At 71.8% G+C, this 57,671-nt stretch carries 49 protein-coding genes and 1 tRNA gene (1 of these 50 running past the window's edge); 32 read left to right on the plus strand and 18 right to left on the minus strand.

The window, feature by feature from the left end:
• Positions 1-18: 18 nt before the first annotated feature.
• From DEJ01_RS15620 to DEJ01_RS15645, 6 genes are read right to left on the minus strand one after another with little or no spacing between them, the layout of a single operon-like run.
• Positions 19-804 (minus strand): ABC transporter ATP-binding protein, encoded by a 786-nt coding sequence (locus DEJ01_RS15620; RefSeq protein ID WP_111093522.1) that lies wholly within the window; start codon positions 802-804, stop codon positions 19-21.
• Positions 801-1,613, minus strand: a complete 813-nt coding sequence (locus DEJ01_RS15625; protein WP_111093523.1) for an ABC transporter ATP-binding protein — start codon at positions 1,611-1,613, stop codon at positions 801-803. Before DEJ01_RS15625 ends, DEJ01_RS15620 begins: the two co-directional genes overlap by 4 nt.
• A complete protein-coding gene (locus DEJ01_RS15630) occupies positions 1,610-2,479 on the minus strand; it encodes an ABC transporter permease (RefSeq protein ID WP_111029215.1) in 870 nt (289 codons plus the stop codon). The genes DEJ01_RS15625 and DEJ01_RS15630 overlap by 4 nt, the downstream gene beginning before the upstream one ends.
• A complete protein-coding gene (locus DEJ01_RS15635) occupies positions 2,476-3,429 on the minus strand; it encodes an ABC transporter permease (RefSeq protein ID WP_071404591.1) in 954 nt (317 codons plus the stop codon). Before DEJ01_RS15635 ends, DEJ01_RS15630 begins: the two co-directional genes overlap by 4 nt.
• 46 nt (positions 3,430-3,475) lie before the next feature.
• Positions 3,476-5,020, minus strand: coding sequence for an ABC transporter substrate-binding protein (locus DEJ01_RS15640; RefSeq protein ID WP_111093524.1), 1,545 nt, complete (start codon positions 5,018-5,020; stop codon positions 3,476-3,478).
• Entirely contained in the window at positions 5,017-6,027 is a 1,011-nt protein-coding gene (locus DEJ01_RS15645) for an alpha/beta fold hydrolase (RefSeq protein ID WP_163343553.1), read from the minus strand. The genes DEJ01_RS15640 and DEJ01_RS15645 overlap by 4 nt, the downstream gene beginning before the upstream one ends.
• A gap of 66 nt (positions 6,028-6,093) precedes the next feature.
• Between DEJ01_RS15645 and DEJ01_RS15650 the strand changes: the two genes are divergently transcribed.
• Both DEJ01_RS15650 and DEJ01_RS15655 read left to right on the plus strand, forming a co-directional pair.
• Entirely contained in the window at positions 6,094-6,993 is a 900-nt protein-coding gene (locus DEJ01_RS15650; protein ID WP_258375734.1) for a siderophore-interacting protein, read from the plus strand.
• A complete protein-coding gene (locus DEJ01_RS15655; RefSeq protein WP_111093525.1) occupies positions 6,993-7,811 on the plus strand; it encodes an ABC transporter ATP-binding protein in 819 nt (272 codons plus the stop codon). Before DEJ01_RS15650 ends, DEJ01_RS15655 begins: the two co-directional genes overlap by 1 nt.
• A 407-nt stretch (positions 7,812-8,218) precedes the next feature.
• Here DEJ01_RS15655 and DEJ01_RS15660 read toward each other — a convergent pair whose 3' ends face one another.
• From DEJ01_RS15660 to DEJ01_RS15680, 5 genes are all read right to left on the minus strand, one after another.
• Positions 8,219-8,575: a Fe-S oxidoreductase gene (locus DEJ01_RS15660; RefSeq protein ID WP_175330772.1), complete on the minus strand. Its 357-nt coding sequence runs from the start codon at positions 8,573-8,575 to the stop codon at positions 8,219-8,221.
• 2 nt (positions 8,576-8,577) lie between these two features.
• Positions 8,578-9,981: an NAD(P)/FAD-dependent oxidoreductase gene (locus tag DEJ01_RS15665; RefSeq protein WP_111093526.1), complete on the minus strand. Its 1,404-nt coding sequence runs from the start codon at positions 9,979-9,981 to the stop codon at positions 8,578-8,580.
• A 55-nt stretch (positions 9,982-10,036) separates the two neighbouring features.
• Positions 10,037-10,858: an arginase family protein gene (locus tag DEJ01_RS15670; protein ID WP_111093527.1), complete on the minus strand. Its 822-nt coding sequence runs from the start codon at positions 10,856-10,858 to the stop codon at positions 10,037-10,039.
• 44 nt (positions 10,859-10,902) lie between these two features.
• On the minus strand, positions 10,903-11,628 hold the full coding sequence (locus tag DEJ01_RS15675; protein ID WP_017885772.1) for a PspA/IM30 family protein: 726 nt from the start codon (positions 11,626-11,628) through the stop codon (positions 10,903-10,905).
• An 80-nt stretch (positions 11,629-11,708) separates the two neighbouring features.
• On the minus strand, positions 11,709-13,547 hold the full coding sequence (locus tag DEJ01_RS15680; RefSeq protein WP_181438476.1) for a TPM domain-containing protein: 1,839 nt from the start codon (positions 13,545-13,547) through the stop codon (positions 11,709-11,711).
• A 284-nt stretch (positions 13,548-13,831) separates the two neighbouring features.
• On the opposite strand from DEJ01_RS15680, the gene DEJ01_RS15685 reads away from it, so the two are divergent.
• Together DEJ01_RS15685 and DEJ01_RS15690 are read left to right on the plus strand one after the other, a co-directional pair.
• Entirely contained in the window at positions 13,832-14,035 is a 204-nt protein-coding gene (locus DEJ01_RS15685; RefSeq protein WP_017885770.1) for a hypothetical protein, read from the plus strand.
• A 72-nt stretch (positions 14,036-14,107) separates the two neighbouring features.
• On the plus strand, positions 14,108-14,662 hold the full coding sequence (locus DEJ01_RS15690) for a 4'-phosphopantetheinyl transferase superfamily protein (protein ID WP_181438477.1): 555 nt from the start codon (positions 14,108-14,110) through the stop codon (positions 14,660-14,662).
• On the opposite strand, the gene map is transcribed toward DEJ01_RS15690, so the two are convergent.
• Entirely contained in the window at positions 14,646-15,413 is a 768-nt protein-coding gene (gene map, locus DEJ01_RS15695; RefSeq protein ID WP_111093541.1) for a type I methionyl aminopeptidase, read from the minus strand. The genes DEJ01_RS15690 and map overlap by 17 nt on opposite strands.
• 32 nt (positions 15,414-15,445) lie before the next feature.
• On the opposite strand from map, the gene DEJ01_RS15700 reads away from it, so the two are divergent.
• Positions 15,446-15,715, plus strand: a complete 270-nt coding sequence (locus DEJ01_RS15700) for a helix-turn-helix domain-containing protein (protein WP_027465796.1) — start codon at positions 15,446-15,448, stop codon at positions 15,713-15,715.
• Positions 15,716-15,786: 71 nt separating this feature from the next.
• Here the strand turns inward: DEJ01_RS15700 and DEJ01_RS15705 are convergent, their stop codons facing one another.
• The 3 genes from DEJ01_RS15705 to DEJ01_RS15715 are packed head-to-tail and all read right to left on the minus strand — an operon-like array spanning position 15,787 to position 22,144.
• A complete protein-coding gene (locus tag DEJ01_RS15705; protein ID WP_258375735.1) occupies positions 15,787-17,106 on the minus strand; it encodes a M1 family metallopeptidase in 1,320 nt (439 codons plus the stop codon).
• A gap of 14 nt (positions 17,107-17,120) precedes the next feature.
• Positions 17,121-21,017 (minus strand): Pls/PosA family non-ribosomal peptide synthetase, encoded by a 3,897-nt coding sequence (locus DEJ01_RS15710; protein WP_111093531.1) that lies wholly within the window; start codon positions 21,015-21,017, stop codon positions 17,121-17,123.
• Between the two features lie 44 nt (positions 21,018-21,061).
• A complete protein-coding gene (locus DEJ01_RS15715) occupies positions 21,062-22,144 on the minus strand; it encodes a Gfo/Idh/MocA family protein (RefSeq protein WP_258375736.1) in 1,083 nt (360 codons plus the stop codon).
• 168 nt (positions 22,145-22,312) lie between these two features.
• On the opposite strand from DEJ01_RS15715, the gene DEJ01_RS15720 reads away from it, so the two are divergent.
• Complete coding sequence (locus DEJ01_RS15720; protein WP_181438478.1) at positions 22,313-23,137, plus strand: alpha/beta hydrolase; 825 nt, start codon at positions 22,313-22,315, stop codon at positions 23,135-23,137.
• Positions 23,138-23,533: 396 nt separating this feature from the next.
• Here the strand turns inward: DEJ01_RS15720 and DEJ01_RS15725 are convergent.
• Both DEJ01_RS15725 and DEJ01_RS15730 read right to left on the minus strand, forming a co-directional pair.
• Positions 23,534-23,605, minus strand: a tRNA-Arg gene (locus DEJ01_RS15725).
• Between the two features lie 830 nt (positions 23,606-24,435).
• Positions 24,436-25,011 carry a hypothetical protein gene (locus DEJ01_RS15730; RefSeq protein ID WP_111093533.1) on the minus strand — a complete coding sequence of 192 codons (576 nt, stop codon included), beginning with the start codon at positions 25,009-25,011 and terminating at the stop codon, positions 24,436-24,438.
• Positions 25,012-25,070: 59 nt separating this feature from the next.
• Between DEJ01_RS15730 and argS the strand changes: the two genes are divergently transcribed.
• The 9 genes from argS (at position 25,071) to prmC (ending at position 37,271) form a co-directional block, all read left to right on the plus strand.
• Positions 25,071-26,741 (plus strand): arginine--tRNA ligase, encoded by a 1,671-nt coding sequence (argS, locus tag DEJ01_RS15735; RefSeq protein WP_056068838.1) that lies wholly within the window; start codon positions 25,071-25,073, stop codon positions 26,739-26,741.
• A 225-nt stretch (positions 26,742-26,966) separates the two neighbouring features.
• Positions 26,967-27,722 (plus strand): LmeA family phospholipid-binding protein, encoded by a 756-nt coding sequence (locus tag DEJ01_RS15740; protein WP_111033762.1) that lies wholly within the window; start codon positions 26,967-26,969, stop codon positions 27,720-27,722.
• 58 nt (positions 27,723-27,780) lie between these two features.
• Positions 27,781-29,202: a diaminopimelate decarboxylase gene (gene lysA, locus DEJ01_RS15745; RefSeq protein WP_111093534.1), complete on the plus strand. Its 1,422-nt coding sequence runs from the start codon at positions 27,781-27,783 to the stop codon at positions 29,200-29,202.
• A 65-nt stretch (positions 29,203-29,267) separates the two neighbouring features.
• The gene (locus DEJ01_RS15750; protein ID WP_027465790.1) at positions 29,268-30,575 is read left to right on the plus strand and encodes a homoserine dehydrogenase; all 1,308 of its coding nucleotides are present in this window, start codon (positions 29,268-29,270) and stop codon (positions 30,573-30,575) included.
• Between the two features lie 87 nt (positions 30,576-30,662).
• A complete protein-coding gene (gene thrC / locus DEJ01_RS15755; RefSeq protein ID WP_071404606.1) occupies positions 30,663-31,742 on the plus strand; it encodes a threonine synthase in 1,080 nt (359 codons plus the stop codon).
• A gap of 32 nt (positions 31,743-31,774) precedes the next feature.
• On the plus strand, positions 31,775-32,758 hold the full coding sequence (thrB, locus tag DEJ01_RS15760; RefSeq protein WP_181422633.1) for a homoserine kinase: 984 nt from the start codon (positions 31,775-31,777) through the stop codon (positions 32,756-32,758).
• Between the two features lie 180 nt (positions 32,759-32,938).
• Positions 32,939-35,284, plus strand: a complete 2,346-nt coding sequence (gene rho / locus DEJ01_RS15765) for a transcription termination factor Rho (protein ID WP_111093535.1) — start codon at positions 32,939-32,941, stop codon at positions 35,282-35,284.
• A 3-nt stretch (positions 35,285-35,287) separates the two neighbouring features.
• On the plus strand, positions 35,288-36,370 hold the full coding sequence (gene prfA, locus DEJ01_RS15770) for a peptide chain release factor 1 (RefSeq protein WP_017885756.1): 1,083 nt from the start codon (positions 35,288-35,290) through the stop codon (positions 36,368-36,370).
• Positions 36,371-36,473: 103 nt separating this feature from the next.
• Entirely contained in the window at positions 36,474-37,271 is a 798-nt protein-coding gene (gene prmC, locus DEJ01_RS15775) for a peptide chain release factor N(5)-glutamine methyltransferase (protein ID WP_375334823.1), read from the plus strand.
• A gap of 323 nt (positions 37,272-37,594) precedes the next feature.
• On the opposite strand, the gene DEJ01_RS15780 is transcribed toward prmC, so the two are convergent.
• A complete protein-coding gene (locus tag DEJ01_RS15780; protein ID WP_139196861.1) occupies positions 37,595-38,248 on the minus strand; it encodes an HAD family phosphatase in 654 nt (217 codons plus the stop codon).
• Positions 38,249-38,285: 37 nt separating this feature from the next.
• On the opposite strand from DEJ01_RS15780, the gene DEJ01_RS15785 reads away from it, so the two are divergent.
• The 17 genes from DEJ01_RS15785 to DEJ01_RS15865 all read left to right on the plus strand — a co-directional run.
• Positions 38,286-38,960 (plus strand): L-threonylcarbamoyladenylate synthase, encoded by a 675-nt coding sequence (locus tag DEJ01_RS15785; protein WP_027465784.1) that lies wholly within the window; start codon positions 38,286-38,288, stop codon positions 38,958-38,960.
• Entirely contained in the window at positions 38,957-40,183 is a 1,227-nt protein-coding gene (locus tag DEJ01_RS15790; RefSeq protein WP_027465783.1) for an MraY family glycosyltransferase, read from the plus strand. Before DEJ01_RS15785 ends, DEJ01_RS15790 begins: the two co-directional genes overlap by 4 nt.
• Positions 40,180-40,671: a hypothetical protein gene (locus tag DEJ01_RS15795; protein WP_258375320.1), complete on the plus strand. Its 492-nt coding sequence runs from the start codon at positions 40,180-40,182 to the stop codon at positions 40,669-40,671. Before DEJ01_RS15790 ends, DEJ01_RS15795 begins: the two co-directional genes overlap by 4 nt.
• A gap of 107 nt (positions 40,672-40,778) precedes the next feature.
• Complete coding sequence (gene atpB, locus DEJ01_RS15800; protein WP_241660362.1) at positions 40,779-41,639, plus strand: F0F1 ATP synthase subunit A; 861 nt, start codon at positions 40,779-40,781, stop codon at positions 41,637-41,639.
• 61 nt (positions 41,640-41,700) lie between these two features.
• The gene (gene atpE / locus DEJ01_RS15805) at positions 41,701-41,943 is read left to right on the plus strand and encodes an ATP synthase F0 subunit C (protein WP_017885749.1); all 243 of its coding nucleotides are present in this window, start codon (positions 41,701-41,703) and stop codon (positions 41,941-41,943) included.
• A 9-nt stretch (positions 41,944-41,952) separates the two neighbouring features.
• Positions 41,953-42,507, plus strand: coding sequence for a F0F1 ATP synthase subunit B (locus DEJ01_RS15810; RefSeq protein WP_071404610.1), 555 nt, complete (start codon positions 41,953-41,955; stop codon positions 42,505-42,507).
• Between the two features lie 2 nt (positions 42,508-42,509).
• Positions 42,510-43,304, plus strand: coding sequence for a F0F1 ATP synthase subunit delta (locus DEJ01_RS15815; protein ID WP_111093536.1), 795 nt, complete (start codon positions 42,510-42,512; stop codon positions 43,302-43,304).
• 108 nt (positions 43,305-43,412) lie between these two features.
• Entirely contained in the window at positions 43,413-45,041 is a 1,629-nt protein-coding gene (atpA, locus tag DEJ01_RS15820; RefSeq protein WP_027465778.1) for a F0F1 ATP synthase subunit alpha, read from the plus strand.
• Positions 45,042-45,944 carry a F0F1 ATP synthase subunit gamma gene (locus DEJ01_RS15825; protein ID WP_110864050.1) on the plus strand — a complete coding sequence of 301 codons (903 nt, stop codon included), beginning with the start codon at positions 45,042-45,044 and terminating at the stop codon, positions 45,942-45,944. It abuts the gene before it with no gap.
• 47 nt (positions 45,945-45,991) lie between these two features.
• Positions 45,992-47,446 (plus strand): F0F1 ATP synthase subunit beta, encoded by a 1,455-nt coding sequence (atpD, locus tag DEJ01_RS15830; protein WP_017885744.1) that lies wholly within the window; start codon positions 45,992-45,994, stop codon positions 47,444-47,446.
• A 1-nt stretch (position 47,447) separates the two neighbouring features.
• On the plus strand, positions 47,448-47,711 hold the full coding sequence (locus DEJ01_RS15835) for a F0F1 ATP synthase subunit epsilon (RefSeq protein WP_027465776.1): 264 nt from the start codon (positions 47,448-47,450) through the stop codon (positions 47,709-47,711).
• A gap of 14 nt (positions 47,712-47,725) precedes the next feature.
• Entirely contained in the window at positions 47,726-48,478 is a 753-nt protein-coding gene (locus tag DEJ01_RS15840) for a YaaA family protein (protein WP_258375737.1), read from the plus strand.
• Between the two features lie 109 nt (positions 48,479-48,587).
• Complete coding sequence (locus tag DEJ01_RS15845; RefSeq protein WP_027465775.1) at positions 48,588-49,145, plus strand: hypothetical protein; 558 nt, start codon at positions 48,588-48,590, stop codon at positions 49,143-49,145.
• A 25-nt stretch (positions 49,146-49,170) separates the two neighbouring features.
• On the plus strand, positions 49,171-49,983 hold the full coding sequence (locus DEJ01_RS15850; RefSeq protein ID WP_146247646.1) for an FHA domain-containing protein: 813 nt from the start codon (positions 49,171-49,173) through the stop codon (positions 49,981-49,983).
• A gap of 3 nt (positions 49,984-49,986) precedes the next feature.
• Positions 49,987-50,808, plus strand: a complete 822-nt coding sequence (locus DEJ01_RS15855) for a PP2C family serine/threonine-protein phosphatase (RefSeq protein WP_017885739.1) — start codon at positions 49,987-49,989, stop codon at positions 50,806-50,808.
• Between the two features lie 130 nt (positions 50,809-50,938).
• Positions 50,939-52,351, plus strand: coding sequence for a serine/threonine-protein kinase (locus tag DEJ01_RS15860; protein WP_111029234.1), 1,413 nt, complete (start codon positions 50,939-50,941; stop codon positions 52,349-52,351).
• Positions 52,348-57,671 carry the 5' portion of an Ig-like domain-containing protein gene (locus tag DEJ01_RS15865; RefSeq protein ID WP_111093539.1) on the plus strand. Its footprint extends 547 nt past the window's final position, so 5,324 of the gene's 5,871 nt are visible here — the first part of the coding sequence; its start codon is at positions 52,348-52,350; its stop codon lies off the right edge, out of view. Before DEJ01_RS15860 ends, DEJ01_RS15865 begins: the two co-directional genes overlap by 4 nt.

Raw genomic sequence — 57,671 nt, forward strand, 5'->3', positions numbered from 1 at the left:
CCGCCCGGCCCCCCCCGCCTACGGCAGCGTCGGCGCCGCCGCCACCAACGCCCGCGTCACCGGGTGCTGCGGCGCATCGAGGAGCGACACCGGCCCGTGCTCGACGATGCGTCCGTCGGACATCACCGCGACCGTGTCGCACAGCCGCTGCACGACGCCGATGTCGTGCGACACCAGCACGAGCGTCAGCCCGAGGTCGTCGGCGAGCGACCGGAACAGCTCGATCACCCGGGCACGGACGACCACGTCGAGGGCACTCATCGGCTCGTCGCCGAACAGGATCCGCGGCGAGTGCACCACGGCCCGGGCGATCGCGATCCGCTGCCGCTGCCCGCCGGAGAACTCGTGCGGGTACCGGTCGACCGTGTCGGCGGGCAGGTCGACGCGCTTCAGCACGGCACGGGCCAGGTCGTCGTGCGACCCCGGGACCTGCAGGGCCCGCAGCGGCTCGGCGACGATCGCGCCGACGCGCATCCGCGGGTCGAGGGACGCGTACGGGTCCTGGAACACCACCCCGGTCTCGCGACGGAACCAGCGCAACGCACGCGCGGACCGGGACGCGACCACCGGACGGCCGGAGGCGGCGACGGCGCCGGCGGAAGGGGCCTCCAGGCCGGCGAGCAGCCGGACCAGCGTGGACTTGCCGGATCCCGATTCGCCGACGATGCCGAGCCGTGCGCCGGGGGCGACCGTCAGGTCGACACCGTCGACGGCGGTGCGGACCGGCCCGGGCTCGAACGGGCCGCGGCGGGGGAGTCGGTAGGTGCGGTGGAGACCGGTGGCCTCGAGGACGGGGAGGGTCACGGGGCGGTCCTCCTGGCGGTGGCGCGAGCGGCGTCGACGAGCGCAGCGGTGGCGGGGTGCTGCGGTGCGGCGAGCAGGTCCGCGACGCGGCCCTGCTCGACCACTCGGCCGGCGTCCAGCACCACTGCGGTGTCGGCGATGCGCGCGAGCACGGCGAGGTCGTGGGTGACGAACACCATGCCCGCCGGCAGGTGCTCGAACAGGTCGAGGATGCGGGCCTCGGTGGTGACGTCGAGCGCCGTGGTCGGCTCGTCGGCCACCAGGTACGACGGCTCGCCCGCCATCGCCATCGCGATGCAGATCCGCTGCCGCTGCCCGCCGGAGAGCTGGTGCGGGTACTGCCGCAGCAGCGACTCCGGGTCGGGCAGGCCCACGGACGCCGCCAGGTCGACGGCTGCCGCGCGGGCCGCACGCCGGTCGAGCCCGCGGTGCAGCCGGAGCGGCTCCGCGATCTGCGCGCCCACGCGGCGCAGCGGGTCGAGCGCGGTGCCCGGCTCCTGGAACACCATCGCGATGCCCGACCCACGGTGGCGCGCGCGCTCGCGGTCGGGCAGGCCGACGAGTTCGGTGCCGTCCAGGCGGACGCTGCCGGTCACGACGGCACCGGTGGGCTCCAGGCCCATCAGGGCGAGCGAGGTCATCGACTTGCCGGATCCGCTCGCGCCGATCACGCCGACGCGATGGCCGGGAGGCACGGTGAAGGTGACGTCGTCGAGGATCGTCCGCCCCGTGATGCGGACCGACAACCCGCGCACCTCGAGCCCGGAGGCTGCGGTGGCGTGGGCGGGGCCGGCTGCGTGGTCGGTCATGCGGTCACCCCCGGCGTGGTCGTCGCCGGGTCGGCGCTCCGGTCGCTCGTCGTCAGCCGCGGGTCCGAGGCGTCACGCACGGCGTCGCCGAGCAACGACAGTGCCGCGACGACGAGGGCGATGGCGGCTCCCGGCCAGGTCGCACTCCAGGGGTGGACCCCGATGTAGGTCTGCAGGTCGGACAGCAGGCTGCCCCAGGACGCGGTGTCCGATCCGGCGCCGTAGCCCAGGTAGGACAGCCCGGCCTCGGCGAGCACGGCCGTGGCCATCGCGAGCGACAGCTGCACGGTGAACAGCGGCGCCGCGTTCGGCACCAGGTGACGGAAGAGCACCCCGGCACCGCCGACGCCGGACGCCCGGGCCGCGGTCACGTAGTCGCTCCGGGCGATCCGCCGGATCTCGCCGCGGGCCACGCGGGCGATCGTCACGCCGAAGGAGAGCCCGACGCTGACGATCACCACGCCGAGCGATCCGCCGAACACCGCGGTCAGGAGCATCGCGGTGAGCAGGGTCGGGAACGCCACCAGGATGTCGAGCAGGACCGCGGTGCCCTCGCGCACCCAGCGGGCGGTGAGCGAACCGATCGCGGTGAGGACGATGCCGACGACGCTCGCGATCACCCCGGAGCCGACGGCGACGAGCACGGTGGTGCGGGTGCCGGCGAGCAGGTAGCTCGCGATGTCGCGGCCGGCGGCGTCGGTGCCGAACCAGTGCGCGGCGCTCGGGCCCTCCCACTGGTGGAACGGATCGGCGCGGAACGGGTTCTGCGGCGTCCAGACGAGCGACACGGCGGCGAGCACGAGCAGCAGGCCGAGCACGACGACGGCGAAGACCCCGGTCGGTCGGGACACCAGACGGCGGATCATCCCTGCACCTCGCGCTGTCGGGGGTCGAGGGTGCGGTGCACGACGTCGACGGCGAACCCGACGAGCAGCACGAGTCCGGTGAGCACGAGCAGTTCCGACTGCACCTTCGTGATGTCGCGGCGGCCGACGTCGGTCACGAGCATCCGACCGACCCCGGGCAGGGAGAACAGCTGCTCGACGACGACGGCACCGACGAGCAGCCCGGCGATCTGGACGCCGAGCACGGCGAGCACCGTGAGGGCGACGCTCGGCAGACCGTGGCGGAGCAGCGCCTGCGTGCGGGTGAGCCCGACGGCGGCGGCGGTGCGCAGGTGGTCGGCATCGAGGACGGAGAGCGTGGCGGACCGGGTGAACCGGAGGATCACGGCGCCCTCGACGGCACCGATCGTCAGCGCGGGCAGCACGAGCGACGCGAACGCTCGCCCGGGTTCCGACCAGCCGTCGAGCGGGAAGCCCTGCGTCGGCAGCCAGTGCAGCGTCACCGCGAACAGGGCGACCAGGAGCATGCCGGCCCACACGACGGGCACGGCGGCGACCGCCTGCGCCGCGAACCCGATCACCGCACCGCCCGGGCGGCGACGGAGCACCGCGGCGACAACGCCGAGCGGGACGCCGATCACCAGCGCGGTCGCCAGGGACATCGCGGCGAGCGGCAGGGTGATCGCGAGCTTCTGCGCGATCTCCGGTGCGACGGCACCGTTCGTCACCAGCGAGCGGCCGAGGTCACCGCGGAACACCCCACCGATCCAGTCGAGGTACTGCACCACGACGGGCCGGTCGAGTCCGAGCTGCTGCCGGAGCTGCTCCACCTGCGCGGGGGTCGACTGCGTGCCGGCGACGACCTGGGCGACGTCACCGGGCAGCACGCGGAGCGTGGCGAAGATGATGACGCTCGCCACGAGCAGGCCGACGACGAGCAGGAGCACCCGCCCGATGAGGAACCGGGTCACGACACCGATGCTACGGGGACGGACACCCCGCCGCGGTCGCTCCGGGTCACTTGACCGCGAGCTTCGCCAGGTCGAGGCGCGAGTTGCCGCCGTCGACCGGGAAGCCCGTCACGCCGGAGCGCACCGCGGTGATCTCGGTCGCCGTGTAGAGCCACTCGCCGGCCGCGTCCTCGCTGACGATGCGTGCCGCCTTCCGGAGCGCCTCGGTCTTCGTGGCCTCGTCGGTCGCCGCGATCGACTGGGCGTAGAGGGCCTGCACCTTCGGGTTGTCGTAGCCGAAGTAGTAGTCCGGGTTCGCCCAGTTGCCGAAGTCACGGGCCTCGACGTGGTCGACCATCGACAGGTCGAAGTCCCGCTCGCCGGACTTCGGTGCCTGGAACACCGAGGACAGCCAGGTGGCGAAGTCGACGCGCTTGACCGTCAGGGTGATCCCGACGTCGGCGAGCTGCGACTTCAGCACGTCGCCGATCGTGGTCGGGTAGATGTTCGCGTAGGTGAGCGTCAGCTTCAGGTCCTGCTGGCCGGCGGCGGCAAGGAGCTTCTTCGCGTTCGCGGGGTCGTACGCGTCGATGTCGGTCAGGTCCTCGTAGCCGGGGTCGAGCTCCGGGATCGGGCCGCCCTGCTCCACGCCCGTGCCGCCGATCGCTTTGATGAGCGCCTTCGCGTCGATCGCCTGCCGGATGGCACGGCGCACGCGCTCGTCGGTGAACGGTTCCTTGCGGTCGTTGAACGCCAGCGTGTACTTGTCGGTCGTCTTGCCGCTGTGCAGCGCGATGTCGGCGTTGCCCTGCAGCTGGCTCTGCAGCGTGCCGTCAACGGGGTTCAGGACGTCGAGGTCACCGTTCGCCATCGCGTTGACGGCGGTCGACGGGTCCGTGATGTACCGGAAGACGATCTTCGCGACCTTCGCCTTCGTGCCCCAGTAGTCCTCGTTGCGGTCGAAGGTGAGCGAGTCGCCCTGCTTCCAGCTCGCGACCTCGAACGGACCGGTGCCGTTCGCGCTGTCGGACAGGTCGTTGTCCGCGGCCTTCTCGAGCACCAGGCCCGAGCGGCCGGTCAGGTTCCAGAGCAGGTCGGAGTCCGGCTTCGCCAGTTGCAGCACGACGGAGTCGTCCGACGGCGAGGTGATCGACGTGACGCCCGCGAGCTTGGCCGAGTCGACGTACGAGTCGTTCGACTTGACCTGCTCGAGCGACCACACGACGTCGGCCGCGGTGACCGGCTTGCCGTCCTGGAACGTCGTGCCGTCCCGCAGCGTGAACGTGTAGGTCAGGCCGTCCTTCGACACCTCGTGCGATGAGGCCAGCACGTCACGGATCTCGCCGTCGGCGGTCCGGCCGACGAGCCCCTGGTACACGTTGTCGATGAGCACCTGGTCGAGCGCCGCCCCGGACTGGGTGCGGATGTCGAGACTCGTCGGCTCGAGCACCAGCCCGACGCGCACCGTGGCGTCCTTGCCGCCGGTGGTGTCGGACGAGCCGGAGCAGCCGGTCAGCGCCAGGGCGGAGACGACGGCGACGGCGGTGGCGGCGAGGGCAGCGCGCCCGATGCGCGAGGTGCGCGCGGTGCGACGGGGCAGGAGCGGACTCATGGGGTGGTGGGTTCCTTCCGGGCACGAGGGCTGGGATCGGGCCTCGCGCTCGCACGAGGGTACCGGCGGCTGGTGCCGTCCGGCGACGGTTCTTCGATCGGGTGCAACAATCCGTGCCGCTCCGCCCATGCCCGGATCGCCGAAGCCAGTTCGAGGGGTGCCTGGTTCTGCACCGCGTGCCGCGAGGTCACCGTCACGATCTCGGCGTCCGGCAGGCGTTCGGCGAACCCGGCGTGCAGCTTCGGGGAGACGTACCCGCGGTCACCCCGGACGAGCAGGATCGGCACGCGCAGGGCCTCGAGGTCCGGCCACGCATCGGCGAAGCGCCCCACCGACGACGTCCGCCCGGCGGGCAGGTGCGGGAAGTGGTGACGGCGCACGAGTCGCCCGTCCGCACCGAGGGCCGTCGTGTGCCGGGCCTCGCGCAGCAGCACCTGCCGGTCGTCGCCGACCCGCGCCTCGATCGCCCGGTCGACGACCTGCTCGAGCGACTCGAACGGCTCCTCGGCCTCGAGCGCGCGGGCGATCCGGTCGACCGCACGCTGCGCGAAGTCCGGCGACATGTCGACGAGCACGAGCCCGGTGACCCGCTCCGGCGCGGTGGCCGCGAGCCGAGCGGACAGGATGGCACCGAGCGAGTGCCCGACGACGATCCCCGGCGGCACCGCGAGCGCGTCGAGCGCGGCGAGCACGCTCGGCGCCGTCGCGGCCGCCGCGTAGTCGGCGTCCTCCCGCCACGACGACCGGCCGTGGCCGGGCAGGTCGAGGGCGACCGCCGGCTCGCCCACGGCGAGTGCCGTGGTGTCGAAGCTGTGGGCGTCGATGCCGAGCCCGTGCAGGTAGGTGATCCGGGCCTCCTGGCCGTCGTCGCCCCACCGGATCGCGGAGGTCTCCTGCCCGTCCGCGGTGCGGACCACCTGCCTGGAGGCACGGAGCGGCGTGGTCACGCCGCTCGCGCTGGCGAGGGCGGGCAGGTCGGCGAATTCGTCGTCGGGGGCTTCGGACACGGGGACGATCCTCGCACCGTTCCGGGGGCCTGGAGACGTGAGGTAAGGCATGCCATACTCGATTCCGTGGCAACCCGGTATCGCGTCTTCTCCGTCCGTGTGGCCGCCGTCACGTCGCTCACCCCGAACTTCGTCCGGGTCACGCTGACGGGCGACGCGCTCGCCGACTTCTCCTCGGTCGGTCTCGACCAGCGGATCAAGATCGTGCTGCCCCTGCCCGGCGTCGGCTTCTCCGAACTGCCGGAGGACGAGGATTGGTACGCCGCCTGGCGCGCGCTGCCGGACGACGCCCGCAACCCGCTCCGCACGTACACGGTCCGCTCGTTCCGGCCGGACGCCCGCGAGCTCGACATCGACTTCGTCGCGCACGGCGACACCGGTCCGGCGTCGCGCTGGGTGTCGGCCTGCCGCGTCGGTGACGAGCTGCGCATCGTCGGGCCGCGGGTCCCCGAGTCGCCGGAGGACCTGCCGACCGGGGCCGCCGAGTTCGCTCCCGGGCACGCGAACCGGATCCTGCTCGCCGGGGACGAGACCGCCGCACCCGCCATCTGCGCCATCCTCGAAGCCCTCGACGTCTCGACCGTCGGCCACGTCTTCATCGAGGTGCCCACCGACGCCGACCGGCTGCCGGTCACCGCGCCCGCCGGGGTCGAGGTCCGCTGGATCGCCCGCAACGGCGCCACCCACGGGGTCCGGATGACCGACCAGGTGCACGCCTGGGCCTCCACCGTCGCGCCGTCCGCCGCCGCGTGCGAGCCGGCCGCCGAGCTCACCGACGTCGACGTCGACGAGCAGGTGCTGTGGGACGTCCCCGCCCCGGTCGACGAGCGCCCCGTCTACGCGTGGATCGCGGGCGAGGCCGGCTGCGTCAAGGAACTCCGCCGCCACCTGGTGCGCGGCGTCGGCATCGACCGCAAGCAGGTCGCGTTCATGGGCTACTGGCGGCACGGCAAGGCCGAGCACTGATGCCGACCTCGGGCACCGCGCTCGGTCCGGTCCCGACCACCGCGCTGGGGGCCCGTGGGCTGACCCTGGCCTACGACGACCGGGTCGTGGTGGACACGCTCGACGTCGACATCCCCGACGGCGAACTCACGGTCATCGTCGGGCCGAACGCCTGCGGCAAGTCGACGCTGCTGAAGTCCTTCGCCCGCACCCTGAAGCCACGAGCCGGCACGGTCTTCCTCGACGGGGCGCCGATCGACTCGTACCGCCCGAAGGCCGTCGCCCGGCGCGTCGGGATGCTCCCGCAGACCCCGATCGCCCCCGACGGCATCACCGTGCGTGACCTGGTGTCCCGGGGCCGGTTCCCGCACCAGGACCTGCTGCACCCGTCGTCCGGGTCGGACCGGCAGGCGGTGCAGGCCGCACTCGAGCAGACGTCGACGGTGGAACTGGCCGACCGGAGCGTCGACGAGCTCTCCGGCGGGCAGCGGCAGCGGGTGTGGATCGCGATGGTGCTCGCGCAGCAGACCGACATCATGCTGCTCGACGAGCCGACGACGTTCCTCGACATCGCGCACCAGTACGACGTGCTCGAACTGGCCTCCACGCTGCACGCCGCCGGTCGCACGGTCGTCGCGGTGCTGCACGACCTGAACCAGGCCGCGCGCTACGCCACCCACGTCATCGCGATGCGCGACGGGGCGATCGTCTCGGCGGGGGAGCCGTCGTCGGTGCTCACCGCGGACCTCGTTGAGGACGTCTTCGGCCTGCCGTGCGTCGTCGTCCCCGACCCCGAGACCGGCACTCCGCTCGTGGTGCCGCGGCGGCGCGCGGCCTGACCCACGGGCCGGCTGGGGCCGGGCCGGGCCGAGGTCGCACGATCTGCCGCCTGCCCGGCGTCCGGACGACGGTTCGCGCGACCACGACGATGCGCACGCGGCGTGTCCCGCGACTTCGGTCACGTGCCGCCGCCGAGCGGTCACGACTCGTCGTCGGTGGGGCGCCGAGTGGTCACGAACCGTCGGCTGGCGGCGCCGCAGGCGACGGTCTGCGACCGCTCGCCGCGGGGTAGGCGGGGTGTTGCGACCGGCGGGCGCCGCGCCGAGGTCGTACGAACCGCCGCCGGACCGGCGTCGGGGCGACCGTTCGCGCGACCACGACGTCGCGCACGCGGCGTGTCGTGCGACCGCAGCACGCCCGCGCCGCCCGCGCCGCCCGCGCCGCACCCGCCCCGCACGCGCACCCGTCAGCGGTAGCCGCCGTCCTCCAGGCCGGCCTCGACCTCGAACCGGTTCCGCAGGGGATCCCGCCCGGCCACGGCGTAGAGCAGCGGCATGAGCATCCCGTACCGGCGCCACTGCTCGACGTGCACCCGCTCGTGCCGGAGCACCCGCGGGCCGTCGTTGTCGCGGGTCAGGTACACCGAACCGACGCAGGTGCCGCCGCGCCGGAAGACCCAGCGCGGCAGCCCCGTGCAGACCACGAGGCCGTCCTCCACCCGGATCCGCCCGGTCGACAGGGGGACGCCCACGGCGAGCCCGACGGCGGTCGCGAAGACCCACCCCGCGCGGGACACGGGGGAGTCGAGCAGCGGGTTGCGCACGCTCAGGCCGGGCGGCCGTACGTCTCGAGCAGGCGGAGCCAGATCTCGTTCATCGTCGGGTAGGCCGGCACCGCGTGCCACAGGCGGTCGATCGGGACCTCGCCCACGACGGCGACGGTGGCACCGTGCAGCATCTCGGCGACGTCCTGGCCGACGAACGTGACGCCCACGACGACCCTGCGGTCCTCGTCGACGACCATCTTCGCGCGGCCCGTGTAACCGTCGGCCTGCAGCGAGGACCCGGCGATCGCACCGAGGTCGTACTCGACCGCGCGGACGTTCAGCCCCTGCTCACGGGCCTTCGCCTCGGTCAGTCCGACGCTCGCGACCTCGGGGTCGGTGAAGGTGACCTGCGGCGAGGCGGCGTGGTCGGCGGTGGCGACGTGGGCACCCCACGGCTCGGTGTGCAGCGGCGTGCCCTGGTACCGGGCCGCGATCGCCTCGCCGGCGGCACGCGCCTGGTACTTGCCCTGGTGCGTGAGCAGGACGCGGTGGTTGACGTCACCCACGGCGTACAGCCAGTCGGTGCCGTGCACGAGCATGGTGTCGTCGACGTCGAGCCAGTCGCCCGCGGTCAGGCCGACGGTCTCGAGCCCGAGGTCACGCGTGTGTGCGGCGCGGCCGGTGGCGGCGAGCACCTCGCTCGTGATGACCGTGGTGCCGTCGTCGAGCTCCGCGGTGACGAGACCGTGCTCGTCGCGGTCGACCCGGACCGGGTTGACGCCGGTGCGGACGTCGACACCGAGTTCGCGCAGGGAGTCGGCGACGAGTTCCCCGGCGAAGGGCTCCATGCCGCCGAGCAGACCGTGCCGGGCGACGAGGGTGACCTTCGCGCCGAGGGAGGCCCACGCGGTCGCGAGCTCCGAGCCGGAGACGCCGCCGCCGATGACGAGCAGGCTCTCGGGGACCTGCTGGGCGCTGGTGCCCTCGCGAGTGCCCCACGGCTTCGCCTCGGCGAGACCGGGCACCGGGGGCAGCGTGTGCAGGGAGCCGGTGACGACCGCGACGGCGGCGCGCGCGGTGTGCGTCTCGCCGTCCACGTCGATGGTCTTCGGGCCGGTGATGCGGGCGTGCCCGCGGATCAGGTCGATGCCGGCGGACTCGAGCCACGAGACCTGGCTGTCGTCCTTCCAGTCGGAGGTGAACGAGTTGCGGCGGGCGAGCACGTGGGCGGCGTCGAGCGTGCCGGTCACGGCCTGCTTCGCACCGTCGAGCCGCTTGGCGGCGGCGAGGGCGTGTCCGCTGCGCAGGAGGGCCTTCGAGGGCATGCACGCCCAGTAGGAGCACTCGCCGCCGACGAGCTCGGCCTCCACGATCGCGACCGACAGGTCGCGCTTCCTGGCGTAGTCCGCCACGTTCTCGCCGACAGCGCCGGCTCCGATCACGATGAGGTCGTAGTCCGTCATACTGCCGAGCGTACGCGGACCGGCAGGGGGTCCGCCGGTCGCGTCGTGCCCGTGGTCAGCCCACCCGGGAGGCGCTGGTCACCGCTCCGACGACTCGCAGGATCACGCCGAGGTCGTCCACCGCCCGGTCCGGGTCGACGGGGGCGAATCCGGTGAGCGCGGCGCCGACGAGGCGCCGGCCGCGGGTCGCGGCCTGGATGCGCTCGACGAGCGCTGCGCCGTCGAGGCCGAACGGGACGGGTTCGAGGAGTCCGTCGACCTCGGACGGGTCGAGGACGTCGAGGTCGACGTGCACGAAGACCGATGCGGCACCGGTCCGCTCGACCGCTGCGGTGAGGGCGTCCGGGGTGGCGGCGTCGACGTCGAGGTGCACGATCCCGGCCTTGTCGAGGGCGGCCCGTTCGGCGTCCTCGACCCCGCGGACCCCGGCGACGACGACCGACGAAGCGGGGACGACCGGCAGGCCGGGGAACAGGTCGTCAGGGCGGTCGACCAGCAGGCGCAGGGCGGCGGTCTCGGCGGCGACGGGCTGTGCCCGGTTGAGCGCGCGGTACCCGCTGGACCCGGAGATGCGGACGAACGCGGTGTCCGGTGCGAGGGCGGCGGTCGCGCCGAGGACACTGGCGCCGTCACCGCCGACGACGAGCACCGGTTCGGTGGCGACGGCTGTTTCCTCGGCGACGCGTTCGGCGACGGCGAGCACCGAGGTGTAGCGGGCGACGGCGGTCTCGAGGCGGTCACCCGCTCCGGCCGGGACGTCGATCACGGTGGTGGACGCCCGGGGGAGGTCGGCCGCGATCGCCGACGCACCGTCCCCGAGGCGCATCGCGCGCGACGACGCCGAACCCTGCCACTGACCGACCACGAGGAAGTGCATCGTCTCAGTCTGTCAGCTGGGGTCCGGCGTCGTCAGGGCGTTCGTCAGATGCTCGAGGATCCGCCGGACTTCAGCGCGGCGAGCCGTGCCTCGACCTCGGCGTCCTTGCCGACGTCCTCGAGGCTCTCGAACTGTGCGTCGAGGCTCGACGACTGCAGCTCCTGCTGGCCGAGCACCTTCGCCTCTTCGCGGCGGACCTTCTCCTCGAAGCGGCCGAGGTCGCTCGTCGGGTCGAGCACGTCGATGTTGCCGAGGGCGTCGTTGACGCGGGACTGCGCCTCGGCGGTCTTCGAGCGGGCGACGAGGTTGTCCCGCTTCGCGCGGAGCTGCTCGAGCTTCTGCTCCATGCCGGCGAGACCGGTCTTGAGCTTCTCGACGGCCTCGTTCTGCGACGCCAGGTTCGGCTCCGCGTCCTTGACCTCCTGCTCGGCGGCGATCTGCTTGCCGATGGCGATCTTGGCGAGGTTGTCGAACTTGTCCGCCTCGGCCGACTTGCCCTCGGAGCGGTACTTGTCGGCTGCGGTGGAGGCGTTGGCAGCCTTCTGGCCCCACTCGACCGCGGCCTTCTTGTCCTCTTCGTGGTCCTGCTCGAGCAGGCGCACGTTGCCGATGGTCTGCGCGATCGCGGTCTTCGCGTCGGCGATGTTGTTCGTGTAGTCGCGGACGAGCTGGTCCAGCATCTTCTGCGGGTCCTCGGCGTCGTCGATGATCTGGTTGATGTTCGCGCGCACGAGGGTGGAGATGCGTCCGAAGATGGTCTGCTTGGCCATTGCTGTTCCCTTTCGTGGAAGTCCTGTGGACGGTGTTGTCGGGTCGTGTCTGGTTCTGGGTGACGGGGGAGTGCGTCGGGTCAGAAGCGGCCGCCGCCGGAGAAGCCGCCGCCGTAGCTGCCGCCGCGTCCGCCGAGCAGGCCGCCGAGGACGAGTCCGGTGACGAGGCCGCCGAGCTGGGCGCCGCCGCCGCCACCGCCCTGGCCGCCGCCCCAGCCGCCGAGGTCGTCGTTGGCGGCGTCCATCGCGGCGGCCGCGTACTGCTCGGCCGCGCGGGCGGCGTTGAGTGCCTGGCCGGGGTTGTTCGGGGCGAGTTCGACGGCGTCGTCGTAGGCGCGCTGGGCCTCGGACAGCCGGGTCCGGGCGGTCGGGCCGATGCCGCCGCGGTGCAGGGAGACGTAATCGCGGGCCTGGCTGATCCGGTTCCGGGCGTCGCGCAGGGCGGCGTCGAGCGCCTGGGTGGCCCGCTGGCGCCGTTCTTCGGCACCCCGTGCCGTGGCGATGGCCTGGTCGATCTCGGTGTTCGCCCGTGTCAGCGCGTCGACGGCCGCCACAGGGTCCTTCGGGTCGAGCCCCTGGCGGAGCACGGCCTCGGCGCGGGTGACCGCTGCGGCGAGGTCCGGCCCGCCCGAGCGCAGGCTGCGGGCGGCGGCGACGTCGCCCTGGATGTCGATGCGCATCGCCTCGGCGCGGGCGGTGGCCTCGTCGAAGGACTGCTCGGCGGCGAGTGCTCCGTCGGTGAGCTGCTGCACCTGGGCGAGCGCGTGCTGGGCGTCGCGCACGGCCACGACCGCCTCGCCCTTGTCGCCGGCGGCGATGGAGGCGGTGGCGGCGTTCGAGCGTTCGGTGGCGAAGGCGAGCACCTGGTGGGCCTGGTCGACGTTGTTCGCCACGGTGGCGAGGGTGCGGCCGGTGTAGCGCGCGCGGACGCGGTCGAGCGCAGCGGCGGCGGCCCCGACCGATGCCGGCGCGGCGGCCACGGCCTGGGCGAGCGATGCCGCGGCGTCCTCGATGCCGTCCTCGAGCGAGCGGAGCTGGTCGAACGCCTCGGTCTGCTCCTCGATCGCGGCGTGCGCACGTTCGCAGATCACGATGATCTGGTTCGCCCACTCGGCGCGCTGCTGCGGGGTGTCGGGGATCTCGTCGTCGAGCTGCTGCCGGATCGTGAAGGCCTTGCGGACCTCGCGCTGGGCGGCCTGCACGGCGTCGGCGAAGGGCTTGGCGGCGTCGGGGCCGAACTGCGCGCTCGCGAACCCGACCTCTTGCTCGGCGGTGCGGAGTTCGTCGTCGATGGTGACCAGGGCGCCGCCGGCGGTGCGTTCGAGGTCGGCGAGCGAGGCTTCCTGCGCCTCGGTGGCTGCGGCGGTGCGGCGCTTGTTGCGGGTCCGGATGACCAGGACGACGACGATGAGTCCGACGACCACGACGAGCAGCAGGATCCAGAGCCAAGTGAGGTCGACCGGGGCCTGCGACTGGGTCAGCCCGTCGGCGAAGGCCACGGCGGCGCCGGACCAGTCATCCTGCTTGAGCCGGGGCAGCAGCGAATCGTCGACGGCGTTCTGCACGTCGGACTCCGAGATGGCGGTCTCGTTCGTCTGGTGGACGTCGTAGTTGCGCTCCGTGACCGCGACCGAGAGCAGGATGCCGTCGCTGTCGATCTGGTTCTGATCGAGTACGGCGCGGCCCCACTCGGTGTGGTCGGTGGGGTCGGTGAAGGACGGCACGAACACGACGTACAGCTGCGTCTGCGTCTCGGCGTACAGGTCCTGCACGGCCTGCTCGACCTTCGACTGCTGGGATGCGGTCAGCGCGTCGGCCTCGTCGAGGACGTACGCGCCGCCCAGATCGACGGGCGCCGTGGCGTGGGCGGTCGCTGCCGGAGCCAGGACGATCAGCATCGCGACGAGGGCGGCCGTCACACGGCTCCACAGCCGCGTTGTCCCCCTGTGCCCGCTCGATCCGTCCGTGCCCGATCCGTGCTGGACCGCTCGCATCCGTCCTCCGTCCGTCGCCGGCCGGTACCCCGTGGCACCGCACCGGACCGCGCCACGAGTGCGCTGTCGCCCGGAGTCTATCCAGGCCACGCAGGGGCACCGCCAGACTCTGGGGGAACGCTCCGGACCGTGCTTCCTGTGGACGTCTTGTCCCCCGTACCGGGGTATGCTGGCGCCACTGTTCGAGGATGAACGGAAGGGGAAGAACGATGGAACGCACCACGAGCACCGAGGTCGTCCCGCTCGAGGACGGCTACCACCGGGTGTCGACTCCGGCGACGGGTGTGATCGGTTTCGTGCGCGAGCACGATGGCCGTTACGAGGTCCTGCGCGGACGAGTTCGCCAGGCGACCCGCTCCGAGGGGCAGTACAGCACCATGAACGTCGCGCTCATCGCGCTGACGCACGCCTGATCCGCTCTGGGCGCGACCACACGACCGACGGGCGCTGCCCCGGTCGGTGGGTCGCGCCTCCAGACCGTCACGGTGACGCTCCGGACGCCGGCTGCTGACCGCGCGGACGATCGGGAGGCCCTGGTCGCCGCCGTCGCGTCGGCGACCGGCGCCGAGCCGGTCGCGGTGCGCGCGGGGCGCGTCTGCCCGCACTGCGCGGGGACCGACCACGGTCGTCCGTGGGCGACCGTCGCGGGAGTCACGGTCGGCGTGAGCCTGTCGCGCGCACCGGGCGTCGTCGCCCTCGCGGTCGGGCCGTCGGCACTCGGTGTCGACGTCGAACGGGTGTCGCGGGTCGCTGCCGCGCCGCTCGATGCGTTCACCTCGGACGAACTCCGTCGAGCCGACGGGGATCCGGCGCTCCTCGCCACGGCGTGGGCGGCGAAGGAGGCCGTGCTGAAACGCGACGGACGCGGGCTGCGCGTCGACCCGCTCGCGGTGGAGGTCGACGTGGCCGCCGGTACCGCCCGGTTGGAGGGTGCCGAACAACCGCTCACCGTGCTGTACCCCGCGCCAGATGTGGTGCTCGTGGTGGCGGCGGGTGGCCTGCACGTCGAGGTCGTAGGGGCGGTCAGCGGGGGAGCGTGAGCACCTCGGCGCCGTCCTGGGTGATCGCGATGGTGTGCTCGGTGTGGGCGGTCCGCGCTCCCGTGGCACTCCGGAGGGTCCACCCGTCGGGGTCGGTGACCAGGACGTCGGTGTCCGCCATCACCCACGGTTCGAGCGCGAGCAGGAGCCCGGGCCGGAGCGTGTAGCCGCGACCGGGGCGCCCGGTGTTCGACACGTGCGGGTCCTGGTGCATGGTCGAGCCGATGCCGTGCCCGCCGAACTCGACGTTCACCGGGTAGCCCGCGGCTTCGAGCACGGTGCCGATCGCGTGGGACAGGTCACCGATGCGGGCGCCCGGTCCGGCGGCGGCGATGCCCGCGGCCAGCGCGCGTTCGGTGGCGTCGATGAGTGCGAGGTCCTCGGGGCGTGCGGTACCGACGACGAAGCTGATCGCGGCGTCGGCGGCGATGCCGTCCAGGGACACCGCGAGGTCGAGGGTCAGCAGGTCGCCGTCCTGCAGCACCTGGTCGTGCGGCAGCCCGTGCAGGACGGCGTCGTTCACGGCCGTGCAGATGTGGTGGCCGAACGGGCCGCGGCCGAACGAGGGTGCGTAGTCGACGTAGCAGGAGTCGGCACCGGCGGCCTCGATCATCTGCTTCGCCCACCGGTCGATCTCGAGCAGGTTCGTGCCCACGCGGGTGCGTTCGCGCAGGGTCTGCAGGATCGTGCCGACGAGGGCTCCGGTAGCGCGGCCCTTGTCGACCTCGGCGGGGGTCAGGATCTCGATCACGCCAATGATCATACCGGTATTACTATGTGGTCATGGTCCGTCTCCCACTCCGTCCCGACGAGGTCGCACGCGGTCGTCGCCTCGGTGCGCTGCTGCGTCGTGCCCGTGGTCCGCGGTCGATCGTGGACACCGCCCTGGCCGCGGGGATCTCGCCGGAGACGCTCCGGAAGATCGAGACCGGTCGGATCGCGACGCCGGCGTTCTCGACGATCGCGTCGGTCGCGGGCGTGGTCGGGCTGTCGCTCGACGCGGTGTGGTCCGAGGTCAGCTGCGACCCGGCGGACGGCGAGCTGGCTGGCTAGCCGACGCGGCGGCGGAGCCTGCTGGCCGGCGCGGCGGCGGAGCCTGCTGATCGACGCGGCGTCGGAGCCTGCTAGCCAGCGGGCAGCGTCGGCACCGACGCCTCGTCGATCCAGGGCCCGGTCACCGCACCGACGTCCGCGACCGAGCGGCCGGCGGCGTCCGCGAACGCACGGAGCACGTCGGGCACGATGACGGATCCGTGCCGGTGCCGCTCGGTGATGCTCCGCAGCCCGGTGAAGAAGGCGTCGTCGCCGATCGTGCGGCGGACGGCGTGCAGGGCAAGGGCGCCGCGCTTGTAGACGCGGTCGTCGAACATGTCCTTCGCGCCCGGGTCACCGACGACCAGGTCCTCCGGCTGTTCGAGCAGTCCCTGCCGGTACCGCTCTGCCAGCTGGTCGGCGGTGTCGTCGCCGCGGTCCTCGGACCAGAGCCACTCGGCGTAGCAGGCGAACCCCTCGTGCAGCCAGATGTCCTGCCACCGGGTGACCGTGACGGAGTTGCCGAACCACTGGTGGGCGAGCTCGTGGGCGATGAGGCGGTCGGTGCCGTGCTCGCCGTCGACGTGGTTCCGGCCGAACACCGCCAGGCCGTGGGCCTCGAGCGGGATCTCCAGGTCGTCGTCGGTGACCACGACGCCGTACGCCGCGAACGGGTACGGACCGAATCGGTCACCGAACAGCGCGAGCATCTCCGGCACCTGGCCGAAGTCGGTCTTCGCGGCGGCGGCGAGGTCGGCGGGGTGGTGCAGCGTGACGGGGACCCCGCTCGTGCGCAGCTTCGTGGTGCGGTAGCGGCCGATCTGCACGGTCGCCAGGTAGGTCGCCATCGGCTCGGTGGTGGCGTAGGTCCAGCGGGTGCCGACGCGGTCGCGCTCCTTGGCGAGCAGCTCCCCGTTCGCCAGGACGTCGTACGCCGCCTCGGCCGCGATCTCGATCCGGTAGGTCGCCTTGTCGTCGGGGCGGTCGTTGCACGGGAACCACGACGGCGCTCCCGTGGGCTGGGCGGCGACGATGACGCCGTCGGACAGTTCCTCCCAGCCCAGCTGCCCCCACGCACTCCGGACGGGGTGCGGGGTGCCGCGGTACCGCAGGTGCACGCTGAACACGGTGTCGGCGGCGATGGGGTCGGCCGGGGTGACCATCACCTTGTGCGTCGCGGTCGAGACCTTCTTCGCCCGGCGTCCGTCGACGTCGACCCGGTCGACCGTGAGCCCGTGCAGGTCGATCACGACCTTCTCGAGCGGCTCGAGGGCGCGCGCGGTGATCGTGGCGGTGCCGTCCAGGCGGTTCGTGGCGACGCGGTAGTCGAGACGGAGCTCGTAGTGCTCGGCACTCCACCGTCGGTCGCCGCTGTGCGGGGTGTACGGGTCTGCGGCGGGATCGGAGGGCACGGGGACAGTCAACCTCATGGCGCCGGTGGGGCGGTCACCGAAGGGGCTGCCGATGTCCACGGAGCGATCGGGTTGCCGGACCAGCGGGAGCCGGTCGGCACCTGCTCACCGCGCATCACGAGCGAGGACGGCCCGACGGTCGCCCCGGCACCGATGCCGGCCGCCGGCAGGACCACGCTGTGCGGCCCGAGCGTCGCACCCGCGTCGATCCGGACGGTGTCGAGCTGCATCACGCGGTCGTGGAACAGGTGCGTCTGCACGACCGTGCCCCGCGCCACCGACGCCCCGGAGCCGATGGTGACCAGGTCGGCCTCGGGTAGCCAGTACGTCTCGAGCCAGGTGCCGCGGCCGATCGTCGCACCGAGGCTCCGTAGCCAGACGGCCAGCGCGGGGGTGCCGGTGGCCTGCTCGGCGAACCAGGGGCGCGCGACGGTCTCGACGAAGGTGTCCTGCACCTCGTTGCGCCACACGAACGACGACCACAGCGGGTGCTCCCGGGCGGTGATCCGGCCGACGAACGCCCACTTCGCGATCGTCGAAACGACGGCGGCGACGGCACCGGCGGCGATGAGCACCGGTCCGGCGAGCAGCACCGTCCACCCGATCCCGACGGCCGACCAGAGCGCCAGCAGTGCTCCGGCCACGCCGAGCGCGATGGCGGCGGAGACCATCGGGGCCACCAGGCGCAGCAGCTCCCAGCAGCCGCGGGCGACCTTGAGCCGCCTGGACGGGCGGAACGTGCGCGCCTCGTCGAACTCCGTCGCAGCGCGCCGCAGCCGCACCGGGGGCGACCCGAGCCACGACGACCCGCGCTTGGCCTTCTTCGGCACCGCGGACAGCACCGCCACCAGGGCCTCGCGCGGCACCGAGCGCCCGGCACCCGTCATGCCGCTGTTGCCGAGGAACGCGCGACGGCCGACCTTCGAGCGACCGATCCGCACCCGACCGCCGCCGAGCTCGTACGTCGCCACCATCGTGTCGTCGGCCAGGAACGCCCCCGACGCGATCTGCGTCAACGCCGGGATGAGCAGCACCGTCGAGATCTCGGTGTCCCGACCGACGCGGGCACCGAGCAGCCGCAGCCACACCGGCGTCACGAGCGAGGCGTACAGCGGGAACAGCAGGGTGCGCGCCGCGTCGAGCACCCGCTCGGTCGACCACACCTGCCAGCCGATCCGGGAGCGCACCGGGTGCCGCCCCTCGTGCAGGCCGATGCCGAGCAGCCGCACCGCGACCACCACCAGCAGCGCGTACACCGCACCGGCGACGACCGTCGCCAGGGGGACCGTCACCAGCGCACGGAGCACCGCGTCGCCCAGGGTCGACGCCCGCCCGACCAGGGCGAGGGCGACCAGCAGGCCGACCGCGACACCGACCACCGGCAACCCGGCCACGGCCAGGGACCCGACCCCGTACGCGAGCAGCCAGCGTCGTCGGGTCGCGGGGCGGGCCTCCCGGTCGTCACGAGCCGACCCGGTGCGCTCCGCCGGCGCCCCTGCCCAGCGTTCGCCCGCGGGCACCGGGCCGCCGACGGCGGAACCCGCCGTGATCTCGGCACCCGCACCGACGTGCGCCCCGGGCAGCAGCGTCGTCCGGCTGCGCACCACGGCGTCCTCGTCGACGCGGACGTGCCCCAGGTGGAACACGTCGCCGTCGAGCCAGTGCCCGGCCAGGTCGACCTCGGGCTCGATCGAGGCACGCTTGCCGATCGTGAGCATCCCGGTCACCGGCGGCAGCGTGTGCAGGTCGACGTCCCTGCCGATCCGCGCGCCGAGGGCCCGGGCGTAGTAGCTGATCCACGGGGCACCCGCCGTCGAGGGGCCGTCGACCGCCTCGGCGATGCGCTCGGCCAGCCACACCCGCAGGTGCACCGAACCGCCACGGGGGTACGACCCCGGCCGGACCCCGGCGAGCAGCAGCCGCGCGAGCACCACCGTCAGCGCCATCTTGCCGATCGGCGTCACGAACACCAGGAGCGCCAGCACCAGCACCGGCCAGGGCAGCACCGGCAGGAACGGCAGCGTCGTCGCGTGCAGCACCGCGGCCACCAGGGCCGTCCACGTCAGCACCCGCAACCCCCGGAGCACCTGCACCGGCAGCCCGAGCAGCGTCATCAGCAACCCCGTCGTCGGGGGCACCGGCGTGACGTCACGCGACGACGCCTCGACCGGGCCGGACTCGTCCAGCGCCGCCGCCAACGCCCCGATCCGCGGGTGGTCGTACACGTCGGCCACCGTCGTCGTCGGGAACCGCTCCCGGATGGCGGACACCAGCTGCGCCGCCGTCAGCGACCCACCGCCGTGCGCGAAGAAGTCGTCGTCGACGCTCGCCACCGGCACCCCGAGGATCGCCGACCACCGCTCGGCGATCCACGCCACCGTGTCCGGCAGCATCGCCGCGTCCGAGGCACCCGGCAACGGCCACGGCAGCGCCGCACGGTCGACCTTGCCCGACGTCCGCGTCGGCAGCGACTCCACCACGGCCACCAACGGCACCAGCGCCGCCGGCAGCTCCTGCCGCAACCGGGCGTTCGCCGCAGCCACGTCCACCGTCGCCCCGGCCACCGGAGCCACGTACCCGACCAGCACCTGGTTGCCCGCCGGGGTCCGCTGCACCACCGCGGCACCACCCGCCACGTCGTCCAGGGCCTGCAGCGCCGCGTCGATCTCCCCGAGCTCGATCCGCCGGCCACCGAGCTTCACCTGGTCGTCCGCACGCCCCTGGAACACCAGCCCCTCGGGCTCGTACCGAACCAGGTCCCCGCTCCGGTACGCCCGCTCCCACCCGAGCTCCGGGAACGGCGCGTACTTCTCCGCGTCCTTCGCCGGGTCCAGGTACCGCCCCAGCCCGACGCCACCGATCACGAGCTCACCGACGCCGCCCGGTTCCACCCGCTGTCCGGCACCGTCCACCACGGCCAGGTCCCACCCGTCCAGCGGCAGCCCGATCCGGATGGGCTGGCTCCCGTCGAGCAGGGACCCGCACGCCACCACCGTCGCCTCGGTCGGCCCGTAGGTGTTCCACACCTCACGGTCACGACTCGCGATGCGCGCCGCCAGCTCCGGGGGGCACGCCTCACCACCGAAGATCACCAGCCGCACCTGCTCGAGCGCATCGTCGGGCCACAACGCCGCCAGCGTCGGCACCGTCGACACCACCGTGATCGTGTGCGCGATGAGCCACGGCCCCAGGTCCACCCCCGTCCGCACCAACGACCGGGGTGCCGGCACCAGCGCGGCGCCGTGCCCCCACGCCAACCACATCTCCTCGCACGACGCGTCGAACGCCACGCTCAGCCCCGCCAGCACCCGGTCACCCGGACCGATCGGCGCCGCCTGCAGGAACATCCGCGCCTCGGCGTCCACGAACGCCGCAGCGCTGCGGTGGGTGACCGCCACACCCTTCGGGACCCCGGTCGACCCGGACGTGAAGATGATCCACGCGTCGTCGGTCTCATGGGGGAGTTCGGCGCTCGCCGTAGGGTCCGTCACCGGCAGCTCCGTGCCGTCGCGGTCGCGCAGGACACCGCCCGCGCCGATCACCCCGACGACACCGGCCTCGCCGAACACCAGGGTGGCGCGCTCCTCGGGGTCGTCCGCGTCGACCGGCACGTACGCGGCTCCGGCGGCGAGCACGGCGAGGATCGACAGGTACAGGTCACGCCCGCCGGAGGGGATCCGCACCCCGACCCGGTCGCCCCGTCGGACACCGCGGCGGGCCAGGTCGTCGGCCTGCGCGCGCACGAGGTCGAGCAGGGCGGCGTAGTCGACGCTGCCGGCGGGGTCCTCGAGCGCGGTCGCGTCCGGGTGGGTCGCCGCGGTCGCCGCCAGGACGTCGAACAGGGTCCGTGGGGCGGGTGCGTCGCCGCCGCGGGCGAGTTCGAGCTGCGCGTTCCCGGTGCCGATGGTCATCGAGGCCTCTTCCCGGTCGTGTGCGGGACGACCGGCCCGTGATCCTAGAGGGTCGAGGTGTCCTGCTCGGGAACGGACGGTGCCGCACCGGTCGGGCCGAGCGCCGCACCGGTCGGGCCGAGTGCCGCACGGGCCGCGTCGAGCGCCGTCGCGATCCCGATCGAGTCGTCCAGCGAGTGCACCGGGGACTCCGTGCGACCGTCCGCCACGTACTGCGCCAGCGCCGCCGCCTGCCACACGAGTCCCTGACGACCCCGCAGCCCCGTCGGCTCCGCCCAGTGGTCCTCCCCACCCGGGTGGTGCACCGCGAACGACGCCGGGAACACGAAGTGGTCGGTGTACCGGACCGTGGCCCGGCTCCCGGCGATCACCGCCAGCCCCGGCGTCCACGCCGTCATCGACGTGGCCACCACCGCCTGCGCGCCACGCTCCGCCGTCGACACCGTGACGGACTGGAGGTCCACCCCGCGATCCGAGACTGCCCCCGTCGTGCTGCTGGTCACCGGGGCGCCGGTGGCGAACCGTGCGAACCAGTGCCCGTAGACGCCGGCGTCGAGGAGGGCACCCCCGCCTGCGGCGGGGTCGAACATCCGGTCCGCCGGGTCCGGGTCGTGCGGCCACCCGACGTCGACCGTCGCGAGGCGGACGTCGCCGAGGACCCCGTCCGCGAGCAGACGGGCGATGACCGTGGTGCCCGGCAGGTACCGGGTCCACATCGCCTCCATCGCGAGGACGCCCGCGGCCCGTGCGGCGTCGGCGAGGGTGCGGGTGTCCGCTGCCGAGGTCGTCATCGGCTTCTCGACGAGCACGTGCTTGCCGGCGGCGATCGCGAGCAGCGCGTGCCCGAGGTGCTGCGGGTGCGGCGAGGCGACGTAGACCACGTCGACGGACGGGTCCGCCACGAGGGCCTCGTACGACCCGTGCACACCGGGCACGCCGTGGCGGGCGGCGAAGGCCGCGGCACGCTCGGGGGAGCGGGACCCCACGGCGACCACGCGCTGGTCGGAGTTCGCGTGCAGCGTCGCGGTGAAGTCGTTCGCGATCTCCCCGGGGCCGATCACACCCCACCGGAGCACGGGGCCGCCCCGCAGTGCGTGGACTCCGGGCACCGGGAACGTCATCGTCATGCCGGAACGCTACCGGGCTGACCCGGACCCGGTTGTGCCGCTCCTCGCCCCGGAACCGAACCGCATCGAGTCATCCGACCCAATCGCCCCGTGACACGGTCGATGAGAATCGGATTCCACGAACCGCCGCCGGTCGCGGCGTCGGCAACCCGAGGAAGGTCGTCACCGATGCCCGCCCAGCCACCTCCCCACATCGACCGCGACGTGCGGTACTCGGACCAGCACGACGCCCTGGTCCTCGACGTCCACCGTCCGGCCCCCGGATCGCCCCCGAGCACCGGCGCCGTCGTGCTCGTGCACGGTGGCGGCTGGTTCCGCGGGGACAAGTCCAAGGAGGACGGCCTGTCCGCCCGACTCGTCGACGCCGGGTACACGGTCTTCGTCCCGAACTACCGGCTGGCACCGACGGACGTGTTCCCCGCGAGCAGGGACGACGTGCTCACCGCCTACGAGTGGGCGCTGCAGTCCGACGTCCCCTTCGACCGGAGCAAGGTCGCCTTCTTCGGCGGGTCCGCCGGCGGGAACCTCGCCGTCGAGGGCGGCATCGCGACCGGCCGTCCCTCCGTGAGCTGGTCCGGGATCTTCGGCCTCGCCGAGATCATCCGGGCGACCGACGGCACGGTCTCCGCGGCGCCGACGACCCAGGACCTCGACGCGATGCGGAGCGCCGACATCGACCAGACCGGGCGGGACGACCCGTTCCTCCGCTGGGTGATCCTGCAGGAGGTCGGCGGCGACCGGTCGGCGCTCGCCGCGGCGTCCACGATCGAGCACGTGACGGCGTCGACGGGCCCCGTCTACCTCGCCAACTCGCTGGACGAGTGGGTCCCGCGGTCGGACCCGATCGCCCTGCAGGCGGCGCTCGCCGCGGTCGGCGTCCCGAACACGCTGCAGCTGATCCCCGGTCTCCGGCACGCCGAGGGCTACACCGACCACGCGCTGCCGGGATCGCTCGCGTTCCTCGCGCAGACGCTCGGGGTCGAGCACCGCTGAGCGGCGCACGACGAAGGAGGACCCCCGTGCACGACGACTCCGCAGCACCGCTCCCGATCGGCCCGGTCGGCAACGTCTTCCTGTTCGTCGACGACCTCGAGGCCGCGGTCGCCTGGTACGCGCCAGGCTCCGCCGCGAACCGGTCGTGCGTGGTGGCGCGCTCGTCGCGTTCGACGTCGAGGGCGTCCACCTCACGCTGCACCGCACCGACGAACTCAACACGCCGGGGCCGTCCGGCGCGGTGCCGTACTGGACCGTGCCCGACGTCGATGCCGTCGTCGAGGACTGGGTCGCCAACGGTGCCGTCGCGCACCGGGGGCCGAAGACGGTGTTCACGGGAGAGCGGCTCTGCCAGCTGCTCGATCCCTTCGGGAACCTCTTCGGCGTACTTTCCAGTGCCCCCAGGAGGATTCGAACCTCCGCCCCTGCCTCCGGAGGGCAGTGCTCTATCCCCTGAGCTATGGGGGCCAAGGGGTGTCAACAACCGTAGCAGGTCCGGCGGGTGGTCCTGGACAGCGCGTGTCGCGCTGTGGACGTGCCGTCGGACGGCCGGGAGGCGCGGTGCGGGCCCGCCACGGCCCTCCCGTCCGCACGGTGGGAGGGCCGCGTTCCGGTGCGAGGTTCCGTGTTCCGTGCGGCGTTGCAGGCGCGCACCACGCACGGAAGCTCGCACCAGATGGCGGACCCGGCACCGTGCGAGCGTCGCGAGCCGGCGCGAGGTTCCGCGTCCCGTCCGGCGCTGCAAGCGCGCACCACGTGCGCAACCTCGCACCGGACGGCGGACCCGGCACGGCGCGTGGCCGCCGCCGGCCGGGAGGCGCGGTGCGGGCCCGCCACGGGCCTCCCGTCCGCACCGTGCGTCCGTCGCGATCCGGTGCGAGGTTCCGCGTTCCGTGCAGCGCTGCGAGCAGCGCACCACGTGCGCAACCTCGCACCCGATGGCGGACGCGGCACCGTGCGTGGCCGCCGTCGACCTGGAGGCGCGGTGCGGGCCCGCCCCAGGCCTCCCGTCCGCACCGTGCGTCCGTCGCGAGCCGGTGCGAGGTTCCGCGTTCCGTGCAGCGCTGCAAGCGCGCACCGCACACGCAATCTCGCACCGGACGGCGGAGCCGGCACCGTGCGTGGCTGCCATCGGCCGGGAGGCGCGGTGCGGGCCTGCCACGGGCCTCCCGTCCGCACCGTGCGAGCGTCACGAGCCGGTGCGAGGTTCCGCGTTCCGTGCGGCGCTGCAAGCGCGCACCACGTGCGCAACCTCGCACCCGACGGCGGCCCCGCACCGTGCGCGGGGGCAGCGCGCGTCAGCCCACGGGCGTCGCCGTCGCCGACGCGGACGGCTGCAGCGCGGCGCGCACCGCGTCGACGACGGGCTGCGCCCCACCCGGCTCGGTGAACAGCGTCGACTGCGCGGTGATCCAGTACGGGTCGGCGAAGGCGTCCGCGCGGCCGACGTCGCCGCTCAGGGCGAAGTAGCCCTCCACGCGGTAGGTGGGGACGGACCCGCCCCGCTCGTACAGGGCGTCCTTCAGGTTGGTGAGCGACTTCTCAGGCAGGTCGGCGACCGCGAGCGTGATCGCCGTGGCGTCCGCGTCGGTGCTGACGAACCGGCACACGCGACCCTGCTGCTTCGCGATGGTCGCGGCGGGGGAGCCCTTCGCCGGGGTGAAGGAGTCGTCGAGCTCGAAGGTCTGCCCGTACACCGACAGTGCGCTCGTCGGCAGGAGCTCCGCGCAGGTCTGCGACACCGGCTTGCCCGCCGGGGTCGCGGTGGCCGACGGGGTGCTGTCCCCGCCGCCCGAGCACCCGGCGAGCACGACGGCTGCTGCGGTGGTGAGGGTGGCGACGGTGAGCGCCCGGGCACGGCTGCGGGGGGTCATCCCGACATGATGCTGCATCGACCGGTGCGGACCTGGGCGTCCCGGTAGGATCGGTCCTCGTGACTCCTGCCGAACTCTCCGCCGCGTACCTGTCGATCCTGACCGGGATCGTCGAGCGCCGAGGCGCGTCCGAGACCGTGACGATCGAGGAGTCCCACGTGGTGCTCGAGCGTCCGAAGAACCGCGCCCACGGCGACTGGGCCTCGAACGCGGCCATGCAGCTCGCGAAGCGGCTCGGCACGAACCCGCGCGAGCTCGCGACCGAGATCGCCGGCGAGCTGACCGAGCTCGACGGCGTGGACTCCGTCGACGTCGCCGGCCCCGGCTTCATCAACATCACGCTCGAGGCTGCCGCCGCTGGCGAGATCGCGCGCACCATCGTGGACGGCGGCGAGTCCTTCGGCACCGGCGACCTGTACGACGGCGTCCGGATCAACCTGGAGTTCGTCTCCGCCAACCCCACCGGCCCGATCCACATGGGCGGCGTCCGCTGGGCCGCGGTCGGCGACAGCCTGGCCCGCGTGTTCCAGGCGCAGGGCGGCCTCGTCACCCGCGAGTACTACTTCAACGACCACGGCGCGCAGATCGACCGGTTCGCCCGCTCCCTCGTCGCCAGCGCACTCGGTGAGCCCACGCCCGAGGACGGCTACGGCGGCGCCTACATCGCCGAGATCGCCGCACGGGTCATCGCGACCCTCGAGCCGGGCATCGACGTCCGCGACCTGCCGCGCGACGAGGCGCAGGAGCTCTTCCGTCGCGAGGGCGTCGACTTCATGTTCGCGGACATCAAGTCGTCGCTGCACGACTTCGGCGTCGACTTCGACGTCTACTTCCACGAGAACGCCCTGCACGAGTCGAAGGCCGTCGAGCGTGCGATCGCCCGGCTGCGGTCGGCCGGCGTGATGTACGAGGCCGAGGGTGCCGAGTGGCTCCGCACGACCGACTTCGGCGACGACCGCGACCGCGTCGTCATCAAGTCGGACGGCGAGCCCGCGTACATCGCCGGCGACCTGGCGTACTACCTCGACAAGCGCGAGCGCGGGTTCGAGCGGAACCTGATCATGCTCGGTGCCGACCACCACGGCTACGTCGGCCGGATGATGGCGATGTGCGCCGCGTTCGGGGACGAGCCGGGCAAGAACCTCGAGATCCTGATCGGGCAGATGGTCAACCTGCTCAAGGACGGCGAACCGATGCGCATGTCGAAGCGCAACGGCACCATCGTCACGATGGAGGACCTCGTCGACGCCGTCGGTGTCGACGCCGGCCGGTACGCCCTGGTCCGCTTCGCCAGCGACACCGCGATCGACATCGACCTCGACCTGCTCACGAAGCGCACGAACGACAACCCCGTCTTCTACGTGCAGTACGCCCACGCCCGCACGCAGTCGGTGGCCCGGAACGCCGCGGCGGCCGGGGTCGACCGGTCGGTGTTCGACGCCTCGCTGCTGACCCACGAGTCGGAGAGCGCGCTCCTCGGAGCCCTCGCCGAGTACCCGCGGGTGGTCCGGCACGCCGCCGAGCTGCGCGAGCCGCACCGCATCGCGCGGTACATCGAGCAGCTGGCCGGCCTGTACCACCGCTGGTACGACTCCTGCCGTGTCACGCCCCTCGGCGACGAGCCGGTGACCGACCTGCACCGCACGCGCCTGTGGCTGAACGACGCCACCGGCCAGGTCGTCCGCAACGGCCTCGGCCTGCTCGGCGTGTCGGCTCCGTCCCGCATGTAGCGGAGCGGCGGCGCGAGCAGACGGCCGAGCCGTTGCCGAAACGCGCCCCTTGACGATCATCGCGCCCCGGTGTGCGGGGGCGCGATGACCGTGGCGGGGCGCGATCGCGATCGCGTGCGCCCAACGCCCAGCGCCCAGCGCCCGCTCGCACCCGCCGCACCCGCCCGCCGGACGCGCACCGGGCCTCCAGGCAGGCTGCCGGGACGGACTGGCAGGGTGGGACGCATGCCCGCAGCCACCGAACGCCCCACCACGCGCCGCCGCTGGCCCGTCGTCCTGCTCGTGGTCGTCGTCGTGCTCGCCGCCCTCGTCGTCGTCGCCGAGTTCGTGCTGCGCGGCGTCGTCGACCGGATCATCGCTCAGCAGGTCGAGCAGTCGCTACCGGACGGCACGACCGGCGAGGTCGACGCCCACGCCGAGGGCATCGTCATCCCGCAGCTCATCAGCGGCACGCTCGACCGCGTCGAGATCTCCTCGGAGAAGCTCACGGTGGACGGCATCCCGCTCGCCGCCGACGTCACCGCGCAGGACGTCCCGGTGGACGGCAAGGGCGACGTCCGCGACGTCGACGGCACGGTCACCCTGGCGTCGTCGAGCGTCAAGGACCTGGCGAAGTACAGCCCGCTGTTCGACCGGCTGAACCTGGTCGACGGCGGCGTCGAACTGACGGGGTCGTCGTCGGTGCTCGGCTACGACATCACCTACGCGGCCAAGGGTGCCGTCGTCGCGCAGGACGACGGCCGCGGCATCTCGATCACCCCGGAGAGCGTCCGGATCACGAACTCCGACCTCGGCCTCAAGGTCGACTCGATCCCGGGCGTCACCGGCGTCCCGGTGCAGGTCTGCACCGCGCAGTTCCTGCCCGAGGCGCTGCGGGTGCGCTCGCTCGACGTGTCGAAGTCGGACGCAACGGTCCGCATCACCGCGGACGCGCTGCCGCTCAACGAGGACGGCCTGCGGACGGTCGGCAGCTGCGGCTGAGCGGACGGGTGCGTAACGCGGCCTGGAGGAACGGCTCGCGTCGGTAGGATCGGGTCCCGTGAGCGAGAACCCCCTTGCACCGCCGCGGCTGCGGTTCCCGACGGACGCCTCCGAACTGGTGGACCGCATCTGGCCCGCGTCCGCGACGCGGACCGACGACGGCACCCTGGCGATCGGCGGCATCAGCGCGACGGACCTGGTCGCGCAGTTCGGCACGCCCCTGTACGTCGTCGACGAGCGGGACGTCCAGTCCCGTGCCGTCCGTGTGCGGAACGCGTTCGCCGAGGCGTTCGAGCGCATCGGCAGCCACGCGCACGTCTACTACGCCGGCAAGGCCTTCCTGACGACGCAGGTCGTCACGTGGATGGCCGAGGCCGACCTGCGCGTGGACGTCTGCACCGCCGGTGAGCTCGCCGTCGCCCTGGCCGGCGGCATCGACCCCGGCCGGCTCGGCTTCCACGGCAACGACAAGTCCGACGCCGAGATCACCCGCGCGGTCGAGGTCGGCATCGGCACGATCGTGCTCGACAGCCACGAAGAGGTGCAGCGCGTCGCCCGTGCCGCCGCCGACGCCGGCGTCGTGCAGCGCGTGCGCATCCGGATCAACACCGGTGTGCACGCGTCCACCCACGAGTACCTGGCGACCGCCCGCGAGGACCAGAAGTTCGGCATCCCGCTGTCCGAGGCCCTCGATGCCGCAGCAGCCGTCCGCGCCGAGCCCTCGCTCGCCTTCGTCGGGCTGCACTCGCACATCGGCTCGCAGATCTTCGACGACGCCGGCTTCCGCGAGGCCGCACGTCGACTCATGGACGTGCACGCGACGCTCGTGGCCTCCGGGCCGGTGCCCGAGCTGAACCTCGGCGGCGGCTGGGGGATCGACTACACCGAGGCCGACTCGGCCTTCGCCCCCGAGGACGTCGCCGAGGCACTGGCCACGATCATCGGCGAGGCCTGCGCCGAGCGCGGCATCCCGGTGCCGGACATCGCCGTCGAGCCGGGCCGCTACATCATCGGTCCGCCCGGGGTGACGCTCTACCGCGTCGGCACGATCAAGCCCGTCACGCTCGAGACCGAGGACGGCGGCAGCGCGACCCGCACGTACGTCTCGGTCGACGGCGGGATGAGCGACAACATCCGTCCCGCCCTGTACGGCGCCGACTACACGGCCCGGCTCGCCCGCACCTCGGACGCCCCGGCGGTGCTGAGCCGCGTCGTCGGCAAGCACTGCGAGAGCGGCGACGTCGTGGTCAACGACGAGTACCTGCCCGGCGACGTGCAGCGCGGGGACCTGCTCGCCGTCGCGGCCACCGGGGCCTACTGCTGGGCGCTGTCGAGCAACTACAACCACGTGGGCCGCCCGCCGGTCGTCGCCGTCGCGGACGGCACAGCCCGTATCCTCGTGCGGGGCGAGACGATCGACGACCTCCTCGCCCGTGACACCGGGGTCGCCGCCGTGCCCGCCGACGGCACCGGCCGCTGACCCCCGACCCGACCGGGTCCGCCCACCCCGCAGGGCGCACCCCCACCGACAGGAACCGCTACCAGATGATCGAATACCGCAACGTCCGTGTCGCGCTGCTCGGGGCCGGCTCGGTCGGTTCCCAGGTCGCGCGACTGCTCCTCGAGCACGGCGACGAGCTGGCCTCGCGCGCCGGTGCCGGGCTGGAGCTGGTCGGGATCGCCGTGCGCGACGTGGACGCCCAGCGCGACGTCGACCTGCCGGCGGAGCTCTTCACCACGGACGCTGCATCGCTCATCCTCGGCGCGGACATCGTCGTCGAGCTCATCGGCGGCATCGAGCCGGCGCGCACCCTCGTGCTCCAGGCCCTGCAGTCGGGCGCGGACGTCGTCACCGGCAACAAGGCGCTGCTCGCGACCCACGGCCCGGAGCTCTTCGCCGCGGCCGAGCAGGTCGGCGCGCAGCTCTACTACGAGGCCGCCGTGGCCGGGGCGATCCCGATCATCCGCCCGCTGCACGACTCGCTCGCCGGTGACCGCATCGTCCGGATCATGGGCATCGTCAACGGCACCACGAACTTCATCCTCGACCTGATGGACCGCAAGGGTTCCACGTTCGAGGACGCCCTGGCCACCGCGACGGAGCTCGGCTACGCCGAGGCCGACCCGACCGCCGACGTCGAGGGCTACGACGCCGCGCAGAAGGCCGCGATCCTGGCCTCGCTGGCGTTCCACACCTCGGTGCCGCTCGCCGCCGTGCACCGCGAGGGCATCACCCACGTCACGATCGACCAGGTCCGCGCCGCCCGCAAGGCCGGCTACGTCGTGAAGATCCTGGCGACCGCCGAGCGGCTCACCGACGAGGACGGCCGCGAGGGCGTCAGCGCCCGCGTCTACCCGGCCCTCGTGCCCGAGTCGCACCCGCTCGCGAGCGTGCACGGTGCGAAGAACGCGGTGTTCGTCGAAGCTGAGGCCGCCGGCGACCTGATGTTCTACGGCGCGGGTGCCGGTGGCGTCGAGACGGCTTCGGCGGTCCTCGGCGACCTGGTCTCCGCGGCCCGCCGGCACGTCATCGGCGGCCCGGGTGTCGCCGAGTCGACGCAGTCCGAGCTGCCGGTGTTCCCGATCGGCACCGTCCGCACGAGCTACCAGATCACCCTGCACGTCACGGACGCCCCCGGCGTGCTGTCGACGGTCGCCGGCGTGCTCGCGAAGCACGGCGTCAGCGTCGAGACGGTCGAGCAGACCACCACCGGCGCAGCCGAGGGGACCGCGACGCTCGTCATCGGCACCCACCTGGCGCGCGAGGCCGACCTGGCCGACACCGTCGTCGCCCTCCGCGGCGAGGACGTCGTCCTGGACGTCACCAGCGTCCTGCGCGTCGTCGGTCGCTGACGCAACCACGGGCCTTCAGGCCGACCTGCAGGCCCACCGAGCCGCACCACCACCAGATCCACCCCACCGGACAGAGAGAGAAGCCTGATGGCCCACCAGTGGCAGGGAGTCCTGCGCGAGTACGCCGACCGACTCGACGTGACCGAGGCGACGCCCATCGTCACGCTCGGTGAGGGCGGCACGCCGCTCATCCCGGCTCGTCGGCTCTCCGAGCGCACCGGCGCCGAGGTCTACGTGAAGTTCGAGGGCATGAACCCGACGGGTTCGTTCAAGGACCGCGGCATGACGATGGCGATCTCGAAGGCCGTCGAGCACGGCGCGAAGGCCGTCATCTGCGCCTCGACCGGCAACACCAGCGCCTCGGCCGCCGCGTACGCCACGCACGCCGGCATCACTGCCGCGGTGCTCGTGCCCGAGGGCAAGATCGCCATGGGCAAGCTCAGCCAGGCCGTCGCCCACGACGCCCAGCTGCTGCAGGTGCAGGGCAACTTCGACGACTGCCTCGACATCGCCCGCGACCTGGCGGCGAACTACCCGGTGCACCTCGTCAACTCCGTCAACAACGACCGCATCGAGGGGCAGAAGACCGCCGCGTTCGAGGTCGTCGACGTCCTCGGTGACGCACCGGACTTCCACTTCCTGCCCGTCGGCAACGCGGGCAACTACACCGCGTACTCGCGCGGCTACCGCGAGGACGTCGCCGCCGGCCGCAGCACCAAGCTGCCCCGCATGTTCGGGTTCCAGGCCGCGGGTTCCGCCCCGATCGTGCACGGCGAGGTCGTCCGGCACCCCGACACCATCGCGTCGGCGATCCGCATCGGCAACCCGGCCTCGTGGCAGTTCGCGCTCGAGGCGCGGGAGGAGACCGACGGCTACTTCGGTGCCATCACCGACGAGGCCATCCTCGCCGCACACCGCATCCTGTCGGCCGAGGTCGGCGTCTTCGTCGAGCCCGCATCGGCCATCGGTGTCGCCGGGCTCCTCGAGCGTGCCGACGCCGGTGTCGTGCCGAAGGGCGCGAAGGTCGTCATCACGGTCACGGGCCACGGTCTGAAGGACCCGCAGTGGGCCCTCCGCACGCCGGACGGCGGCGAGGTCACCCCGACGAGCGTGCCGGTCGACACGAAGTCGATCGCCGACGTGCTCGGTCTGGTCAGCGAGCAGTGATCTCCGACCGCTCGTCCGGACCGGGTGAGGGCATGACCGCCCGCAGTGCTGTACCGGCCGGACGGGCGGTCCGTGCACTGCCGACCGGATCGGCGGTCCGCGTCCGGGTGCCGGCCACGTCGGCGAACCTCGGCCCCGGCTTCGACTCGCTCGGCCTCGCGCTCTCGCTCTACGACGAAGTCGTGGTGCGCGTGCGCTCCGAACCCGGCGCGACCGTCACGGTCGAGGGCGTCGGTGCCGGGGAGGTCGCCACGGACGACACGAACCTCGTCGTCCGTGCGGTCCGCCGTGGCCTGGAGCACGCCGGTGTCGACCAGCCCGGTCTCGAGCTGCACGCCACGAACGCGATCCCGCACGGCCGCGGTCTCGGATCCTCTGCCGCGGCGATCGTCGCCGGGCTGATGGCGGCCCGTGGTCTGCTCGAGGGCGTCGTCGACCTGGACGCCTCGACGCTCCTGACCCTGGCCACCGAGATGGAGGGCCACCCGGACAACGTCGCGCCGGCGCTCTTCGGCGGCCTGACGATCGCGTGGATGACCGCCGAGGGCCCGGCCTACAAGCGGCTCCTGGTGCACCGCGGAGTCGCCCCGGTGGTGTTCGTGCCGACCTCGACGCTCTCGACCAAGCTCGCGCGCTCCCTGCAGCCCGAGCAGGTCCCGCACGCCGACGCCGCGTTCAACGTCTCCCGCTCGGCGCTGCTCGTCGCGGCGCTCATCCAGAGCCCCGAGCTGCTGCTCGCCGCGACCGAGGACCGTCTGCACCAGGCGTACCGCGCCAGCGCCATGCCCGAGACCGACGCCCTGATCCGGTTGCTCCGACAGCACGGCCTCGCCGCGGTGGTCTCCGGTGCCGGGCCGAGCCTGCTCGTCCTCGGCAGCGACCCGGCACAGCGCCTGACCGCCGCCGAACTGGTGCAGCGACACGCCGAATCCGACTGGCGGCCGCTCATGCTGGCCGTCGATCTCGGTGGTGCTACAGTGGCAGCGCACTCGGCGCTCGAAGCCGAACCCGCGTAACCGTACGGATCGCTCGTCCTCAGGACAGCTCCTGCGACGTCGCAGGGTCCGGTGCGCGAGTGTGCATCTCTTTCTGATCACCGAATCCCGATCCGTCGTCTGAACGGCGGTCGATGCTCACCCTGCATCCGGGACGGTGGAAACTCTCCGCGTTCTGCGGTTCGAAAGGAAACACCGACCTTGACCGACAACAACTCCGCCCAGGTGGAGATCCCCAGCGATCTGCGTGCCCTCCGTCTCCCGGAGCTCCAGCGCATCGCCTCCTCGCTCGGCATCACCGGGCTCTCCAAGCTCCGCAAGGGCGACCTGATCGCCTCCATCGAGGACAAGCGTCCCGTCGACGAGACGCCGGCAGCCCCTGCCGCCGCCGTCGTCGCCGAGACCCCCGCCGAGCCGGCCGCCACCGAGCAGCCGACCCTGCCGGAGCCCGCCGAGACCCCCGCGCAGCCCGCTGCCGAGGCACCCGTCGCCGACCCCGAGGCACCCGCCGAGTCGGCAGCCCCGAGCCGTGCCCGTCGTTCGCGCCGCGCATCGTCCGGTGGCACCGTGAACGCCGCGCCGACCTCGGCCGCCGAGCACACCAACCACGGCCAGACCGGCACCGAGGACCTCCTCGCCGGGCTCGACCAGGTCCGCGCCGAGAAGGACGCCCAGGAAGCCGCGCAGTCCGGCTCCCAGCGCCGTGGCCGTGGCCAGCGGAACGCCGAGCAGCGTGGCACCGAGCAGCGTGGCGCCGACCAGCGCGCAGCCGAGCAGGGCCAGCAGGCGTCGGCACCCGCCGAGGCCGAGCAGCCGAGCCAGGCGGCCCAGCAGGGCCAGCAGGCCCCGACGTCCGCCGTGCAGGCCGACCAGGACCAGAACGAGTCCGGCGACCAGAACGACCAGGGCGACCAGAACTCCGAGCAGGGCGAGGGCGGCTCGCGTCGCGGTCGTCGTAGCCGTGGTCGCGGTCGTGGCCGTGGCCAGAACGCCGAGAACGGCGCCGAGCAGCAGAACGGCGCCGAGCAGCAGAACGGCGGCCAGAACGCCGGCCAGCAGAAGCAGAACGGTGCCGAGCAGCAGAACGGCGGCCAGAACGTCGGCCAGCAGAAGCAGAACGGCGGCGAGCAGCAGAACGGCCAGCAGAACGGCGGCCAGAAGCAGAACGACCAGCCGAAGCAGGCCGAGGCCAAGCAGGACGACAAGGCCGACCAGAAGCAGCAGCAGAACGCCGGTCAGCAGAAGCAGCAGACCAGCGGCCAGCAGAAGCAGCAGCAGCAACAGCACGCCGACGAGGCCGAGAGCGGCCGCAGCCGTCGCCAGCGCGACCGCAAGCGCGGCCGTGGCGGCCAGAACGACGACTTCGAGCCCGAGGTCACCGAGGACGACGTCCTGATCCCGATCGCGGGCATCCTCGACGTCCTCGACAACTACGCGTTCGTCCGCACCACCGGGTACCTGCCGGGCCCGAGCGACGTCTACGTCTCCCTCGGCCAGGTGAAGAAGTACCACCTGCGCAAGGGCGACGCCGTCGTCGGTTCGATCAAGCAGCCGCGTGACGGCGAGCAGCAGAGCCGCCAGAAGTACAACGCGCTCGTCGCCGTCGAGTCGATCAACGGCCAGTCCGCCGACGAGGCCGCGGCCCGCGTCGACTTCAACGACCTCACCCCGCTGTACCCGAACGAGCGCCTGCGCCTCGAGACGGAGCCGGGCAAGCTGTCGACCCGCATCATCGACCTCGTGTCGCCGATCGGCAAGGGTCAGCGCGGTCTCATCGTGTCCCCGCCGAAGGCCGGCAAGACCGTCGTGCTGCAGGCCATCGCGAACGCTGTCGCCAAGAACAACCCCGAGGCGCACCTGATGGTCGTCCTCGTCGACGAGCGGCCCGAAGAGGTCACCGACATGCAGCGCACGGTGAAGGGCGAGGTCATCGCCTCGACCTTCGACCGTCCCGCCGAGGACCACACCACCGTCGCCGAGCTCGCCATCGAGCGTGCGAAGCGCCTGGTGGAGCTGGGCCACGACGTCGTGCTGCTGCTCGACTCGATCACCCGCCTGGGCCGTGCGTACAACCTGTCGACCCCGCCGTCGGGCCGCGTGCTCTCCGGTGGCGTCGACTCGGCGGCGCTCTACCCGCCGAAGCGCTTCTTCGGTGCCGCGCGCAACATCGAGGACGGCGGCTCGCTGACCATCCTCGCGACCGCGCTCGTCGAGACCGGCTCCAAGATGGACGAGGTCATCTTCGAGGAGTTCAAGGGCACCGGCAACATGGAGCTCCGCCTGAACCGTCACCTCGCCGACAAGCGGATCTTCCCCGCCGTCGACGTGAACGCCTCGGGCACCCGTCGCGAGGAGCAGCTGCTCTCCGCCGACGAGGTCAAGATCACCTGGCGTCTGCGCCGGGCCCTCGCCGGGCTCGACCCGCAGCAGGCCCTCGAGATCGTGCTGCGGAACCTCAAGGAGACGCAGTCGAACGTCGAGTTCCTGGTGCAGGTGCAGAAGTCGGTCCCCTCGACCGGCCCCCACCACAACGGCCACCAGGAGTAACGCGTGTTCGAGTCGGTAGCGGGGCTGCTGGCGGAACACGAGGACCTGACACAGCAGCTGTCGGACCCCGCGCTCCACGCCGATGCGGCCCGGGCGAAGAAGGTGAACCGGCGGTACGCCGAGCTCAACCAGATCAAGTCCGCGTACGAGGCCTGGCAGGCGGCGGGGGACGACCTCGCCGCCGCCCAGGAACTCGCCCGTGAAGACGCAGCGTTCGCGGACGAGGTCCCCGGGCTCGAGGAGCAGCTGTCGGAGCGCCAGGAGCGTCTCCGCCGGCTGCTCATCCCGCGCGACCCCGACGACGGCCGTGACGTCATCATGGAGATCAAGGGCGGCGAGGGCGGCGAGGAATCGGCGCTGTTCGCGGCCGACCTCCTGCGCATGTACTCGCACTACGCCGAGACCAAGGGCTGGAAGGTCGAGCTCCTCGAGCGCACCGAGTCCGACCTGGGTGGCTACAAGGACGTCCAGGTCGCGATCAAGTCGAACACGACCGATCCGTCCCAGGGCGTCTGGGCGCACCTGAAGTACGAGGGCGGTGTGCACCGCGTCCAGCGTGTGCCGCAGACCGAGTCGCAGGGGCGCATCCACACCTCGACCACCGGCGTGCTGGTGTTCCCCGAGGTGGACGAGCCCGAAGAGGTCCAGATCAACCAGAACGACCTCAAGATCGACGTCTACCGGTCCTCCGGCCCGGGCGGGCAGTCCGTCAACACGACGGACTCCGCGGTCCGCATCACCCACCTGCCCACGGGCATCACGGTGGCGATGCAGAACGAGAAGTCGCAGCTGCAGAACCGCGAGGCCGGCATGCGCGTGCTCCGCGCACGCATCCTCGCGCGCCAGCAGGAGGAGCTCGACGCGATCGCCTCGGACGCCCGCAAGTCGCAGATCCGCGGGATGGACCGTTCGGAGCGCATCCGCACGTACAACTTCCCGGAGAACCGGATCGCGGACCACCGCACGGGCTACAAGGCGTACGACCTCGACCGTGTGATGAACGGTGCCCTCGAGCCCGTCATCCAGTCCGCCATCCAGGCGGACGAAGAGGCACGTCTGGCCGCCATCGGCGACCAGGACGCGTAAGCGCACACCCAGCCTGGAGGCCCGGATCACCGCCGACACGCCCCTCACGTACGCCGCGGATCGCCTGCTCGAGCAGGCGACCGCGGCGCTCGTCGCCGTCGGCGTGCCGACGCCCCGGGTCGACGCAGAGCTGCTGCTCGCGTGGGCGACCGACACCTCGCGCGGAGCCGTCCAGGCCCGTGCGCTGATCGGCGGCGGCATCGCCCCGGAGCACGTCGAGCGCTTCCGGCACGCCGTCGCCCGCCGTGCCACCCGTGAGCCGCTGCAGCACATCACCGGGCAGGCGTACTTCCGTGCGCTCACCCTGGCCGTCGGGCCGGGCGTGTTCGTGCCCCGTCCGGAGACCGAGGGCGTCGTGCAGTTCGGCATCGACGCGCTGCGGGCGACCGCGGTCCCCGAGCCGATCGCCGTGGACCTGGGCTCCGGCAGCGGTGCGATCGCGATCGCGATGGACACCGAGGTGCCGAACGCCGTGGTCTACGCCGTCGAGCGGTCCGCCGAGGCCCTGCCCTGGACCCGGCGGAACGTCGACGCCCACGGTGGGACGGTCCGGCTCGTCGAGGGCGACCTCGCCGACGCGCTGCCGGAACTCGACGGCACCGTGTCCGTCGTCGTGTCGAACCCGCCGTACGTGCCGGACGACGCGATCCCGATCGACCCCGAGGTCCGCGACCACGACCCGGCGATGGCCCTCTACGGCGGGCCCGACGGCCTCGACGCCGTCCGGGCTCTCGCCGAGACGGCCTGGCGGTTGCTCGTGCCCGGGGGAGTCCTGGTCGTCGAGCACGCCGAGCCGCAGGGGGCCGGAGTCCGGGAGGTCCTGGCGCGCCGGGGGTTCCGCACCCCGGAGACGCACGTCGACCTGACGGGGCGCGACCGCACCACCACCGCGACGCGCTAGCCGGAGCCGAGCCGGGCCTCCAGGCCGGTGCCGCGTGGATCCGGGCGTGCCGGATGGATCCGGGCGTACCTGGTGGGATCGGGCGTACCGGGTCGTCCGGGATGACCAGGTATGCCCGTTCTTGCTTTCCAGCGCAACCGCGATGGGAAGGAACGGGCGTGGCGGGCGTGGGGCGGGCCTCCCGTCGCTCGGCCGTGCTGCGTGTGCCGCGTGGATCCGGGCGTACCTGGTGGGATCGGGCGTACCGGGTCGTTCGGGATGACCAGGTATGCCCGTTCTTGCTTTCCAGCGCGACCGCGATGGGAAGGAACGGGCGTGGCGGGCTACGCGACGGGGGAGGCCTCGCGCTGCTGTGCCGCGACGAAGGCGCGGACGTGCTCGCGCAGGTCGGTGTCGTGCTCGACCAGGACCGCGTGGATGCCGACGCTCCGCGCACCCGCGATGTTCTCGGGCATGTCGTCGGCGAAGAAGGTGCGCTCCGCGGGGACGCCGTGGTGGGCGATCGCGCGCTGGAAGACCTCGGGCTCGGGCTTCCGGGCGCCGAAGTTGCTCGAGGTGTCCAGATGCTCGCCGAAGACCTCGGGCAGGGACGGCGCCCACTCGTGGATCCAGCGGCCGGCGAGCGGACCGTTGTTGGTGAGCAGCCCGACACGCCCGTGCTCGCTCGCGATCCGGACCGCCTCGATGCGTTCCGGCAGCTCGGTCATGGCGGATCCGCGTATCCGGGCCCAGTCGGCCTCGGGGACGTCGCACTCCATCGCGCGCTCGAACGCGGCGAGGTACTCGTCGCCGTCGGCGAACCCACCGGCCTCGGCACGCATCTCGTGACCGCAGTCCCACCATCGGCGACGGAGCTCCTGGAACTCGTGTCCGGTGAACTCGGAGAGTGCGGCCATGCGCACCTGCCAGTCGTACCGGACCAGGACGTCGTCCATGTCGAAGAGGAACAGGAGCGGGGGTGCGGGCGTCTCGTTCACGATGTCCACCATTGTGTCGCACTATCATCGTCGAGTCATGGCATCCCGATACGACTGCACCGACTCCGACGGGCTCCTGACCGGGATGCGGCTCGCACGTGCCGCCCTCGGACGCGGAGAGCTCGTCGTGGTCCCCACCGACACCGTCTACGGCCTCGCCGCGGACGCCTTCAGCGCGACGGCCGTGCAGCGGCTGCTCGATGCGAAGGGCCGCACGCGGCAGTCGCCGCCGCCCGTGCTCATCCCCGGTCCGCCCACGCTCGACGCCCTCGCCAGCGAGGTCCCGCAGCCGGTGCGCGACCTGGTGGCGGAGTTCTGGCCGGGCGGGCTGACCGTCATCCTGCACGCACAGCCGTCGCTCGACTGGGACCTCGGCGAGACGCGCGGCACGGTCGCGCTGCGGATGCCGGACTCGCGGATCGCCCTCGAGCTCCTGCAGGAGGTCGGACCGCTCGCCGTCTCGTCCGCGAACTCCACGGGCGACCCGGCCGCGATGGACGTCGACGCCGCCGAGCGGATGCTCGGTGACAGTGTCGCGATCTACCTGGACGGCGGACCCGTCGAGGTGCACGACGGCTTCGAGGCCAGCACCGGCTCGACGATCGTCGACGCCACCGGGCTGTCGGACGGCGGGAAGCTCCGCATCGTCCGGCACGGGGTGATCCCCGACGAGGAGATCATCCGGGTCGTCGGAGCCGACCTCGTCACATGAAGTACTACCTGCTCGCGGGGGCCATCGCCGCGGTCGTGAGCTTCGTGATGAGCCTGATCGTCTGGAAGCTCGGGCTGAAGTACAAGTGGTACCCGCAGGTCCGCGAGCGGGACGTGCACCGCACCCCGACGCCGCGGCTCGGTGGCATCGCGATGTACATCGGCGTCATCGTCTCGCTGCTCGCGGCCTGGTTCCTGTTCCCGTCGATCGCGGGGACCGACTACTTCCGGCTCGTGTTCTCCGAACCCGGCCGCGTCCTCGCGGTGCTCGGGGGAGCGACCATCATCGTGGTCCTCGGTGTCGCGGACGACATCTGGGACCTCGACTGGATGACGAAGCTCGCCGGGCAGATCATCGCGGCGGGCATCCTCGCCTGGCAGGGCGTCGCGATCGTCTCGCTGCCCATCGGCAACACGCTGGGTGTCGGCTCGTCGTACATGAGCCTGATCTTCACCGTGCTGGCGGTGGTGCTCGTGATGAACGCGGTGAACTTCATCGACGGGCTCGACGGCCTGGTGGCCGGCGTCGCGATCATCGCCGGCGGGGTCTTCTTCCTCTACACGTTCTTCATCAACCGCGTGGTCGTGCAGACCGAGTTCTTCTTCAACCTGCCCTCGCTGCTCACCGCGGTCCTCGTCGGGGCCTGCTTCGGTTTCCTCATCCTGAACTGGCACCCCGCCAAGCTCTTCATGGGCGACGCCGGTGCGCTGCTCGTCGGGTTCCTGATGGCCACGAGCGCGGTCTCGGTCACGGGCAACATCGACCCGGCGGCGGTGCAGACACGCCAGGCGCTGCTGCCGGCGTTCATCCCGATCCTGCTGCCGTTCGCGATCCTGATCGTCCCGATCCTGGACTTCGGTCTCGCGGTCACCCGACGGCTCAGCGCGGGCAAGTCGCCGTTCTCGGCCGACCGGAAGCACCTGCACCACCGCCTGCTCGACATGGGGCACTCGCACTTCCACGCGGTGCTGATCTTCTACGCGTGGACCGCGACCGTCGCCTTCGGGTGCCTGCTGTTCCTCTTCGTGGACTGGTACTGGGTCGTCGTCTTCGTGTCCGTCGGCTTCACCGTCTGCGCCGTCGCGACCTTCGCGCCGCTCGGCCGGAAGCGCACGGAGATCGCCGCCCAGACCGCCAACCGTTCCGCCGCCGTGGTGGACGCCAGCCTCGACCCGCTCGACCGGGCCGCCAACGACCGCACGATCCCTGGAGACATCACGTGACCGTACCGAACGCGCTCGACCACGTCCGGCCGGTGTTCCGCCGCATCATCACGTGGGGAGCGGTCCTCGCCGTCGCCCTGGCGGTGGTCGGCGGGCTCATCGGGTTCCTCGTCGCGGACGGCCCCGGGCTGGTCGGGGGACTGCTCGGCGCCGTGCTGAGCGTCGTGTTCCTCGGGCTCACCGCGGTCAGTGTCCTCGTCGCGCTGCGCGTCTCGAAGGGCCAGATGATCTCCGGCGCCTTCTTCGGCATCGTGATGGGCACCTGGCTGCTCAAGTTCATCGTCTTCATCGTGCTGCTGGTCCTGCTCAAGGACCGTGACTGGGTCGACTTCCCGGTGCTGGCGATCGTGATCATCGCGGGGGTCGTCGGCTCCCTGGTGATCGACGTCGTCGCCGTCGCGAAGGCCCGCACCCCGATCGGCGTCCGGCTGCCGGGCGACGGCCTCGACGACTCCGCGGACGCTGGGAACCCGACCCCCCGCGTCTGAGAAGCCGGGAAGCCTCTCGCACCTGATAGGCTTCTCGAAGTCCGCTACCGGAGCCTTTCGCTCGGGGCGGACGAGCCTCCACAACGTCCACCATCGCGTGCCATGATGTGCGCGCGCCGACACAGGAGACAGCGCTGCTATCCCACGCTCTTCCCCTGTCCCTCTCCGCTGCGGTTGACACCGTCGCGGCGGGGAGCAGCAAGGCCGCCGAGTTCCATGGTCCGTCGATCAACGAGTTCTTCCCGGATGCGATCTTCTTCGCCGGGACGCCGTTCGAGATCGATCGGCTCGTCCTCATCCGTTTCTTCGCCGTCGCCGTGCTCCTGGTGTTCGCGTTCGTGGGTACCCGTGCACTGAAGCTGGTGCCGAACCGCGGTCAGGCGTTCATCGAGTACGCGTTCGACGTCGTCCGTCGTAACACCTTCGACAACCTCGGAGAGAAGGACGGCAAGCGCTTCCTGCCGCTCCTGGCGACGATCTTCTTCGGCGTGCTCTTCATGAACCTGACCGGTCTGGTCCCGTTCATGAACCTCGCGGGCACCAGCCGCATCGCGATGCCGATGATCCTGGCGATCGTCGCGTACCTCGCCTTCATCTACGCCGGCCTCCGCAAGCACCCGGGCACGTTCCTCAAGAACTCGCTCTTCCCGCCCGGGGTGCCGTGGCCGCTGTACATCATCGTGACGCCGATCGAGCTCGTCTCCACCTTCGTGCTCCGTCCCGTCACCCTGACGCTGCGACTCCTGATGAACATGGTCGTGGGGCACCTGCTCCTCGTGCTGTTCTTCTCGGCCACGCAGTTCTTCTTCTTCGACGCTTCGCTCGGCTTCAAGGCCTTCGGCGTCGGGACCATCGCGTTCGGCATCGCGTTCAGCTTCTTCGAGGTCCTCGTCGCGCTGCTGCAGGCCTACGTCTTCATGCTCCTCACCGCCGTCTACATCCAGCTGGCGCTGGCTGACGAGCACTGATTCCTCACTGACCCCCTACGGGACCGGCGACCGTCGGACCCGCACCTCGAAAGGAAAACACGTGGACGCAACGACCGTTCTCGCGGAGATCAACGGCAACATCGCGACGGTTGGCTACGGCCTCGCAGCGATCGGCCCGGCCATCGGTGTCGGCATCGTCGTCGGTAAGACGATCGAGTCCGTCGCTCGCCAGCCCGAGCTCCAGGGCCGCCTGACGACCCTCATGTACATCGGTATCGCCTTCACCGAGGCCCTGGCCTTCATCGGTATCGCCACGTACTTCATCTTCACCGGCACCAACTAAGGCTCCTCGATGCACAACGCACTCATCATCGCGGCGGAGGAGACGCACAACCCGCTGATCCCGCCGTTGTACGACGTCGTCTGGTCGGCGCTTGCCTTCGTCATCATCTTCCTGGTGATGTGGCGTGTCGTCACGCCGCGCATCACGAAGATGCTCGATGAGCGCACCGAGGCCATCGAGGGCGGCATCAAGAAGGCCGAGGCCGCTCAGGAGCAGGCCGCTGCTGCGCTCGACGAGTACAACAAGCAGCTCGCCGACGCACGTGCCGAGGCTTCGCGCATCCGTGAGCAGGCCCGCGCCGACGCCACGGCGATCGGCAACGAGGTCCGCGAGCAGGCGGCCGCCGATGCAGCACGCATCACGGCCAACGCCCAGGCGCAGATCGAGGCCGAGCGCCAGAGCGCCGTCCAGGCACTCCGGTCCGAAGTGGGCACCCTCGCGCTGGACCTCGCGTCCGGTGTGATCGGTGAATCCCTCAAGGACGACGCCAAGTCGACCGCAGTGGTCGACCGCTTCCTCGCCGACCTCGAGGCCTCGCAGGCCACGAAGACGGGGGAGCACTGAGCATGCGCAGCGCTACCAGAGAAGCACTCGCGTCCACCAGGGCGGTGCTGTCGGACCTCGGTCCGAGCGCCGGCCTGGCCGCGGGTGCCGAGATCCTCGCCTCCGGGCGTGCGATCGCCGGTGCGCCGCAGCTGCTCGGGCTGCTGTCCGACCCCACGGCCGACGCGGCCGGCAAGAAGGTCCTCATCGACCGTGTCTTCGCCGGACAGTCGGACGCGACGCGTGCGGTCCTGACCGCGGTGGCCGGCTCGCGCTGGTCCTCGCAGCAGGACCTGCTCGCGGGCATCGAGGACGCGGGCATCCGCGCCGTCGCCGCCACCGCGGGTCCGGACTCGTCGATCGAGTCGGAGCTGTTCGCCTTCGAGACCGCCGTCCGCTCGGACGCCGGCCTCGAGCTGGCGCTCGGCACCAAGCTCGGCAGCCCCCAGCAGAAGGGCGCGCTCGTCGAGCGGCTCCTCGGTGCCAAGGCATCGGAGCAGACGATCACGATCGTGTCGGCCCTGGTGCAGCAGCCCCGCGGCCGCCGCATCGGTGAGATCGTCCGTGATGCCTCGCGCATCGTGGCCGAGCAGGCCGGCAAGCTCGTCGCGACCGTCGTCACGGCGACGCCACTGACCCCCGCCCAGTCGGCCCGCGTCACGCGCGGTCTGTCCGAGCGGTACGGCAAGGACATCAGCATCAACCAGGTCGTCGACCCCGCGGTCGTCGGCGGGGTCCGGGTGCAGATCGGCGGCGACGTCATCGACGGCACCGTGTCCACGCGACTCTCGGAGCTCCGGCTCCAGCTCGCCGGCTAGGCGTACGGTCGAAGCCGCTCCTCCCCAAGTCCACAACGGGAACTGCCGAGTCCGGCAGCGTCACCCTCTCGGAGCCGAAGGGCCCCGGAAAACCACAAGGAAAATCCCATGGCAGACATCACCATCAGCCCCGATGAGATCCGTGATGCCCTGAAGGACTTCGTCTCGAACTACGAGCCGACGAAGGCCTCCACGGCCGAGGTCGGGCACGTCACCGACGCCGGTGACGGCATCGCCCACGTCGAGGGTCTCCCCGGCGTCATGGCGAACGAGCTCATCCGCTTCGCGGACGGCACGCTCGGCCTGGCGCAGAACCTCGACGAAGACGAGATCGGCGCCATCGTGCTCGGCGAGTTCGGCGGCATCGAGGAGGGCATGGAGGTCACCCGCACGGGTGAGGTCCTCTCCGCCCCCGTCGGCGACGCCTTCCTCGGTCGCGTCGTCGACCCGCTCGGCGCCCCGATCGACGGTCTCGGCGAGATCGCCGCAGAGGGCCGTCGTGCCCTCGAGCTCCAGGCTCCCGGCGTCATGGCCCGCAAGTCGGTCCACCAGCCGCTGCAGACCGGCATCAAGGCCATCGACGCGATGATCCCCGTCGGCCGTGGTCAGCGTCAGCTGATCATCGGCGACCGCCAGACCGGCAAGACGGCCATCGCGATCGACACGATCATCAACCAGAAGGCCAACTGGGAGTCCGGCGACGAGGAGAAGCAGGTTCGCTGCATCTACGTCGCCATCGGTCAGAAGGGCTCCACGATCGCCTCCGTCAAGGGTGCGCTCGAGGACGCCGGTGCGATGGAGTACACCACCATCGTCGCCGCTCCGGCCTCCGACCCGGCCGGCTTCAAGTACCTCGCCCCGTACACCGGTTCGGCCATCGGCCAGCACTGGATGTACCAGGGCAAGCACGTCCTCATCATCTTCGATGACCTGTCGAAGCAAGCCGAGGCCTACCGTGCGGTGTCGCTCCTCCTGCGTCGTCCGCCGGGCCGCGAGGCCTACCCGGGTGACGTCTTCTACCTGCACTCCCGTCTGCTGGAGCGTTGCGCGAAGCTGTCCGACGAGCTCGGCGCCGGTTCGATGACGGGTCTCCCGATCATCGAGACCAAGGCGAACGACGTCTCGGCGTACATCCCGACCAACGTCATCTCCATCACCGACGGCCAGATCTTCCTGCAGTCGGACCTCTTCAACGCGAACCAGCGTCCGGCCGTCGACGTGGGCATCTCGGTGTCCCGCGTCGGTGGTGACGCCCAGGTGAAGTCGATCAAGAAGGTCTCCGGCACGCTGAAGCTCGAGCTGGCGCAGTACCGCTCGCTCGAGGCGTTCGCGATGTTCGCGTCCGACCTCGACCAGGCGTCGCGTCGTCAGCTGGAGCGCGGTGCGCGTCTGACCGAGCTCCTCAAGCAGCCGCAGTACTCGCCGTACCCGGTCGAGGAGCAGGTCGTCTCGATCTGGGCCGGCACGAACGGCAAGCTCGACACCGTCCCGGTGCCGGACGTGCTCCGCTTCGAGTCCGAACTGCTCGACCACCTGCGTCGCAACTCCGACGTCCTCACGACGCTGCGCGAGACGAACCAGCTCAGCGACGAGACCGTCGCCGAGATGGACAAGCAGATCGACGAGTTCACGAAGAGCTTCCAGACGAGCGACGGCAAGACCCTCGGCTCCGAGCAGTTCGACGCGGCTGACGCCGAGGACGTCGACCAGGAGCAGATCGTCAAGGGTCGTCGCTAGATGGCAGCGCAGGTCCGGGTCTACCGCCAGCGGATCAAGTCGGCGAAGACCACGAAGAAGGTCACCCGCGCCATGGAGCTGATCTCGGCGTCGCGGATCCAGAAGGCGCAGGCCCGTATGGCTGCGTCCGGTCCGTACTCGCGGGCCGTCACGCGTGCGGTGTCGGCCGTGGCGACGTTCTCGAACGTCGACCACGTGCTGACCACCGAGCCGGAGTCGTCGACCCGTGCAGCCGTCGTGCTCTTCACCTCGGACCGCGGCCTGAACGGCGCGTTCAGCACGAACGTCCTCAAGCAGGGCGAGGAGCTCGCCTCCCTGCTCCGCAGCGAGGGCAAGGACGTCGTATACTACCTGGTCGGCCGCAAGTCCGTCGGGTACTTCGCGTTCCGTGAGCGTCCGTCCGAGCAGCAGTGGGTCGGCAACACCGACCAGCCGGAGTTCTCGACGGCCAAGGAGATCGGCGACGCCGTCGTGGCGAAGTTCCTCCAAGACACCGCTGAGGGCGGCGTGGACGAGATCCACATCGTGTTCAACCGGTTCATCAGCCTGGCGACCCAGGAGCCGCAGGTCGTTCGCCTGCTGCCCCTCGAGGTCGTCGAGGGCATCGACGAGCCCGAGGGCAACGAGCCCCTGCCGCTCTACGAGTTCGAGCCGGACGCCGATGCGGTGCTCGACTCGCTGCTCCCGGTCTACATCGAGAGCCGCATCTTCAACGCCATGCTGCAGTCGGCTGCTTCCGAGCACGCCGCGCGTCAGAAGGCGATGAAGGCGGCCAGCGACAACGCCGACTCGCTGATCCGTGACTTCACCCGACTCGCGAACAACGCGCGTCAGGCGGAGATCACCCAGCAGATCTCCGAGATCGTCGGCGGCGCCGACGCCCTCTCGTCGAAGAAGAAGTAGTCCGCGTCGTTCGCGGACATATACCCACCCTCAGGAAGGCACCAGCCATGACCGACACCGCAACCACCGCGGTCGAGACGTCGTCGGCGCCCGGTGTCGGCCGGATCGCCCGTGTCACGGGCCCCGTCGTCGACATCGAGTTCCCCCACGACGCAATCCCGGAGATGTACAACCTCCTGTTCACGACCATCACCATCGGTGACTCGTCGCAGGAGATCGGCCTCGAGGTCGCGCAGCACCTCGGCGACGACCTCGTCCGTGCCATCTCCCTGAAGCCGACAGACGGCCTGGTCCGTGGCCAGGAGGTCCGTGACTCGGGCGCTCCGATCTCGGTCCCCGTCGGCGACGTCACCAAGGGCAAGGTCTTCGACGTCCTCGGGAACGTGCTCAACACGGACGAGAAGCTCGAGATCACCGAGCGCTGGCCGATCCACCGCAAGGCCCCGGCCTTCGACCAGCTCGAGTCCAAGACCTCGATGTTCGAGACCGGCATCAAGTCCATCGACCTCCTCACCCCGTACGTGCAGGGTGGCAAGATCGGCCTCTTCGGTGGTGCGGGCGTCGGCAAGACCGTCCTCATCCAGGAGATGATCCAGCGCGTCGCGCAGGACCACGGCGGTGTCTCGGTGTTCGCCGGTGTCGGGGAGCGCACCCGTGAGGGCAACGACCTCATCGGTGAGATGGAAGAGGCGGGTGTCTTCGACAAGACGGCCCTCGTGTTCGGCCAGATGGACGAGCCGCCGGGAACGCGTCTCCGCGTGGCCCTGTCGGCGCTGACGATGGCGGAGTACTTCCGCGATGTCCAGAAGCAGGACGTGCTCCTCTTCATCGACAACATCTTCCGCTTCACGCAGGCCGGCTCCGAGGTCTCGACGCTGCTCGGCCGCATGCCGTCCGCCGTGGGTTACCAGCCCAACCTCGCCGACGAGATGGGTGTGCTCCAGGAGCGCATCACCTCGACGCGTGGTCACTCGATCACCTCGCTGCAGGCGATCTACGTGCCGGCTGACGACTACACCGACCCGGCTCCGGCCACCACGTTCGCGCACCTCGACGCGACGACCGAGCTCTCCCGTGAGATCGCATCGCAGGGTCTGTACCCCGCGATCGACCCGCTGGCGTCGACGTCGCGCATCATGGACCCGCGTTACCTGGGTGCCGACCACTACGAGACGGCCACGCGCGTCAAGCAGATCCTCCAGAAGAACAAGGAACTGCAGGAGATCATCGCCATCCTCGGTGTCGACGAGCTCTCCGAAGAGGACAAGATCACGGTCGAGCGCGCTCGTCGTATCCAGCAGTTCCTCTCGCAGAACACCTACATGGCGAAGAAGTTCACGGGTGTCGAGGGCTCCACGGTGCCGCTCAAGGACACCATCGAGTCCTTCCGCGCCATCGCCGACGGCGAGTTCGACCACGTTGCGACCCAGGCGTTCTTCAACGTCGGTGGCATCAACGACGTGGAAGAGAAGTGGGCTCAGATCCAGAAGGAGAACCGCTGACATGGCGGGTCTCAGCGTGAGCGTCGTCTCGGCGGACCGTGAGGTCTGGTCGGGCGACACCACCATGGTCGTCGCACGGACGACAGAGGGCCAGATCGGCATCCTCGCCGGACACGAGCCGATGCTCGCGATCCTGGCGCAGGGTCAGGTCCGCATCACGCGGGCCGATGGGTCGACCGTCGCGGTCGACGCCGAGGACGGCTTCCTGTCGGTCGAGCACGACACGGTGACGATCGTCGCGCGGCAGGCCGCGCTGGCGTCCTGACCGGACTGACCGTCCTGCTCCCGCCTTCGGAGACGAAGCGGGAGGGCGGGGACACGAGGCGCACGCTCGATCTGCGTGCACTCTCGTTCCCGGAACTGGCCGATGAGCGGGCCGCGGTGATCACCGCGGCCCGCTTCGTCAGTTCCGAGGAGTCCTCGGCCAGGACGGCGCTCAAGCTCGGTCCGAAGTCGATCGCCGAGCGGCTCAGGAACCTCGAGCTCGACACCTCGGGCACCATGCCCGCGATCGAGCGGTACACCGGGGTCCTCTACGACCCGTTGGGCGCGCAGGACGCGGATGCTGCGACCCGCGCGTGGTGGGCGGAACACGTGGTCGTGCAGTCCGCGATGTTCGGCCCCATCGGTGCCGGTGACCCGATCCCGGCGTACCGGCTCTCACACGACTCGCGGCTCGGCTCGATCCGGTTGGCCGCGCACTGGCCCGCGGTGTCGACCCGTTCCCTGCTGACCCGTGCGGACGGCCTGGTGCTCGACCTGCGGTCCGAGGGGTACCGGCAGCTCGGTCCCGTGCCCGGAGCGGTGGCACCACGGGTGGTGAGTGTCGACGGCTCCGGTCGTCGTCGTGCGCTGAACCACTGGAACAAGACCGCGAAGGGTCGCCTGGTGGCGCTGCTCGCCCGCACCGGCGCGAGCATCGGCAGCATGGACGACCTGGTCGGTTGGGCGGCCGCGAACGGCGTGCTCGTCGAGCGCAACGAGGGCGGCTGGGACCTGGTCGCCGAGAGCCTGGAGCCCGTCGCCGCCTGAGCGGGTGCCGGGTCGGCTCGTCCTCCACAGGCGTGAGCGGGGTCGCTCCGGTCCACAGATGGTCGGGGCGACCCTGCCTGGAGGCTCCCAGCACGTTTCGATGGCGTGCATGATCCCTCTCACGGCACAGTCCGGCCCCGGCTCCGCAGTCCGTTTCCCTCGCGAGATCGCCGCGGCGGTCACCCTCCCCGCTGCGGCGGCCGCGCTGGTCGCGCCCGGTCGCGCCGACCTGTCGACGGCCGCTGCGACGGCCGTGGTGACCGCGTGCGGCGCACTCGCGCCCCGGATGGCCCTGGTGCCGTTCATCGCGGCGCAGGGCACGCCGGACCCCCGGTCGATCCGGGTGTTCGACCCCTTCGCGGACCCGACACCGCCGGCGCTCCACGGTTTCGGCCCGGCTCCCGATCGGGCCCGCGTGCGGCTCGCCGGTGACCGGTGTGCCGATGCGTGGCGCGTGTGGCGGGCGCAGGACGGCCCGTTCGACGGATCGTCGGGCGCTGCCGGCGCCCTGTCGCTCGGCGCCTGGTGTGCGTGGGCGCTCGGGTCGTGGGCCCGAGCGGAGACGCGTGCCCGGTACGCCCTCGAGACCCGCGCGGACGACCCGCTCGCGGGGCTCGTGCTGCGCTCGGTCGTCGCGGGCAGCGGGCCGTCGTGGGAGCGTCGATGACGTGGGGTCGACCGGATCGTCTACGGTGGGGGAGACCACACTGGGAGGGCTCCGGTTGTACGACGACGACATCGAGGACACCGTCATCCGGCGACCCCGACGATCGCTGGGCGACCGGACGGCGGACGCCGTCGACGACACCGTCATCCGGCGCGCAGGTCCCGTCGTCCCGGGAGCCGGCCCCGACTCCGACCCCGGTTCCGACGACGGGGTCCTCGGTGACACGGTCATCCGGCCCGCGCCCGGGGCAAGCGACCAGCCACCCGCAGCGGTGGACGACGTCGATCCGGAGGACACCGTCGTCCGGGTGCCGGCGCGACCCGGCGCCGGAGCGAGCCCGTTCGTGGGTGCCGCCCCGGGCCTCCCGGCCGTCCCGGCGGTGCCCGCCGCGCCCACTGCACGCGTGCCCTCGATCCGCATCGGCGACCGCACCTTCCGGCTCGACCACCCGGTGGTCATCGGCCGACGGCCGTCGCTGCCGCGGGTCACCCGTGGCCCGCAGCCCGAACTCGTGACCGTGCGGTCGGCGTACGGGCAGGTGTCGTCGTCGCACGTCCGGATGCACGCCGAGGGCGAAGCCGTCGTCGTGCAGGACCTCCGGTCCACCAACGGGACCGTCGTCCGCCCGGCCGGGGCACCCGCCTACCGCATGGCGTCGGGTGCGTCGATCGTCGCGCTGACGGGTACGGTAGTCGAGATCGGTGACGGCAACGCCATCGAGGTCCTCTCGCCGTACCTCCGGGTCGCACCGACGGCAGAGGGGCTGCCTCCGGTTCCCCCGTGGCCCTCCGATCAGACAGCACACGGCACGCCCCGACCCACCAGAGAGCGATCCTGACACGTGACCGAACTCGGCCGAGCAGCCACTGCGCACGCCATCGACGTCCCCGGTGCCGACGGCGCCACCCTGACACTCTCGTGGGGAGCCGCGACCGACGTCGGTCGGCGGCGTGACCACAACGAGGACAGCTACATCGTGGGCGCGCCGTTCTTCGTCGTCGCCGACGGCATGGGCGGACACCTCGCGGGCGACCGTGCCAGTGACGCGGTCGTGCGTCGGCTCGAGCAGGTGACGGCCGAACCGTTCACCACGCGTCAGGGCATCCAGCGTGCGCTGCTCCTCGCGACCGCCGACATCGAGCGTGCAGCCGGCGGCAACGCCATCGGCGCGGGCACCACCGTCACCGGGATCGCGCTCGTGGCCTCGCTCGGGCAGCCCGCGGCGCTCGTGTTCAACGTCGGTGACTCCCGCACCTACCGCATCGAGGACGGCGTGCTCCGCCGCGTCACCGTCGACCACTCGGTGGTGCAGGAGATGGTGGACGCCGGCCTGCTGCGTGCCGAGGACGCCGAGCAGCACCCGGACAGCAACGTCATCACGCGTGCGGTCGGCTTCGGCGAACCGCCGGCACCGGACTGGTGGACCCTGCCCCTGCGGGCCGGTGACCGCTACATCGTCTGCTCCGACGGGCTGACCAAGGAGCTCGGCGACGCCGGCATCGCGCGCATCGCGGCACGCGAGCCCGGCGCGCAGGACCTGGCGGAGCGCCTCGTCGGCGACGCCGTCGTGGCCGGCGGTCGTGACAACGTCACCGTGGTGGTGCTGCAGGTCGATGCCGCACCGGACGACGGCGACCTCGAGGACACGCTGCCGCGCCACTAGCTGGCCCCCGAACTGGGGGAACGCGTCGAGCTGTGGGGGATCGGCGTGCGGAATGTCGGTCACCCACGCTTCGTACAATGACATGGCCACGTCGAGAGAGCTGGCCGCTCGGCCGGGGGAGGAGAGGACCATGGCGAGACGCCTGCCGTCCAACCCGCCCGTGATCGGCGGTTTCAGTCCCGTGCACGTCCTCGGGTCCGGTGGCTTCGCCGACGTCTTCCTCTACGAGCAGGACATGCCCCGACGACAGGTCGCGGTGAAGGTGCTGCTGGACGAGGTCGTCGACGACCGCGTCCGGCAGATGTTCCAGGCCGAGGCCAACCTGATGGCCCGGCTCAGCACGCACCCGTCGATCCTCACCGTCCTGCAGGCCAGCGTCGCCGCTGACGGCCGTCCCTACCTGGTGATGGAGCTCTGCTCCTCGTCCCTCAGTGAGCGCTACCGCCGCGAACCGATCCCCGTGTCCGAGGTGCTGTCGATCGGCATCCGCATCGGGTCGGCGCTCGAGACCGCACACCGTGAGGGCGTGCTGCACCGCGACATCAAGCCGTCGAACATCCTGCTGACGGCCTACGGCAACCCCGTGCTCTCCGACTTCGGTATCGCCGCGACGATCGGGGGTACCGACCCCGACGAGCCGATCGGCATGTCGATCCCGTGGTCCGCGCCCGAGGTCCTGATCGACGAGTCGCGCGGAACGATCCAGTCCGAGGTGTACTCCCTCGCGGCGACCGTGTACTCGCTCCTCGCCGGGCGCAGCCCGTTCGAGATCCGCGGCGGCAAGAACGGTGCGAACGACCTGATGCACCGGATCGACAAGGGCGGCGTGAAGCCCACCGGTCGCACCGACGTGCCGCCCTCGCTGGAGCGCCTGCTCGCCTCGGCGCTGTCCCGCAAGCCGCAGGGCCGCCCCGCCACGGTGATCGAACTCGTCCGGGGGTTCCAGCAGGTCGAGGCCGAACTCGGCATCCCGCAGACGTCCGCCGACGTCGCGGTCGAGGCCTGGGCGATCTCGACGCCGACCCCGCACGGAGAGCGCACCGTGATCCGTGAGCTGCAGCCACCCACCCGGGTCGGCGGACGTCGTCGGACCCGCCGTGCGGTGCAGGGCGGGGTCGTGGCCGGCGGTTCGCACAGCGTCGGCACCGTGCACCGCACCGGGTCCGTGACGCGTGCCCGGCGCCGGACCCGTTCGACCCTGGTCTGGGCGACGTCCCTGGCCGTCGTCGTGGTCGCCGCACTGGCGATCGCCACGGTCGTGGTCGTCGGTCGGCTCGGCGCCGGGGCGATCCCGGTCGTGGCCGAGGTCCGTGCCGAGCCGTCGCCGCAGTCCGTGTCCTTCAGCTGGACCGACCCGGGGCTGCGCAGCGGCGACACGTACGTCATCTCGTCCAACGGGTCGTCGAGCCAGCAGACCGGCACGACGTTCGTCGTCTCCGGTGAACGCGGCGACGAGGAGTGCATCGCCGTCGCCGTGAACCGCGACGGCAAGACGGGTGCCGCGAGCGCGCAGAAGTGCGCGACGATCGGGAGCGCCGGGTGATCCGCGCCCTCCTCGCGAAGCACCGCTCCGCCGCCGTGACGACCGGTGCCTCGGTGCTCGTCGCCGCCGTCGTCGCGACCACCGCCATCGTCTCCACCGGGTACCACACGCAACGCGTCGACCTCGGCGACGGCACGGTCTGGGTGCCCTCGGCCGAGTACGGCGCGGTCGGCCGGGCGAACACCGGCATCCTGCAGCTCAACACCGCCGTCGAGACGGCCAGCGACGACCTGTCCGTGCTGCAGCGCGGCTCCACCGTCTACAGCGTGGACGAGACGAAGGGCACGGTCGCCCGGGTCGACGTCGCCGACGCCACCGTGGGTGATGCGATCACGCTGCCGGCGGGGACGCCGCAGGTCTTCTTCGCGGGCGACACCGCGGTCATCGGCAACGCCGACACGGGCGAGCTCTGGGCGACCCCCGCGAACGATCTCGCCGAGTTCGACGCGTCGGCCAAGGCAGACCTGACCCTGGGCGCCGACACCGTCTTCGACGCCTCCGACGGCCACGTCGCGGTCTACTCCGCGAAGACCGGGACGGCGTCGCTGATCGACGTCGGCACGACACTCACCGTCGCCGAACGGTGGAAGGTCGACATGGACCGCGGCGACGACTTCCAGGTCGCCACGTTCGACGGTCACCTCGCCGTGCTCGACCGGACGAGCGGTGCCCTGTCGGTCGACGGCCGCACCGTCGAACTCGGCGACCGGGTGGGGTCGTCGCCGGCCCTCCAGCGGTCCTCCGACAGCACGGCCCAGGTGACGGTCGCGGGCACGGCGGGCCTGGTCCGCGTCAGCGCCTCCGGCACCGTGGACGCCACCGCGCTCCAGGTGGCCGGACGAGCCGCGCGGCCCTACGTCGACGGCTCCTGCACGTACGCGGCGTGGGCGGGCGGGCAGGCGATCGACACGTGTGACGGCAACGCGCTGCAGCGGCTGGCGAGCACCGGCGGCACGAGCGAACTGCAGATCCTGCACAACGGCGACACCGTCGTCGCCAACGACCCGACGAGCGGCCGTTCCTGGGCGATCGACCGGAGCGGGCAGCTCATCGACAACTGGGCCGACCTGATCAAGCAGGACGACGAGCAGCAGCAGGAGCAGGTCTCCGACGACGACCCCGAGGTCGACAAGGACCAGAAGCCACCGGTGGCGGTGGACGACGAACTGGGCGCTCGTCCGGGACGCACCACGAGCCTCCCGGTCCTGCTGAACGACTACGACCCGAACGGTGACCCGATCATCGTGAGCGAGGTCGGCACCATCTCGAAGTCCGCCGGCCGCGTCGCGATCGTCGGCGACGGTCAACGCCTGCAGGTCACGCTGTCGTCGCGCGCCACCGGGACCGTGACGTTCCCGTACACGATCACCGACGGCAACGGCGGATCGGACACCGCGACCGTCCGGATCAGCGTGCGCCCCGACAGTCAGAACGAGGCGCCGCGGCAGGTCCGTGACACCTCGGCCGACGTCGTCCAGAACGGGCACGTCGTCTCGAACGTCCTCGGCGACTGGGTCGACCCGGACGGCGACCCGGTGTACCTGGAGTCGGCGACCGCGTCGAACGGTGACCGGGTGTCCACCACACCGGACGGCCTGCTCGACTTCCGGAACGACAGCGGCCGGACCGGTGAGCGCTCCGTGCAGCTGGTCGTGAGCGACGGTCGCGCCGACGGTCGGGGTGCCGTGACGGTCCGGGTCGCCAAGCAGGGCACCGTCCCGCTGCGCGCCGATCCGTTCCCGGTGTCCGGGTACGCCGGCAAGGCTTTCACGGTCGAGCCGCTCGACCACGTGCGCGGTGGCAACGGCACCGTGACGCTGACGAGCGTGTCGTCGGCGTCCGGGCTCACCGTCACCCCGAGCTACGACGCCGGGACCTTCCGGGTGCAGGGGGAGCGGGCGGGCGACCACCAGCTCGAGTACACGGTGACCGACGGCGTGAAGACCTCGAGCGGCATCGTCCGGGTGACCGTCCTCGCGCCACCGGACGCCTCGACGGCGCCGATCACCACGCCGAAGACGGTGTTCGTGAACACCCTGTCCACCAAGGACACGGACGTCACCGCGACCGACATCGACCCGGCGGGCGGGGTGCTGCTCGTGACGGCGCTCGACGGACCCCCACGGGGCAGCGGTGTGCAGGCGAGCATCCTCGACCAGCACACGGTCCGTGTCACGCTCACGGCACCCCTCGACGGGCCGGTCTCGTTCGGGTACACGGAGACGAACGGCCTGGCGTCGTCACCCGGCACGATCACGGTCGTCGAGATCCCGAAGCCCGACCGCATCCAGCCCCCGGTCGCCCAGCCGGACAGCGCCACCGTCCGTGTCGGCGACGTCGCGAACATCGACGTGCTCGACAACGACACCCAGCCCGAGGGCGAGCCGTTGACGCTGCAGCCCGAACTGGTGCAGAACGTCCCCGGTGACGGCGGCCTGCTGTTCGTCTCCGGCGACCACCTGCGGTACCTCGCCCCGAAGACGCCGGGCAACTACACCGCCGTCTACCGGGTCGCCGGCCCGGACGGCCAGTACGCCGACGCCGCGGTGTCGATCTCGGTGCGCGAACGCGACGCCGCCACGAACAACCCGCCCGTCCCGCAGACCGTCACCGCGCGCGTCGTCGCCGGGTCGTCGGTGCGTGTCAGCGTGCCGTTGAACGGGATCGACCCGGACGGCGACTCCGTCCAGCTGGTCGGCGTGGGCTCCAACCCCGACAAGGGGTCGGTCTCGGACGTCGCCTCGGACGCCCTGACCTACGAGGCGGGCGACTACTCGGCCGGCACCGACGAGTTCACCTACACCGTCGTCGACGCCCTCGGGGCCCGCGCCACCGGCACCGTACGGGTCGGCATCGCACCCCGCGCCGAGCAGGCCTCGAACCCCGTGGCCGAGGCCGACCACGTCACGATCCGCCCTGGTGGGTCGGTGACGGTGCGCGTCCTGCAGAACGACTCCGACCCGGAAGGCGGGCAGCTGACCGTCGCGCAGGCCGAGCCGACGGCCGAGGACGTCACCGCCAAGGTCCTCCGGAAGCAGCAGATCCGCGTCACGCCTCCGGAGTCGGCGAAGAGCGGTGACTTCGCGGTGCTCTACACCGTCGCGAACAGCAGCGGGGGATCGAGCACGGCCTTCCTCACGGTGACCGTCGACCCCGACGCCCAGCCGCTCCGGCCCGAGGTCGACGACACGACCCTCGACCTGCAGGACATCCTGCACCGGCAGAGCGTGACCGTCGACGTGCTCGACAACGTCTTCTTCGCCGAGGGCACCGCGGCCGACCTCCGAGTCGGGGTCGTCCCCGGCTACGGCGACACGGCGACGCCCACCGACGACGGCCGCATCACCGTCCGGTTGACCGACGACTCGCAGGTGATCCCGTTCTCGGTCGCCCGGGCCGACCACCCGGACATCGTCTCCTACGGCTTCATCAACGTGCCGGGCTTCGACGACGCCCTGCCCCAGATCAACCGCAGCGCCGGTGCGGTCACGGTGAAGAGCGAGGCCACCGTCCGCATCCCGCTGCAGGACTTCGTCGTGACGGCGAACGGCGAGACCGCGAAGATCACCGACCGCGGCACGGTCAAGGCCACCCACGCCAACGGGCAGAGCCTGGTGGTGGACTCCTCGACGCTGCAGTTCACGTCGGCGAAGCTCTACTACGGCAAGGCGTCGATCTCGTTCGAGGTCACCGACGGCTCGTCGGCGAACGGCGGAAAGGGCCGCGTCGCCACGCTCGTGCTCCCGATCACGGTCACGCCCCGGTCGAACCAGCCGCCGGCGTTCACGGGCTCCTCGGTCGAGATGCAGCCGGGCGAGACGCGCAAGATCGACCTGACGAAGCTGACCGACTACCCGTACCCCCGGGACCTGCCCGAGCTCCGGTACTCGATCGTCGGCCGGCCCGCCGCGGGGACGACCGCCTCGATCGCGAAGCAGCAGCTCACGATCTCGGTCGCCGACACCGCGAAGAAGAACACCACCGCGTCGATCGGGATCGGTGTCGCGGACGACGCCAACACCGGTCGCGCCGGCACCGTCACCGTCGGCGTCGTCGCCTCCACCCGTCCCGCGGTTCAGCCCGGTCCCGACCGGTCGGTGACGAAGCGCGGGGCGACCACCACCATCGACGTGCTCACGAACGACCAGCCGACCAACCCGTTCCCGGGTGAGCGGTTGCGCGTCGTGAACATCCGCGGGCTGTCCGGCGGGCTGCCGAGCGGCGTCACCGTCACACCGAGCGGTGACCGCACGCGCCTGCAGGTCTCGGTCGCCGACACCGCGAAGCCCGGCGACGCCCACCTGCAGTACCAGGTGGCGGATGCGACGAACGACCCCGACCGGTACGTCTGGGGCGACGTCACGATCTCGGTGCAGGACGTCCCGGACGCTCCGGGTGCACCCACCCGCACCGGCTCCTACGACGGCGGTCAGGTCACGCTCACGTGGTCGACCCCGCAGGGCAACAACTCGCCCATCACGGGCTACCGGGTCGTCGGGACCAACGGCGTCTCGAAGAACTGCGGGACCGCGACGGTGTGCACACTGACCGGACTCGACCCGAAGGCGTCGTACCGGTTCCAGGTCGTGGCGACCAACGCGATCGGTGACTCGAAGCCCTCGTCCCGCTCGGGTCCGATGAGTGCGGACTTCGTGCCGGCACCGCCGAAGGGCATCACGGTCACGCCCAGCAAGGCGACGCCGAACCAGCTCGACGTCAAGTGGGGCAAGGTGTCCGCGCCGAACAACGGCAGCGCGGTCGACGACTACATCGTCACGATCGAGGGCCCGGGCCTGTCGACCACGCGGCACACCGGTACCGCCACGAACACCTCGTTCACCGGCGCCCAGAGCGCTGCCCAGTACAAGGTCACCGTGTCCGCTCGCAACGACGCCGACCGCAACGGCACCGTCGTGCAGTGGAACTCCGCGTCCGCCACCGGCAGTGCCGTCGGGACACCGGGCAAGCCGACGAACCTCCAGGCGGTCGCCGGGGACCAGGCGGACTCGTCCGGCCGGTCGACGGTGACGGTGAGCTGGAGCGCCGGGGACGCCGCCGGCGGGTCCGGCCTGCGGTACGCCGTGTTCCGATCCGGCAACGTGGACTGTGCTGCTCCGCCCTCGAACTCGCTCGGTAGTTCGAGTCCGACGCGCGACTCTGGCGTCGGCGGTGGCTCGACCCGGTACGCGGTGACCGTGACCAACGGCTACTTCTGCAACGTGGACTACGTCGACGCCGTGACCTACGAGCGGCCGTCCGGCACCGGCAGGCCCTCGGTCGACGTCGTCCCGGCCGGCACGAACCTCTGGAACGTGAGCGT

The organism is Curtobacterium sp. MCLR17_040, assembly GCF_003234735.1.
GTDB classification, from domain to species: Bacteria; Actinomycetota; Actinomycetes; order Actinomycetales; family Microbacteriaceae; genus Curtobacterium; species Curtobacterium flaccumfaciens.

What these genes read in the sequence shown, in the direction of transcription:
- DEJ01_RS15625 (WP_111093523.1), bottom strand. Translation starts at nt 1,613, where the DNA reads ATGACCGACCACGCAGCCGGCCCCGCCCACGCCACCGCAGCCTCCGGG.
- DEJ01_RS15630 (WP_111029215.1), bottom strand. Translation starts at nt 2,479, where the DNA reads ATGATCCGCCGTCTGGTGTCCCGACCGACCGGGGTCTTCGCCGTCGTC.
- DEJ01_RS15640 (WP_111093524.1), bottom strand. Translation starts at nt 5,020, where the DNA reads ATGAGTCCGCTCCTGCCCCGTCGCACCGCGCGCACCTCGCGCATCGGG.
- DEJ01_RS15655 (WP_111093525.1), top strand. Translation starts at nt 6,993, where the DNA reads ATGCCGACCTCGGGCACCGCGCTCGGTCCGGTCCCGACCACCGCGCTG.
- DEJ01_RS15665 (WP_111093526.1), bottom strand. Translation starts at nt 9,981, where the DNA reads ATGACGGACTACGACCTCATCGTGATCGGAGCCGGCGCTGTCGGCGAG.
- DEJ01_RS15670 (WP_111093527.1), bottom strand. Translation starts at nt 10,858, where the DNA reads ATGCACTTCCTCGTGGTCGGTCAGTGGCAGGGTTCGGCGTCGTCGCGC.
- DEJ01_RS15675 (WP_017885772.1), bottom strand. Translation starts at nt 11,628, where the DNA reads ATGGCCAAGCAGACCATCTTCGGACGCATCTCCACCCTCGTGCGCGCG.
- DEJ01_RS15685 (WP_017885770.1), top strand. Translation starts at nt 13,832, where the DNA reads ATGGAACGCACCACGAGCACCGAGGTCGTCCCGCTCGAGGACGGCTAC.
- DEJ01_RS15700 (WP_027465796.1), top strand. Translation starts at nt 15,446, where the DNA reads ATGGTCCGTCTCCCACTCCGTCCCGACGAGGTCGCACGCGGTCGTCGC.
- DEJ01_RS15710 (WP_111093531.1), bottom strand. Translation starts at nt 21,017, where the DNA reads ATGACCATCGGCACCGGGAACGCGCAGCTCGAACTCGCCCGCGGCGGC.
- DEJ01_RS15715 (WP_258375736.1), bottom strand. Translation starts at nt 22,144, where the DNA reads ATGACGATGACGTTCCCGGTGCCCGGAGTCCACGCACTGCGGGGCGGC.
- DEJ01_RS15720 (WP_181438478.1), top strand. Translation starts at nt 22,313, where the DNA reads ATGCCCGCCCAGCCACCTCCCCACATCGACCGCGACGTGCGGTACTCG.
- DEJ01_RS15730 (WP_111093533.1), bottom strand. Translation starts at nt 25,011, where the DNA reads ATGACCCCCCGCAGCCGTGCCCGGGCGCTCACCGTCGCCACCCTCACC.
- DEJ01_RS15740 (WP_111033762.1), top strand. Translation starts at nt 26,967, where the DNA reads ATGCCCGCAGCCACCGAACGCCCCACCACGCGCCGCCGCTGGCCCGTC.
- DEJ01_RS15750 (WP_027465790.1), top strand. Translation starts at nt 29,268, where the DNA reads ATGATCGAATACCGCAACGTCCGTGTCGCGCTGCTCGGGGCCGGCTCG.
- thrC (WP_071404606.1), top strand. Translation starts at nt 30,663, where the DNA reads ATGGCCCACCAGTGGCAGGGAGTCCTGCGCGAGTACGCCGACCGACTC.
- thrB (WP_181422633.1), top strand. Translation starts at nt 31,775, where the DNA reads ATGACCGCCCGCAGTGCTGTACCGGCCGGACGGGCGGTCCGTGCACTG.
- DEJ01_RS15785 (WP_027465784.1), top strand. Translation starts at nt 38,286, where the DNA reads ATGGCATCCCGATACGACTGCACCGACTCCGACGGGCTCCTGACCGGG.
- DEJ01_RS15790 (WP_027465783.1), top strand. Translation starts at nt 38,957, where the DNA reads ATGAAGTACTACCTGCTCGCGGGGGCCATCGCCGCGGTCGTGAGCTTC.
- DEJ01_RS15810 (WP_071404610.1), top strand. Translation starts at nt 41,953, where the DNA reads ATGCACAACGCACTCATCATCGCGGCGGAGGAGACGCACAACCCGCTG.
- DEJ01_RS15815 (WP_111093536.1), top strand. Translation starts at nt 42,510, where the DNA reads ATGCGCAGCGCTACCAGAGAAGCACTCGCGTCCACCAGGGCGGTGCTG.
- atpA (WP_027465778.1), top strand. Translation starts at nt 43,413, where the DNA reads ATGGCAGACATCACCATCAGCCCCGATGAGATCCGTGATGCCCTGAAG.
- DEJ01_RS15825 (WP_110864050.1), top strand. Translation starts at nt 45,042, where the DNA reads ATGGCAGCGCAGGTCCGGGTCTACCGCCAGCGGATCAAGTCGGCGAAG.
- atpD (WP_017885744.1), top strand. Translation starts at nt 45,992, where the DNA reads ATGACCGACACCGCAACCACCGCGGTCGAGACGTCGTCGGCGCCCGGT.
- DEJ01_RS15835 (WP_027465776.1), top strand. Translation starts at nt 47,448, where the DNA reads ATGGCGGGTCTCAGCGTGAGCGTCGTCTCGGCGGACCGTGAGGTCTGG.
- DEJ01_RS15845 (WP_027465775.1), top strand. Translation starts at nt 48,588, where the DNA reads ATGATCCCTCTCACGGCACAGTCCGGCCCCGGCTCCGCAGTCCGTTTC.
- DEJ01_RS15860 (WP_111029234.1), top strand. Translation starts at nt 50,939, where the DNA reads ATGGCGAGACGCCTGCCGTCCAACCCGCCCGTGATCGGCGGTTTCAGT.